This is a genomic window from Candidatus Enterococcus moelleringii (assembly GCF_017377575.1).
GTDB lineage: Bacteria > Bacillota > Bacilli > Lactobacillales > Enterococcaceae > Enterococcus_A > Enterococcus_A moelleringii.
In genome coordinates, this window is sequence record NZ_JAFREM010000018.1 from 1 (window position 1) to 57,671 (window position 57,671).

Genomic DNA, 57,671 nt, shown 5'->3' on the forward strand with positions numbered 1-57,671 from the left:
TTCCCCTCTACCCTATTTTTGACCTCGCAATCAGCTGTTTTTTGCCAAAGGTGTTCGTTTAATTTTTTGATATTCCTCGTACAAAAGTTTGAACATTCCAGTTTTGGTTTCAGTGGACAGCCCCTTCAAATCGATTAAAATGCTGGGCTTCGTCTGCTCAGGCAGATGATTCACAAAAGTTGAAATATATAGATCCACCTCTGAAGCAGCGTTCTTCGCAAAGCTGTATTCAACGAAGGAAAGCTCAGCGAGAAATTCAATGATCTCCACCTGCAAGGGATAATTCGGCATAGGAGCAATCCCCACCTTCAGTTTTCGCTCATGCTGCTTCAAAAAAGGCGTTACTACATAATTCAGGTACAAAATAAGACTGTCGCTGCAATCCTCCACCCATTCCAATTCCATTTGGCGAGTGATTTTGTTTACAAAGGCGGTGATCCTTTTAACAGCTGCGCCTCTTGCCGGTAGCATATCCTGGCTGCGGACCTTAAATTCCGAAATGTTGAAAATCACCCGTTCCATCGGGAAAAACTTCAAAAGCACAATCAGAATATTGGCAGATTGTACCGGGGATTTCTTGTCCACTAATTTTGGCCCTAAATGAGTTAAGCATTGCTTTACCAGCTTAGCCAGCGCAGACTTTTCCTTCGCCAGCACCTCAAAGTAGTCCATCATTTTTTCCGTGCGAAGATCGTCGGGTTCAATCACAAAGTTGGAATGAAAAATTGCATAAAGCAGTCCGTAAAATTCCTGCTGTGCCTGCTGTTGATCAGTCACATACTGGCCAATATATTTCCCTAAATACTGACGGTCGTTTTCACTAAAAGGCAGATTATCCAAGGGGAAAAAAGGCATCGGATAATTTGCCGCCATCCGCTTCTTGGCAATTAAAAGAGTCAACAGCACTTCATCGGTATTAATGGAAGGACAGGTCAAAACACCAATTTTTTCCAACACTTCAATTTCCTCAGAAAGGTCGTTTTCATTTTCAATAATATCAGCCCCATAAGAAATAACCCAGAAAGCCGAATAAAAAAGACTGCGAATCTCAAATTCATTGCCGATAAATTTCATGCTGGAAAGGCGAATTTTAATGTCAAAACGTTTAAAAAAATCAACTAGGGGTGTCAGTATTCTCCTAGCTGAGGAGGTGGTGACATAGGAAAAAGTACAGAAATCAGCAAAGTCGTTCTCTGGATACCTAAAGGCGTACAAAATAAAACGATAGGCCAGCGACTTCCGAGCCAAATACAGGCGGTATTCGGAAATATTCACTTGTTTTCTGATCCATGTAATGCGTGATTCTTCATCTAACAGTTTAAAACTATACAATTCAGCGACATCTCGATTTATTTTGGGTAAATAGGAATTAATGGTTCGTTTCGATAAGTTGGTTAAGGAACTTAAATAGGCGACTGAATATGTTCCCGAATCCAAATGAGTAATAGCCTCCAAAATAGCTATTTTCTTTCTCGCTTCTTCGTTTAAAAATATTGAGAGCATGGGTTTATTCTCCTCCGTCTATAAGGGCAGATGGTTCGGTCTCGAAATAATAGTGCAGGATCGGGACTAAGACTGCCGCTTCAGAATTTATTGTACCAATTCTTTTCTTAAAGTAAATATACGCAGAAAAAAAGATTTCGCTTCAAACCGGATAAAAAAGATTTATTTAATCGAAATCGAGTAATTTTGGTGAGAAATTATCAGTGAAAACGGCTAAATGAATAGCGGAAAATTTTTTTTCTATTTTTTACCCCGTTCGCGGTGCATAAAATGGAAAAAAATCGAAAAAAAGATCATTTTGATAACAGTATAAAAAGGGGAAAACCTTGTTAATCAAGCCTTAATTTGTTTATCAATAACCATTCTAGATATTAGATTTTGCTTATATCATAATGGAACCTGAATTTTTATTTAATCATAATTGCAGTTATAATCTTAAGTGCTGAAAGTAAGAAACATTTAATAGCGTATAAAGTGTACATAAGTAACGTTCTGTAATGATAAAAGGCGAAACCTGTGATCGTCAAGCTGGTACTAAGCAGAAATTAATTGAGAATGCGAATGAGAAATTTGTTAAGCACTGAAAAAAGTAAATCGATAGGTGGTAGATCAATCATGAAATTTGAATATGTCTTGCTTCTGACCAAGAATGCGTTAAACGAAACAGATATCCAACTAAAGCTGCAGAGAATGGACATCGATGTGTTTTGTACAACCCATTTTTCCGATGGTATTGAATTTTCAAAACGTTTCAGTCAGTTGCTAGGTAAACACTGGCTAGTTATTTTGAGTGAGACCTTGTCAGACAACGAAGTGGAAGAAATTGCTGAGAAATTAAACGGTAGAATCACTATGATTCGAAAAATGGACAGCCCTCCAAAAGTAGAACGGCTGGAAAAAATGAAGAATCAAGGGATTAAGGATTGGATACCTTGTGCGGCAACAATTGAAGACTTTCACGAGCTGTTTGCCGTCACTCAATCAACTGTGACTATAGAGGAAGAACAAGATTTAGTAGGAAAACAAAATATCGCGGTATTGTATAGATTAACTAAAATAGAAAGAGATTTTATTAACAAATTGTTTGAGGCAAAGGGAGAGGTGTTATCTCGGGAGGAACTCGCCCAAGATCTATGGAAAAGCAATGAATCGAAATCCTTGGATTCCAGCAAGGCTCAGCTATCAATGATTACCAAAAATATTAATAAGAAGGTTGGCGAGCTTTTCAAATACGGCATCATGATCCAGACGGTTTGGGGAAGAGGGTATCGGTTAACTGATGAAGTGCTGCGCAACTACTATATATAGGGCGCTATTAATTGATTAGTAAAGCCAGCTATTCAAACGAGTGTTAGACACGATAGCGAAGGGTGCGAAAGTTCATGCTGCAAAAATTAAAGAAAGCAGGGAATCGAAAGTTGAAAAAGGGTCTAAAGATTCTTAGTTTGATGTTTATTGCTTCCGCGTCAGTGGCGCCCGTATTTGCGGAAACGGTCACTAAGAGTGGGGAAGTTCAAAGCAATCTTTCCAGTTCTGAAGAGCTGCCGCAGTCAAAATCAGACGAAATACTGGAAAACAGTCTCGACCAACTGAACCAGCGGGACATCGAAACGGAGGATTCAACAACCGCTACTGTTGAATCAACGGATGAGTCAGAAGCAACCGACACCTCAGACTCGATTGCTTCGACAGCTGAAACAGATCAAATCGATGAACTGAATCGTGGGGAGCAATCCGAAGAAACCAGTCAAACGGAAGAATCCACAGAAGCAGCAATAAAAGAGACAACGGATCAGGCAGGGACTAAAGCCGCGGTAACACTTGATGGACCGACTGAACGACAGCTGCCGGTGGATACAGCTGCACTTGAAGGGGCGGATAATGTTGCGGTTCGTGAAGTAACGAATGAATCGGAGTTCCAAAGCGCACTTGGACTTTCGAGGGATGGCAAAAATATTACGGTTATTAAGATTAAAAATGATTTCAGATTAACTTATTCTGGTCTTGGTCGCACTATGGTTTCCAATGAGGCTAATAGAATCATCGTCATCGAAGGAAACAATTACGCGATTGAGTTTACTGGAAGAAGCTACCAGATGACGAATTCGGTCGATGTGGTTGTCCAAAATCTGAACATAGGCAACGGTAATCCTTGGGGGATATTCGATGGCTACACGTATAGTCTTAATGACAATTCTGTTTATACTTTTCACGACATTAAGCAAGCAGGAACCCAAATATTTGAAGGTGGTCGTAGCAAAGTCATCCTGTCTGGGGAGACTACCCTAGAAAATGGAGTGAGCGGAAACCCCAATTATATTTCGCCTTTTGACGGACAGACGTATAATTTTACCTACGATCGAGCTTATTACAACTCATCAAATATCGAAGCCGGACAAATTTATATTAAGGAAGGTTCGAATATATTGGTTCGAAGTGGTATGAAGGGCGCCAATTTTGCTATTACTAGAAATGGCAATTTTTATATTGAACCTGGTGAACCTACTACAGTGACCTTAGATAATAATATCGTTTCTAGTTCTAATATACCGAATTGGACAATCGCCGATTATTCCCCGGCGGCCATTGCACTGAATAACGCAGCTCAATCTGCTCCTTGGCCTAATGGAGAGGTGAATTACGAAGGACAAACGAGTAATTTATTTTATATTCCAAAAAGCGCCACGGTCGAAATTATCAACGGTCAATCAAGACAGAGCAAAGCAGCTGTTCTCGATTTTACTGGAACAGGAGCTCGCGCCCAAATTGATGGCACATTGAAAATCACTTCCTATGGAGATGGGAGCAGAAATAAAGGACCCGGCGGTGAATTTTCTGGTGGGGAAGTCCCTGTTGAATTCCGCAATCGAGGGCTTTTAGCACTGGGGGAAGATGCAAGCTTTGAGATGAACATTACTGGTGCAACTTATAATAGTGGTCATGCACTCATGATGCGTGGCGAAGGTTCTGAGATTCGTTTGGGTAAAAATGCCAGCTTTAAAATTCGTTCGGATAGCCTAGATACCAGTCGAAACGATGGAACGATGATCTACATGGAAAAGCGCTCGGCAATCAACATCGGTGAGAACGCAATATTTGACATTGCTAAAACAAGAAACGGCAACGACAACGCTCTGATGAGATTGATATCAACCACTCTCAAAGCGGAAAATCCCCATTCAATCCGGTTATGGAACAATCAAAACCTGAGTGAGACGTCAAACTATAATTGGCAGCCGCTGCGGAATACGACTATTACCTACAACGGTACGCCGATCAGCAGCAAGAGCACAAGTTCCACTCATTTAGCAAGCCAAGAGGGGTTTAACGCAAATTTTAATACCAATGCTCATCAACGAGTAGTATTTGAACCGCCGACAGCAGCCGTGTTGACCATTCATCACCAAAAATATAAACATGGTACCGCCGAAGAAGAACCGGAAGAGGAAGAAATCTTAGTAAGCGTGAATGAAGAAATGGATACGGATTTCAGTCGCTATCAAAAAAATTATCCGGGTTACACTTACCGCGGACTCAAATCATCAAACCCTGATCCGCTGCCGCAATACATGCCTCCTGAAGGTATTGAGGTGGAATTAGAATACACCTACGACGGCAGTCTCAAAATGAATTATCCGACAACCTATGACTTTGGCAGCCACGCAATCAATATAAATGGATTAACTCTTACCCAACCAAAAACGTTAGATGCCCAAGGCCAACCTACCGCTTTAACAATTACCGATGATCGCTATACTACAAATTTATGGCAACTCACCTTGGCCGAAACGAAGCCATTAATGGTGAACTTAAGCGGTGGTGGAACGAGTTCATTAGCAGGTTGCTTGTACTACGACGACTTAGAAATCTCCAGCGCAGCGCGCATGGTAGAGTCAGACACCTTTGCGGCCAATACCGAAACTACTAAGAATATTAGCGACACCTGGTCTGAGACAACCGGCTTAATGCTGAAAGTGCCGATTGATCAGCAATATGCCGGGGATTACTCTGGTGAATTGACTTGGACTCTGACGGCTGGACCTAGCAATGAGTAGGGAGGAAAAAGCGATGCTCAAAAGAAAAAGATTTATTTCAATTATGTTGCTTTATTTACTGTTTTCGTCAGTTGCGTTCTCCTTGCCAACAGCCTACGCCAGCAGCTATGGCAGCAACGGTCAAATCGGGTTTTATGGAGAGTACGAGGAACCGCAAGAAGACAAAGTTGTTCCTCCAGCAGATTCGGCACCTGAATCTCGCACTTCAACAGAGCTTCCAAGGACAGCTGGAAGAGGCAGCCGGTACGGGATAACTGCCAACGGTAAGCGAACGCTGCCGCAAACCGGTCAAGTAAACTATTTTGGCATTAATCTAATTGGCTATCTGCTGGTAGGATTGTTGCTTTTATTAATAGTAAAAAACAAAAAAGGAGAACAGCAATAATGAAAAAAGCACATGCAGCAATTGTCTGTTTATTACTAGGAACAACCATGCTAGGCGGTCTTTCAGCCAACGCAGCTGAGGACAAGACAGCAACTGGGAAAGTAACGTTTACTCGCGGTGGAGATGAAGGAAACAACGGCCTTTACATCGAAAGTGTCTCAGATCTTGACTTCGGATCACAAGTTATTTCCATTCAGGAACAAAACTATATGACTACCGGCAATAAATTTGAAGTAGTCGACATTTCTGGTTTGTATTCAGGCTGGAATCTGCAAGTAAAACAAGGCGCACAATTTGCGGCAAATGGTTCTGAGCTTAACGGAGCCGAATTAACCTTAACCAATATCGCTTCTGACGGCACAGGCGTTGGTACAGCACCAGCAACAGTAGCCAGCTCTGTTAAGTTTGACAGCATGAACCAAAACTTTCCGATTGTATCAGCTGAAGCAAACCAAGGCAAAGGGAAATGGGGCTTTGACCATGGCAGTAATTTAGAAGTTCCTGCCAGTGCACTTCCTAACGCAGCCGAATATACCACTACGTTAACTTGGTCATTAGTTTCAGGACCTGCTTAATAATCAATCAAAAAAATTTATCGGAGGAAAATATATATGAAAAAGGCATCAATTCTAATCGCAGCGTTACTAGTAAGTGTTTCCGTTTTAGGCGGAACAGCGGCCCATGCGGCAACTTATGGATCAAACGGAGAAATCACCTTTATTCAAGACACTGATCCAACCGAACCAGGCAATCCAGAAGAACCGGGAAAACCAGTGGAGCCAGTTGATCCGACTGACCCAGAAGGACCCGGCGAAGGAACGGCCGGCCCGTTATCAATCGACTATGCGTCGAGCTTCCAATTCGGCAACCAAAAAATCTCCACCAAAACCGAAACCTATAACGCGCAGCTGCAAAAATACAACGGAGAGACTCCAGACGGCCCTAACTATGTCCAAGTAACTGACAAAACCGGTGAATATACCGGCTGGAATTTAACGGTTACTCAAGGCAGCCAATTCAAACAAGGAGAAAAAGAATTAAAAGGGGCGAAATTGTCCTTGAAAAATATTACAGCGAATAGTATCAACTTAGGCAACGGCGAAGATGCGATTGCAGGAGAAGATATTACCAACTTAGTCCCTGGAACTGCATCGCCAGTCGGTTCAGCTGAATCAGGAAAAGGGAAAGGAACCTGGACAATGCGCTTCGGTGCTGATGCAGAAGAGGCTAAAACTTCAGTTCAGCTGGAAGTTCCAGGCACTGCGAACCCTGAAAAAGGCAAATATGACACCGAGCTTACTTGGACACTGACTCAAGGACCAACTGCATAGACTGATCTTCAGCAAAGGAGAAAAAATGAAAAGAACAACAATCCGTTTTGCTTCAACGAACCAGCCCAAAATTAACACTATTTCACATAAACAAGACGGGATTTCCGATTTTACGGAAATTCCGTTCATTTGAAAGGAACGCGCAGTATGAAGAATAAATTCTCATTTATTTTATTAGTTACTAGTTTTATTGCCTTGTTTATCAGCTTAGGAGCAGCTGATTTCGCCGAAGCCTCCGAGTTTCCCTTCAGCGTGAACCCAGTATTGCCGGAAAATCAAATTGCCGGCCAAAAAGGCTATTACGATGTCCTGATGCAACCGGGGCAGGAACAAGAGCTGAGCTTAGAGCTGGCCAACGGCACCGCTCAAGATGTAACGGTGAATATTGCCTTATCTAACGCCAAAACCAATGATAACGGCGTAGTTGAATATTCAGCTAATGAGATTCCTGTACATAGCTCCTTGAAACATCCCTTTGAGGATTTAGTTGAATACGAAAAACAAGTCACCATTCCAGCAGGAAGCCAGCAGGTCTACACTTTTAAAGTGAAAATGCCAGAAGAAGAAATTCCTGGAGTTATTGCCGGTGGGATTTTCCTGCAAGCAGTCGAAAATGAAAACCAAGAATCGTCGGAAGAGCAAGGAGTAGCAGTAAAAAATAAGTTTGCCTACGCCTTGGCGGTATTGTTGAATCAATCGGAAGCTAAAGGGATCGGCGAATTGAAGCTGACCCAAGCCGAAGCTGCCCAACGAAATGTCCGTAATGTCATTAGAGGGCATTTTGAAAATCCAGCACCTTACTATCTAAATGGCTTAGCAATTATCGGGGAAGTTACCAGAGAAGGTGAAGACGAAGTACTCTACTCCTCAACTAGCGAAAATATGCAAATGGCGCCGAATTCATCCTTCTGGTACAGTATTCCGCTGGATGGGCAGGAGTTAGAAGCCGAAAATTATGTTTATCGAGCTACAGCCTATGCCGTTAAAGACACCGATGGGGAATATACCTTTGGTGAAGACAACGAAGGCAATCCGCAAAACTATCAGAAAAAATGGGAATTTGAGCAGCCCTTTGAAGTAACCCGGGGAACTGCGTCTTCCTTTAACGAGGCTGATGTGGATGTACAAGAAAACAAACCAGATATGACTTGGATTTATTACTTGCTGGGTGCGATTATCTTCCTATTGTTAATCGTCGTTATTTTGTTAGTCAGAAGAAACAAAAAGAAAGATGAATAGGATTGCTTTACGCCTGCTGATGCTGGTTTTATTAATCGTGGGAACCGCCTTTATCAGCTTGAATATTGCCAAAGGCTGGATGCTGGTTTTCCACCAAGCAGGAAACGAACCAGTCACCAGTCTAACCGAACTAAAAGAACCTAAATTCGAACCGATCCAACCGATTACCTTATCCGATGTCTGGCAAACTCCACCTACCGAAAATCAAGCGATAGGAACACTGATTATCCCATCGTTACAGATGAACTTACCAGTTTACGCTGGCCTAGAATCAGTGGATTTATTGTCAGGAGCCGGGACGATGTTTCCCGAAAGAAACCCGCAAACCAATAATTTTGTGATTGTCGGGCATCATGTCGGCTATTCGGAGCTGTTGTTTGGCAGTCTAGGTCAGCTGGAAAACGGTTCTCGTATTTTTCTCAATTATTTGGGTGAGGATTATGAATATGAGACCACTAAAAACCAAGTGATTCCCGAGACTGCGGTGTCCGTAGTGGATGAAGCAAATCGAGGAGAACTGACGTTGCTGACGTGTGACAAGGCTGGGGCTACTGAAAATCGCATTATGATCAAAGCTGCTCAACTACAAAAGGCTGCGATTTCTATCGCCGAGAATCACAAGGTTCGCCACCACAGGAAAATCCCAGCCAAGCTCGTCTGGCAGACCGCTGTTTTGAGTGTGCTTTTCACCGCTTTCCTGTTGATTATCTTTTCAGTTACCAAAAAGGAGCAGTAGTATAATAGTAGAAAGCCGCAAGAGTTTGAATCACGAATCTCTTGCGGCTGTTCTTTTTTGGAAACGCCCATAACCTAATCCACAACCTCAGCATAAAAATACCTCTTAATCTGCCGATAATCCTCCATTGACGAATGTCCGCTCTTCAAATGCAGCAACTCAAAGGTGGCACCCAACACCTCGACAAAATCATCCTTACCTTCAAAGCCGTTTTTCTGATAAAAGTTTTTGCGGTGGATTCGTTCTTCCTTGTTTTCGACGTCCTCTAAGATTTCTTCGATCAGTAGCATAAACTTATAGTCTCGATATTTTTCCTGCATCGCTTGCATCATCTGATGACCATATCCTTGCGAACGAATCGCTGGGTCGACAGCAAAGTAAAAAATATAGACAATCCCAGCATCCACAGTGTAATAGGTCATTCCTACCACCCGATTTTCTTGGATCAATCCGCCAAAATGACCTTTTCCAAGCCTAGCCATCTCCACCAGCCAGTCAAAGGGATGCTGCTCTTCTTTCGGGAACGACGCGAGATAAATTACCTTCACTTCAGCCAACAGGTCTGAATGAATTGAAATTTCTGTAAATTGCACCAGCGTGAATCCTCCTTTTAAAACTTTTCTTCATCATAAAGAATCGCTAAACAAAAAGCCAATAAATTTTGTCAAAAAATCATGCAGGCAACTAAGCAATAGCTTGACTTCTTTTCCAGATGATGAAATAGTAAGGAAGGCTTTTGGTGAATGCTGCCAAGCAACCCTCAAGAAGTTTGTTATTTGAAAGGAACTTAAGTATGCCAAATTTACATAAATCAGGCGCGGAGGATATCTCCGCCTATATCCATATACCGTTTTGCGAACACATCTGCTACTACTGCGATTTTAACAAGGTTTTTATTGAAGGACAGCCGGTGGATGAATACATCGAAGCACTTTTAAAGGAAGCCCAACTGCTGCATCAGCAATATCCGGCAGCTTCCAGCAAGACCCTTTACGTGGGTGGCGGCACACCGACTTCATTGAGTGCGCCCCAACTGGATCGTCTATTAAGCGGCCTGCGCAACACCTTGCCTTTTACTGAAGGAGAATTCACAGTAGAGGCCAATCCCGGGGACTTAACGGCTGAAAAGCTGGATGTCATGAAAACTTACGGCGTCAATCGTCTCTCTATGGGGGTGCAGACCTTCGACAATCGTTTACTGAAGAAAATCGGCCGCAAGCACACAGCCGAGGACGTCTATCAGACCATCGCTTTACTAGAAGAAAAAGACTTCTCCAATGTGTCGATTGATTTGATCTACGCTTTACCCGGCCAATCCTTGGAAAGCTTTCGGGATACAGTCAAGCGAGCTTTAGAACTGGATTTGCCTCATTATTCCTTGTACTCGCTGATCCTGGAAAACAAGACCATGTTTATGAACTGGGTACGGCGAGGAAAACTGGAGCTGCCGGATCAAGAGGTAGAAGCCCAAATGTTTTTAGAAACCATTGAAGCGATGGAAAAAGCCGGCCGCCATCAATACGAAGTCAGCAATTTCGCTAAACCCGGCTTTGAAAGTCAGCACAACCTGGTCTACTGGAACAACGAAAATTATTACGGTATCGGAGCAGGCGCCAGCGGTTATTTAGGCAACCTCCGCTACAAAAATCATGGCCCCATCCAGCACTACTTAAAGCCGCTAAAAGAAAATAAGCTGCCCATGATCGAAGAGGAGCTGCTTACCCGAAAAGCGCAAATTGAAGAAGAAATGTTTTTGGGTTTACGGAAGCTCTCAGGGGTCAATAAAGAAAAATTTAAGCAAAAATTTAACTGTTCATTGGCAGACATTTACCAGGAAAAAATCGACGTTTTAGTGGCAGAAGGGCTGCTGAAAGAGACCGCTGAAGCCTTGATGTTAACGCAAAACGGGCTGTTTCGCGGCAACGACGTTTTTGAACAATTTTTAATCGAATCCGACAATTAGCACTCTCGACCCGAGAGTGCTAATTTTTGCATATAATTACTTGACTTCCTGTGTCAATGTGATATATTAGTAATCGGGTTAGCACTTATCAAGAAAGAGTGCTAACAAGAGGGTGAAGATCATGTTAACGGAACGACAAAATTTAATTCTTAGTTTAATCATCCAACAATTTACCACCAGCGGACAACCCGTTGGCTCAAAGAAATTGATGGAAGAAGGCGTCAATGCCAGTTCAGCTACTATTAGAAATGACATGAAGGCATTGGAAGAATATGGTTTGTTGGAAAAGACACATTCTTCTTCTGGACGAATCCCATCAATGAAGGGCTATCGCTATTATGTTGATCACCTGCTGAAGCCAGGAATGGTGACAGATCAAGAAGTGGATCAAATCCGCTCCTCTTTAAGGAAGGATATCCACGAGATTGACGACATTATTCGTCAGTCTGCCGACATTCTTTCTCAAGTGACCAGCTACACGGCGTTTTCTTTAGGCCCTGAGATGAAGGATCGCAAGCTGACCGGCTTTCGGATTGTCCCATTGAATGACAAGCAGATCTTAGCGATTATCGTAACCGACCGCGGCAACGTGGAAAGCCAGGTGTTTCGCATTCCCGACAACGTGGAAAGCAGCGACCTGGAAAAAATGGTGGCGATTATCAATGACCGCTTAGTGGGTGAACCCCTGCTGACGGTGTATCAGAAGCTGCGGACGGAAATTCCGATGATTTTGCATCGTTATTTTCAAACCACCGACGGCATCTCGCACCTGTTTGATGTCGTGTTGAATGAAGCCTTTGAAGATAAGGTCTTTGTCAGCGGCGGCATGAACATTCTCAACTACAATCATGATCCAGATGTACAGCAGTTCAAGACGATGTATTCGTTAATGCAAGACCCTAGCAAGTTAACGCAGCTTTTGCAGCCTTCTACCGCGCCGATTCATATTCGGATTGGTACTGAGCTGGGCAATGAACTTTTTGATAATATGAGCCTGATTCAAGCAAGTTACGAGATCGAGGGACATGGAAAAGGTATAATCGGTTTGTTGGGTCCAGCAAATATGCCTTATTCCCGAATGTTCAGTTTGATTGACGTATTCCGCAAGGAGCTTGGAAGCAAGTTGGCGGACTATTATCGTTCGCTTGACCGACCAGATCAATAAAGGAGCTGTTGGCAATGAGCGACAAAGAATTTGATAAAGAAGCTGTCGATATGTCCGGTGTTTCTGAAGAAGAAGCCGAGGCAGTCGAAAAAGCTTTTAAAAATAAAAACACCCAGTATGATCAATTTTCCGAAGACGCCGTAGATGATTCCGGTATGACTGAAGAACAGACGGAAGCTTTTGCGGAAGCGTACGAAGAAAGCAAAAAAGAAAAGCTATAAGTTTTACTCCCTGCTGATGCAAATCAAAACAAGGGAAGAAAGGTGGGCCCAATTGTGAGTGAAAAAGAAGTAGAAAAAAATGAAGAGCTGGAAGTTGAAGAAACCGAAGCAACCGAAGAAGTGGAAGCTTCACAAGAAGAGCTTTTACAGGCCAAAGTGGACGAACTTGAGGACCAGTATTTGAGAGCACGAGCGGAGATTGCCAATATCACCAACCGCAACCGCAACGAAAGAGAACAATTGCAAAAATACCGTTCTCAAGACTTAGGTAAAAAACTGATTCCAGTCATTGATAACTTGGAACGGGCAATGGAAACCGAAGTAGCTGATGATCAAGGCCAAAGCTTGAAAAAAGGTGTGGAAATGACCTTGGAAAGCTTGCGTCATGCCTTAAAAGAAGAAGGCATTGAAGAAATCAAGGCGGACGGCGAAGCCTTCGACCCGAATCTTCACCAAGCCCTGCAAACTATGCCGGCAGAAGACGGTGTGGCCGCAGACACAATTATTCAAGTCTTGCAAAAAGGCTATAAACTTCACGATCGTGTGTTACGCCCAGCAATGGTTATCGTAGCACAATAATATAGATAAAAATTTAAAGGAGCGTATTCAATTATGAGTAAAATTATCGGTATTGACTTAGGAACAACTAACTCCGCTGTCGCAGTGTTAGAAGGCGGCGAAGCAAAAATTATTGCTAACCCAGAAGGAAACCGTACAACACCATCAGTTGTATCATTTAAAAACGGCGAAATTCAAGTAGGGGAAGTTGCGAAACGTCAAGCAGTTACTAACCCAAATACAATTTCATCTATCAAACGCCACATTGGTGAAGCTGGATTCAAAACAGAAATCGAAGGCAAATCATACACACCTCAAGAAGTTTCAGCAATGATCCTGCAATACATCAAAGGCTTTGCGGAAGACTACTTAGGGGAAAAAGTTGAAAAAGCGGTTATTACTGTACCAGCTTACTTCAACGATTCACAACGTCAAGCAACTAAAGACGCTGGTAAAATTGCTGGTTTGGAAGTTGAACGTATCGTCAACGAACCAACAGCAGCAGCATTGGCTTATGGTTTAGACAAAACAGACAAAGACCAAAAAATTCTAGTATTTGACCTTGGTGGCGGTACGTTTGACGTATCAATCCTTGAACTAGGCGACGGCGTATTCGACGTATTGTCAACAGCCGGCGACAACAAACTAGGTGGGGATGACTTCGATAACAAGATCATCGATCATTTGGTTGCTGAATTCAAAAAAGAAAACGGCGTAGACCTTTCATTAGATAAAATGGCAATGCAACGTTTGAAAGACGCTGCTGAAAAAGCTAAAAAAGATTTGTCAGGCGTAAGCTCAACTCAAATCAGCTTACCATTTATCACAGCTGGCGATGCTGGTCCATTGCATTTGGAAACAACATTGTCTCGTGCAAAATTTGACGAAATCACTTCTGATTTAGTTGAACGTACTAAAATTCCAGTACGCCAAGCCTTGAAAGATGCTGGCTTGTCACAATCTGAAGTTGACGAAGTTATCTTAGTTGGTGGTTCAACTCGTATTCCAGCGGTTGTTGAAGCAGTCCGCAAAGAAACTGGCAAAGAACCAAACAAATCAGTAAACCCAGATGAAGTAGTAGCAATGGGTGCTGCTATCCAAGGCGGCGTAATCACTGGTGATGTGAAGGACGTTGTTTTACTAGACGTAACGCCATTATCATTAGGTATCGAAACAATGGGTAGTGTATTTACTAAATTGATCGACCGCAACACAACGATCCCAACAAGTAAATCACAAGTCTTCTCAACAGCAGCAGACAACCAACCAGCCGTTGACATTCACGTTCTTCAAGGGGAACGCCCAATGGCCAGCGACAACAAAACTCTAGGACGCTTCCAATTAACGGATATTCCACCAGCACCACGTGGTATCCCTCAAATTGAAGTAACCTTCGATATTGATAAAAATGGTATCGTAAATGTGTCTGCCAAAGACTTAGGCACTCAAAAAGAACAAAAAATTACTATCAAATCTTCTTCAGGTTTGTCTGACGACGAAATCGAACGCATGGTGAAAGACGCAGAAGCAAATGCTGAAGCCGATAAAGCCCGCAAAGAAGAAGTTGACCTACGCAACGACATCGATGCTTTACTATTCTCTGTTGACAAAACATTGAAAGAATTAGAAGGCAAAGTTGACGCTGACGAAGTGAAGAAAGCCGAAGATGCTCGTGAAGAGTTGAAGGCAGCAGTTGAAGCCAACGACTTGGAACAAATGAAAGAAAAACGCGATTCATTAAACGAAATCGTACAAAACTTAACAGTAAAACTTTACGAACAAGCAGCGCAACAACAAGCGCAAGAAAACCCAGAAGCAGCGCAAGGCGGCGCCGACGATGTGGTTGATGCTGATTTCGAAGAAGTAGACGACGATGATAAATAATTAGCCAGTCGATAAAAAGCCAAAGTCATCGCTTTGGCTTTTTATTTTCCATTAAAAAATTGGCTTTTGCACCAAAAAATATCGGGAAAATATGCGTATTGATTTTGAATTATGATACAATACATAAGATGTGAATAAGATGGAGGGAAGCCAATGGCTAACAAACGAGATTATTATGAAGTCCTAGGAGTGCAAAAAGGGGCTTCAGATGATGAAATCAAAAAAGCGTACCGCAAGCTTTCCAAGAAATACCACCCAGATATCAATAAAGAAGCTGATGCTGAAGATAAGTTTAAAGAAATCTCTGAAGCATATGAAGTATTAAGTGATGCGCAAAAACGGGCAGCCTATGATCAATACGGTCATGCTGGTACCGATCCAAACTTTGGTGGCGGAGCTGGAGGCTTTGGCGGATTTGGTGGAGCAGGCGGTTTCGGCGGCGGCAATGCGGGATTCGGCTTTGAAGATATTTTTGAATCATTCTTTGGAGGCGGCGGTGGTCGTCAAGCCGATCCAAACGCACCACGACAAGGCGCAGACTTGCAATATTCTATCAATTTGGAATTTGAAGAAGCGATCTTCGGTGTGGAAAAAGAAATCAAATACAACCGTGAAGAAGTTTGTCACACTTGTCACGGAAACGGCGCTAAACCTGGTACTGAACCAGTTGTCTGTCATAAGTGTCACGGCGCAGGAACGGTTAACGTGGAACACCAAACACCACTTGGCCGCGTAATGAGCCGTCAAACCTGTGATGTATGTCACGGAACTGGTAAAGAAATCAAAGACCCATGTCCTACTTGTCATGGTTCAGGTCACGAAAAACGCCCTCACACTGTGAAGGTTAACGTGCCTGCCGGCGTAGAAGATGGTCAACAAATGCGTTTAGCCGACCAAGGGGAAGCTGGTGTAAACGGCGGACCTTACGGCGATCTGTATGTAGTCTTCAAGGTTTCTCAAAGCGACATTTTCGATCGAGAAGGCGCAGAAATTTACTACACCTTGCCACTAAGCTTTGTCCAAGCAGCACTAGGGGATGAAGTGGCGGTACCAACCGTTCACGGCGACGTGAAGTTGAAAATTCCGGCTGGAACCCAAACCGGCACGAAATTCAGACTTCGCGGAAAAGGTGCGCCAAAATTACGAGGTAATTCAACCGGTGACCAACAAGTAACCGTGCAAATTATCACACCTCGCAACCTAAATGATCAGCAAAGAGACGCTTTGCGTGCTTTCGCTGAAGCGGGTGGACAAAAAGTAACTGAACAAAAAGACGAAGGATTCTTTGGCAAAGTCAAAGACGCTTTCGGCGGTAAAAAATAGTTAAGAACGAATATAGGCCCAATCGGATGATTTTTCCGGTCGGGCCTATTTTTTCTGTGTATCGCTTTATCGAAAGGATGCTATACTTTTACTAAAGAAAGACAAACGAAATTGGGTGAGAGACAATGGAAGACTTCAGAACCTATTACGACAACTACAAAAGTATCGTGGCTGCGCAGCCGGATTTTATCCCGGATTTACGAAAAAACGTCAAACAAATCGTTGAGCAGAAACAATTGATTCCGCTGATGAATGACCTGAAGTGGCTCAAGCTGCAATACGGCATCAAAAAAGACTTCACATTTTCACCTGCTTATTTAGTGAAATGTGTTACTGATGAAACTGAACCGGATATTCGTAATTTCAGGAAAAATGTTCCGCGTTATCACGGCGTCTGGTCTAACTATTATGAAGAGGGCATGCCGGTTTTATTTACGATCCAGTGGCTGGAGGCGTATCCGAAATTTGAAAGATTCCAAGGCCGGCTGATTGAAGGTAAAGTTATCGATGAGTCTGAGAAGTTTAAGCAGCTGTTGGTGGAACTGCGGATTCCCTTTGAACAAATAGGTGACACCTTTAGAATCTACGGCTATAAAAATAAAGGAACATAAATTCTTGCACACAAGAATTTATGTTCCTTTTCAGTTAAGCTTTTTCCGGCAGCTCCAGAGTCAAAAGATTGGCATATTGCTGAGAACCATGCATATCACTTTCCCCCACACTTCCTTGCGGCCAAGGACGAGGGATGGTGATCTTGAATCCCCGCGCTGCCTCAAAGCTTTCGAAGGTAATAATATCTTCCGGGTCAATTTGATACAAGTCAGCAAAGACTTCCTTGGTCAGGACATTGCTATCGATAAAAAATTGATAATCCTCTTGCGTCTTAAATAGGATATCAAAGGTTATTTCGAAAGGACCAGAATTCTTACTGCGAATAACTTGGGCTAATTCTTGTAATTTCATAATTAGTTGACCTCCTTAACGGTAACTGGAAATTGAGCAGTCGGATCGCTGATCGTCATCAAATGATAGACGTTGAATTGGCACACTTTACCCAAAGGAATTTCTAACGGCGTAAAAGGCATACCCACATTTCCAGAAGTTGCTACCCGATTCGGATAATGATAATGCAGCAAGGTTGTCCGAATACGATTCACGATTAGCTGTGCCATTTCTTGAGTCGGTGAAGCTACTTCAGCAATTACACACAGTTCGTGGCCTAACTCGTTTGATAAAGACTCCAAGTTTTTCATAATGGCATTTTTACCGTATGGATGGAAAATGATTTGGCTTTGTTCGCATTCCTCCGGCAGCTCAGTTTCCGTTTGTTTTTGCACATAGTCTAGGACATCATCCAGCTGACTGATCAAAATTGGGTCCCGCAAGCCCATCACGGTAATGGAACGGTAGCCAACGACTTTCGCTCCTTCTAATTTGATCTGGTACTCTTCAGTGGGAACAAAAACACTTCCTGATACTCGGGCAATTCGCTCCGTTTCGGCTTCAAATTTGCAGTCCTTTAGCAGTAAAGCCCCGCCTGGTCCCGGCAAATGGGTGGGACTACTTTTTTCGTACATCGTATGGGCAGCAACGGTATGAGGCAGAGCTTTTGAGTTCGGATTCATCGGTTCAATTAAGAAATGATCTTTACGCAAGGTACCCAGGGCAGTTTTACCAGCCGGCACGCAGCAAATCGCACCACATTCAATGATTTTCCCCATATGCCAAGCTAAAGCCGGATCAAAGCCGTAGTAAATTCCCACAGCAGCAGTTGGGGCCGGGTCATAGCTTCGTCCCCCGACAATCACATCAGGAAAGCCGGCTTTATCCTGTAGTAAAGCAAGATAAGGTTCAGCCCCCATTTGAGCGGTAACGACAGTGGCTTGCTCAATTTCTTCATCAGTTAATTCCGACACGTTGGTCATTGCAGCAACTTTTCCAGCTTGTAAAGCATCTTTGATTTGATCCTTTGGAATATCACTATAGATCGAAGCGATTTTAAGGGTCAATCCCTGATCCTGGGCAATTTTTTCGATGATTTCTACAAACAAATCCACGTGCTGATTGGTGCCGTCTCCGCCAGCTGAGCTGATAATCAACGGAATGCCCGCTTCTTTTGCGGCTGGGACTAAGATCGCTAGCTCTTTTTCATAGGCAGCTTCAGGGCAGGTCATCTCGCCTAATGCCAGTTTTTGCGGTCCACTATCGGTGGAGCCAGCATCCACCACAACAGCATGAGGCTCCCGCGCCATTCCTCGTTTGAAATCTTCAATTGGAAACCCATAACCTAACATGCCGTTTGGAACTAAAATACGCAGTTCATCCATGTAAATTCCTCCTATTTATTCTAATAACTCTATTGTATAATCAAGAGTGAGGATCGTCTAATACGATTAAACGATCAAGAGTATCTGTTAAACCGATAGGAGAAAACATGCTGTCTAAAAATTATCATTACGTGATCACTGTAGCTGAAACCGGCAGTTTTTCTAAGGCCGCCAAGCAATTATTTATCGCTCAGTCCTCGTTAAGCCAATACATCAAAAATCTGGAAGAGGATTTAGGCGTATTTCTATTTGACCGCCGAACCAAGCCGATTACATTGACTCAGGCAGGGGAGCAGTTTGTAAAAACAGCTTATGAAATTCGTTATCTAGAAGAAAAGATGGAAAAGCAGCTGACCCAACTGCAAGTAGTGAAGATGGGAAGCTTGAAGATTGGGATTACCAGGTATTGGGGGAGTCTGCTTCTACCTAGGATTCTCCCGGAATTTCAGGTTCGCTATCCGGAAGTGGAATTGAAAATTATCGAAGGCCGGACCATCGATGTAATGGAGCGTTTAGAAAAGAAACAGGTGGATATTGCCTTTTTTACGCCGCCTACTCACTACACGCCAGACGATAAGTTTGCTTACGACATCATTTATCGTGAAGAAATCATGCTGGCTTTGCAGCAAAAAATATTGCCAGGTAAAAATCAGCTGCCAGAAAAAATCCACTCAGAACAGCTGGGGAAAATCCCGTTTATTTTACTGCGAAGAGGGCAGAAGTTACGGCAAATTGCCGACTCATTTTTTCAAGCCGGCGATCTGTTGCCGACTATCTTAATGGAAACGGAAAATATCACAACAGCGTATAAATTAGCCAGTGTTGGCTTTGGTGCTACTCTTGTTCCCAGCAGAATTAACGAGTTAACCAATCCGGTTGGACCGATTCAGCATGTGCATTTCGAGAAGCCGATCTATTGGTCGTTAGCAGCCGTCTATGAAAAAAATACTGCTACCACAGATTTTTTCGATTATTTATTAATGCTGTCCAAAAAGAATATTCTATCCAACTAAAAAAAGCGGCAAATTCGCCGCTTTTTGTTTTAAACCAAATCACTTTTTTTTACCTGCAGCTGCCAATATTGACGCAGGAAGAAGACCGACATGCCCAAGGTGATAATTTCTGTAATCGGCAGGCTGATCCAAACCCCGAATAAATCAAAGGCTTTCGCCAGCAAAATCACCAACGGAATCAGCAGGAAATACCCCCGTGACAAGGCCAGTACAAAGGATTGCTTGGCTTGACCTACTGCTGAAAAGAAGATACTGAAAACTACGTTAAAACTGGAAGCAAACAGGGAAATAAAGAAAATCGGAATCCCATATTCCGCAATTTCCGTCAGCATTAAATTGCTGTCCCGGTTAAAGACTTGGATAATCGGATATTTGAAAAAGAACAAGACAACATACAAAACCACACCTAAAGTAAAGCTGACCTTCAAGCCGTAACGCAGAATCTGCTGAATACTTTTATCATCCTTGATGCTAGCTGCTCTACTAACCAGCGGCTGAATCCCTTGCGCCACCCCAGTGAACAAGGACAAGCCGACAATTAAAATGTTCGCCAACACACCATAAGCTGCTACCGCAATATCTCCGCTCAAGGCCAACAACACTTGGTTAAAGACCAGAATACTCACCCCGGTACTCATTTCCGCTAAGAAAGAAGACAGTCCCAATTGGGTGCTTTTCCAAATCGTTTTGAATTTCGGCATCGCCCAAGACAAACTGATTTTCCGTTTTGAGTAGTTGCGATGGGTACATAAAATTGCCAAGCTGACTACCGGTGATAGCACGGTTGCCAAGGCTGCTCCAGCCATTCCCATATGAAAAATGAAAACAAAGACATAGTCAAAGACAATATTAAACAAGCTGGAACTGATCATGGCTTTCATGGCCAGCTGCGGATTCTGATCGTTACGAATAAACGCCAAGCACAAATTGTTTAAAATAAAGAAGGGAGCCATCACCATAATAAAGCGCATATAGGTGACAGTGTAGCCAATCGCATCATTACTTGCCCCTAAGAATTGCGCAATCGGATGGACAAAGAAAATGCCCAGTACGGTAAAGATCAAACCGATGAGTGCCCCAGCCATCACCAGCTGTGAAAAATAGTTGTTCTTGCCAGACTTCAAGGAAAACAGGGTAGCCCCGCCCATGCCCAGCAATAAACCTAAACCCGTTAACAAATTGAACATCGGCAGCGCAATGTTAAGCGCTGTCAATCCTAACACGCCAACTCCATTGGCAATAAAGAATGTGTCCGCCAAAATATACAACGACAAACCTAACGTACTAAACACACTACGCGTTACATAACCTCTAATTTCTTTCATCCTTAACAACCTCCAAAAAAAGAGAGCAGCTGCTATCCCCCTTCAATGGCCTATGGGATAGTCAACTACTCAAAGCAAAACCCGGCGATTTTGCTCAAGTGTCCGTTTAATTTCCTTTATTCTAGCAAGTCTTGCAGCAAAAGGCAATCTTTATTTTGAAAAAGAATAAAACATAATCCGCTCACCGTTAGCCGGATCGTGTTTCCCGCTGTCAATAAAACCGAAGCGTTCGTAATAAGCAAAGATCTTTTCGTTCTCTTCATGGGCACTAAGATAAACTTTTTCTACGCCAAAATTTGTCTGCATATAATCCAGCAGCAAAGGAATAAAATGCTTGCCGTAGCTTTGACCCTGGAAGTGCTGATCCATCATAATCCGATCCAGCCACATACTTTCATCACGATGGGCACCAATCATGGCAAAGCCTACCATCGTATCACCATCATATAAAGCTAAGGGATGCCAGTTTAGTGAACGATCATAAGCTGCCTCCAGCAAAGACTGCGCATTGCTCTCGATAAAATCCCTTTGCTCAGGCTGGACACTTAGCTGAGCTACCTGCCGCCAATTGTCTTGGTTGACTGGTTGAATTGTTAAGTCCATTCTTTTCACCCCCTAATCCTTCATAATCAATCGTTTCAATCCTCGCGGACGTTTCTGCTGCTGCACCGGCGCGTTGTCGGTAATCAATAAAGCAATCATCACATAACCAATCCAACTGTCGCGAGAGTAAAGCACATACTCCGGAATCCATTCGGTCGCATATTTTTCCTTATATTCCTTCAACCCGCCAAAAGAATAGAAGCGAGAGCCGAAGTTGTAGACTAGATAAGCAATCCGTTCTTGAATAAAGCTCTTGCGGGAAGTGCCCACGTTGGCTAACGGCGCCATTCCCAGGTCGAAATATTGAATTTCCTGATCCCGCATGTATTCAAACAAGTTAATAAACAAGAAATCCATTGTTCCACCAGGAGCTTTAGAAGGGCTGTGGCGCATCAAGTCGATGGTACCAATTTCCTTGGTATATGTTGGCATAAAATTGGCAAAAGCCACAATCTCGTCTTCGCTGTTTTTCACCACCGCAATCGGTGCCCGCTGCAAGTAATCCTCTGAGAAGAATCCCAGCGAGAAGCCTTTTTCCTTACGGCCATTCAACCATTCATCGGAAACTAATTTCAGTTGTGCCATAATAGCCGGATCAAAAGGCGGCTGCAGCACTTCAAAACGGAAGCCTTGCTTAATATTTTTGTTAAAGCTGGCACGCTGCCCCTTCATTTTCTTGCCGCTCAAGGTGAAGTCCGGCAAATAAACATGAGCCTTTTCACCAAACTTAATGAAGTCATAGCCGAATTCATGCAGCGTCATTACCATGTCTTCACTATTTTCGTAAAAGACCGGTGAATAATTGTATTGATCTGCGGTCTGGATCAAAGCCACCGTCGCCGCTTCAAAGTCCGCCTGCTTCCCAGAAGGATCTCCCATCACCAACAGCTTATTATTAAAGGTTGCCAACTGGAAATAGACCGTATCCGCTTCGCCGTCATTATAAATGAAGACTTCTTTATCCTTCAAAAAAACCAACTGACTGTCAGGATTTCCACCATAAGTCGTTAAAATAGTCTGTACCCGATCTTCGTCCAGCGCTTCACCAACCTTGATTCGCTTGCCCTTCAAGAATTTAACGAATAGCAAGACAATCACTGAAACCAGCAAAATTGCCACAAAGCCCGCCATCCAAATATCTTCACTAGGGAACAAGAAAAATTCCGGCAGGTGATGGCGATGATGAATCGTCGGACTGTTGTAAACACCGATAATGATGTAAAGCAGCGTCAAGCCGCCGATAATCACACTGTCAATCGTCAGCCATTCCGCACCGTAAACCAGTTGCTCCCGATACAATTCACCCCTAGTGAAAATGACGAACAGCAGCAGTAATACAAGGAACAATCCGGTTGAAATACGAAAGCCCGCTGCTGCCGAATAAAGTCCGGTTAAAACCACCAGCACAATCGTAGGATAATAAGCCCGTTTCACTCGGGCTGCAACTCCGCGACCAGCAATAATCAAAAGGAATCCCAGTAAAATTGCTGGAAAAACTACAATCACCCGCGAGTGAATCGGATTCAGCTGCCGCAGGAAGCGAAACCGCACAAAAGCTTCCGGAATCGTCGCCGACAACACCAGCATAATCCCAGTGAAATACAGCAAAAAGCTCTCGATTTTATGTGCCAGCTCTTTCAGCAAATCAATCGGAATATTGTTGTAGCGCTCATTCAAGGTAGTGCCGATATTTTTGATAAACAGCACAATCCCAATCAAAAAAGGAATAATGTAATAAAACAGCCGATACAGCAAGATCCAGGCCACCACGGTTTCCCGATTGATCCCTAGCGCTGACAAACCAATAATCATCATCAAGTCAAAACTGCCCAGCTCACCAGGAATCATGGAAACAATCCCGATTACTGTCGCCGCAATAAACAAGGGAACCACCTGAAGCACATTCAGCTGCACACCCATTAACAAACCAGTCGAGATAAACGCGACCAACACGCCGGTCCATTCAAGGAAGGAAGCAGCCACCAGCTGCAGCCGATCCTTGTTTTTTAAATCCCCTAAATATTCCCCTTTGCCAAAGACACTCAAGCCGAAAACAATCGGAAAATACAACCCGCCGCCAATCAGCCAAATCCAATACTGTTTCAAATACTCGTTGTTTTGATCAAACACTACTAAGAAAAAGGAAATCAGGGCAAAAATAGACAGCCCAGACATAGTAAAAACTAAGATTTTAGACAAAGCCTGAACCACTTTTTTACCAGAAGAATCCTTGCCGTAAAACTCCGAACGCAGCCCAGCGCTGATAAATCCGCCAAAGCCGGCAATGTTATTTAATGTGTTGATCAGCCAGCTGGTTTCCAGCAAATAAAGCAGCTTCGGTTTTTGGCCTAAAAGACGATTCAAAATAAGATCATAGCCAAACATCGGGGTAATCGCCACAAAAGAAATAAGAGCCATCAAAACAATATTCCCTTTATTAATATCGCTGAAAATCGTTCCCAACTGATCAAAGGAGATGGTTTTACCAATATTTCCCAGCTCCACTCCGACGATTACAATGACCGACAGCAGGAAAATCACCTTCAGCTTTTTAGCATGTGCTTGAAACCAATTGATGAGTTTTTTCACCTAATCACTCCCATCCTCTAATAAAAATTGCAGCACCTCTTGGTTAAAACGTTTCGGGTTGCGCCGGGCAAACATATGTCCTTGACCAGAAACCAACGCAAAGCTGGCATCAGGAATCGAACGAGCAATGTACATAGAGTGCTGCGTCTTAACAACATCGTGCTTGCCAACAATAACTAACGTCGGTGCTGTAATTTGTTTCAAATCCGCCGTTGACAACCCGATGTCACGAAACAGCAGGCGTAAAATTGGCAGGAAATTCCGCATGCCGATATCAAAAAAGGCCCCCAGCCAAACGATGGCGTACTGAATATAGCTGCCAATATGGGGAAGCAGTCGAATCCCATCTGGCCGCGTATTGCCGGCATTTAGAATCAAGTGGTCCACCTTGTCAGGATACAAAAAGGCAAAGACCATCGCCAAATTCGCACCGTCGCTAAAGCCTAATAAATCAGCCACGGTTAGCTGCTCGGCATTCATAATGTGCAGCAGATCCTCCGCCATTAATTGAAAACTAGTTTCACTCTGAGTATTGGTCGATCTGCCATGTCCGCGGCTGTCTACCACGAACACGTTAAAATGCTTACTGAAGCTGTTAATTTGCCGGGAGAAGTACTTGCCGCTGCCGCCGTTGCCGTGCAACAGGAACAAAGCCGGTCCTTCGCCATATTTTTCATAATAAATTTGCGAGCCGTCAGGCATAATCGCAGTCGTTTTTTCACTCTTCAAAAAATCACCTACTGCTATTAGTATACCGATTTTTAAGGGGGATGAACAATAATTCAGACGCAGCGCAAAATTAAGCCTTTTTTAGTAATGATTAAAGAAATATAAAATGCTTTAGATTCTCTTTCAAAAGAGCGATGCCTTCTTGTACTATATAGAAAACAGCGGATAGTTTGGATGGAATCGAATGAAATTTCTTAGAAAACTTTTTAAATGTATCGTCATTTTTCTTTTACTATTAAGCATTATGGCGGGTCTTTTTGTAGGGTTCAGGACTTATCAATTTACTAATAATGTGAATCAGCACCGGCAAAATGTGGAAACTGTCGCCAACGAACAGGGGGTCGGCGAGTTTACTGACACCATTTTAGGTATTATGTACACCGAATCTAAAGGAATCGGCACTGATTTGATGCAAAGCTCCGAAAGTGCCTATGGCAGCCGCGGGCAAATCAGCACGCAAGAGGAAAGTATCCAATACGGCGTGGAGCACTTTGCCCAAGCCTACCAGCTGAGCCAACAGGCCGGCTGCGACTTGTCCACTGCGGTGCAAGCCTACAACTACGGCTTTCAGTACATCGATTATGTGAAAAGCAAGGGCGGGAAAAATTCCGTCGAATTAGCTGAGGCCTATTCTCGAGATGTCTTATCACCTGGCCTGGGCAACGTCACCCAAAACCAGTATCGCTATGTAAAAATCCAAGCTTTGCTTTATAATGGCGGGTACCTTTACAGTGATGGCGGTAACATGTTTTATGCCGATATCGTAGACATGAACGAACGGTTAGTAGACTGGTTTTATCAGATTCAAAAATGATCCCGAAAGCTTGAAAAATACTGAAAATATGCTATAATGATATTTGTATAATTTTGCCTTAAAAGTCGCTCTGATCAAGAAATGAATTGGGGCGATTTTTGTAGCTGTTATTGTATTTTTTGGAAGCTCAGGTGAGGATAATTGGCACAAAGAATTCCACAACAGGTAATTGATGAAGTTCGTGAGCGAACCGATATTGTTGAGGTGGTTGGACAATACGTTCAGCTGAAGAAGTCAGGCAAGAATTATGTGGGACTGTGTCCGTTTCATGAGGAAAAGACGCCATCGTTTTCAGTAGTAGAAGACAAGCAGATTTTTCATTGCTTCGGCTGCGGCAAGGGTGGCAATGTGTTTACCTTTTTGCAGGAGCTGGAGGGACTAAGTTTTCCAGAATCAGTCAAAAAAGTTGCCGACATGGAGCAGATTTCGCTGGGCGTTGAGATTTCAACTGAACCAGCAAATGAAAATGCCGGTCGTCAGCAGCCGTTGATTGCATTGCACGAAAAAATTCGTGACCTGTACCATCACATTTTGGTAAATACGAAAGCCGGCGAAGAAGCTTTAGCCTATTTGCACAAACGAGGATTAAGCGATGAGCTGATCAATGAATTTAAAATCGGCTTTGCGCCGAATCAACGGGATTTTCTAGTACAAGTCTGTCAAAAGGACCGGGTGCCAGAGGACGTAATGGCCCGCAGCGGACTCTTTATTCAACGAGACGATGGCCGCTTTAGCGATCGCTTCTATCAACGGGTCATGTTTCCGTTAAATGATGCGCGAGGGAAAACGATTGGTTTTTCTGGCCGTTTGCTGCAAACCAAAGATTTTCCTGGCGAAGATCAGCCGAAGTATTTGAACTCGCCGGAAACGGAACTGTTTAACAAACGGGAGGTCTTGTTTAACTTTGACAAGGCCCGCAATGAGATTCGCAAGCAAGGGGAAGCCATTCTGTTTGAAGGCTTTATGGATGTGCTGGCTGCTTGGCAGGCCGACATCAAAATTGGTTTGGCCTCCATGGGAACCAGCTTAACGGAGCAGCAGATCATGGCGATTGAACGGATCACCAGTCATGTGATTGTGGCTTACGATGGCGATAAGGCCGGATTAGCCGCGACCGATCGCGCCTTGGCAATTTTAGGCGCCCACAGTCGGTTAAGTTTATCCGCTGTAACCATTCCGGAAAAGCTGGACCCCGACGAATACTTGCGTAAATACGGGGCCGAAGAGCTGCGGAATTTATTGCAGCATGGTCGGCAGACGCCGTTTGTTTTTAAGATGCATTACCGCAAAAAAGATGTGAATTTAGATAACGAAGCCGATCGTTTGGATTATTTAAACGGATTGGTGGATGAGTTAGTGAAGGTTCAGTCACCGGTGGAGCAGGATTTATATCTTGGTCAGTTGGCTAACGAATTTAACCTAACAAGAGACAGCTTAAAACAGCAGCTGAGGCAGGCGCGCCAGACATCACGAATGGAACGCCGCCAGCAAACGCCGCAACACAGCAACAACGCGGCTATGATTACCGTTGCACCCAAGCCCGTTCTGACCCAACAGGAGAAGGCGGAACGCATGCTGATTTATCGTGCAATCCATGAAACTAGTGTACGAGAACAGCTGGTGCAGCAAGAATTTCAATTTATCCATGATCGCTATCAAGAGTTGCTACTCTACCTTGATAGTTATATGATGGTTCATGGACAGTTCGTATTGGCGGACTTTTTGAACTATTTAAAAGAAGATGCGATGAAGCAGTTAGTCATCGATATCTCAGTGTTACAAATGTCAGAAGATAGCAATGAACGTGAAATCTATGACCTGATGCAGGTGATTGCCCAATCTGGCATAGCTGATGAAATCAAACAACGGCAAAAAGAGCAGCTGGAAGCCAGAAAAACGGGAAACCAGCAGCGGGAATTAGAGTTAACGATCCAAATTATCGAATTGACCAAGCGCTTGAAACAAGCCTAAATGTGAAAGGGGCATTTATTTAATGGCAGACGTAAAAAATAATAAAGAATACCAAACAGCTTTAGCAGCACTTCTTAAGGAGAAAAAACCGTTGGGACAAGTCGTTTACGACGAATTGACCAACCGCTTGGCAACACCTTTTTCTTTAAACGCTGAGGCAATGGATGCGTTAATCCAAAAGGTTGAAGATGCCGGGATTAGTGTAGTGGACGAAAATGGTGAACCTTCCAAGGCTAGCTTAAAGACAAATGAAAAAGTGGCGAAACAAGCCCAAGTTGAAGATTTATCTGCCCCTACTGGAGTTAAAATCAATGACCCTGTACGTATGTACTTAAAAGAAATCGGTCGGGTACCATTGTTAACGGCCGAAGAAGAAGTTCAATTGGCATTATTAATTGAACAAGGCGATCAAGAAGCAAAACAACGCTTAGCTGAAGCCAACCTGCGTTTAGTAGTAAGTATCGCAAAACGCTACGTGGGCCGCGGCATGCAGTTCCTGGATTTAATCCAAGAAGGTAACATGGGATTAATGAAGGCTGTTGAAAAATTCGATTACCGCAAAGGATTCAAATTCTCCACCTATGCTACTTGGTGGATTCGTCAAGCGATTACTCGGGCGATTGCCGACCAAGCACGGACCATTCGGATTCCGGTGCATATGGTTGAAACCATCAATAAATTAATTCGCGTACAGCGTCAATTACTGCAAGATTTAGGCCGGGAACCAACGCCTGAAGAAATCGGAGCAGAAATGGATCTGCCAACTGAAAAAGTTCGCGAAATCCTGAAAATTGCTCAGGAGCCTGTTTCGTTGGAAACGCCAATTGGTGAAGAAGATGATTCACATCTAGGTGACTTCATCGAAGACCAGGAAGCAACCAGCCCAGCTGAACATGCCGCTTCTGAAATGTTGAAAGAGCAATTAGAAGACGTGTTGGACACCTTGACAGACCGGGAAGAAAACGTGTTGCGTTTACGTTTCGGTTTAGATGATGGACGTACCCGTACATTAGAAGAAGTCGGTAAAGTCTTCGGCGTAACTCGTGAACGGATTCGTCAGATTGAAGCCAAAGCCCTGCGCAAACTTCGTCATCCATCTCGTTCAAAACAACTAAAAGATTTCCTAGAATAATTTATGAGGCATTTGTCCACCGGACAAGTGCCTTTTTTCTATTTTTTTATTTAAAATAGCCGGGAAGTTATTGGAACTAATGGAAAGATGTGGTAGATTAAGGCGTAAGATTTAGAAAAGGAGCCGATTTCAATTGCATAAATGTCCTAACTGCCGATTTGAACCTGTCGACGGATTAGAAACTTGTCCCAATTGTGGTTTTTCCTTAGTGTCAGCCAATGACACTTTGCCTAAAGATAAAAATGATGAGATTGAATGGTCTGAGTTATCTCAGCTGTCAGTTGAATCTGTCCAAGAAATGTTTGCCGAAAACGAAGCAGACGCGACGGATAAAAATGAAAAAACCTCAACTGAAGAAGACGCGGTCGATACCAATCCAATTTTGGCGCAATATATCCGAGAACATAAAGGCGAATACATTCCGAGAAGAGATGTAGGACCCGAAAAGCCAGCCGAACCTGAAGAAACTAAAGCTGTCGAAGCTGAAGTTCCAGCTGAACCCGAAGTTCCCGTGGAAACTGAATTACCGGTTGTCGACGAAGCACCGGCTGAAGAGCCAGTAACGATCGCTGCTGCCAACGTTTCGGAACCCGTGGAAACACCGGAGGCTGCTGCCGAGCCGGAAGCCGAAGCACCAACGCAATCCGAAACAGAAAAAGCGACTAACCCGACACCTCAGCGTCCTCGTAAAAAGAGCCGCAAAAAATGGTACATCACCCTAGCTGCCGTAGCAGTACTAGGAGTGGGCGGCACTTATTACTACCAAAGCGAAAAAGAAGCTGAAGCACAACGGGTAGCGGAAGTGAAGAAGGAAAATCAAGAAATTGATGCCTTGGAGGAAACAATCCAAGAATTCTACACTGACGATAACTTAGTTTATTTAAAGGCCGATAAGGTTGGACAAAACACCAGTAAATTAGCCGAAGAAATTGCGAAATACAAAGACAGCTCTCGTTATGATGACCTGGATGCGTCCTATGACCAGCTGGTTGACAAAATGAACAGCATTCAAGAAGTCAACCTGTTGTTCACTAATCCGGCAATTAACGGCGATAAGCTGGCGGATAATTTACAGTTAAAAGCTGATCAGCCAGTGGACTTAACCGTCAACACCAGCGATCAAAGCTTTAACGATCTGTTGAATCAAGCCGTAGACAAAGCCAAAGAACAATATGGTAAAGTTGAGGCGGCCAAAAAGGCCCTTAACGGATTAGTTCAAGATGGAACAGTCGTAGAAGGTGTCACCCGTGACCAATACAACGCAGCCAATGACGCGGTGAATGCGGTGGCCAATCAAGAATTAGTCAAGACGCAAAAAGCGGATTTGACGAAGGTTGATCAAGAACTAACCGATAAAGAGAAAAAAGCCGAAGAAGAAAAGCAAGCAGCTGAAAAAGCGGCTAAAGAAAAGGCCGAGCAGGAAGCTGAAGCAGCTCGCCGCAATCCAAGCACGAATTCCGGCGGTGCCAACCAACCGATTATGGACACAGACCCAAGTCAGGCCTCTGACTTAAGTAATGCAGCTTGGGGCTGGAATCCTGGCGTGAAGGAAAAAGTAATTCAAACCTGTATCGACCGCGGTTATATCACTGAAGGCGGCTATTTCGTAGAACCTGCCCGCATCGAAAACGGCGAAGGCTACTACAATTTATACGCAACCACTAATCAAGCATCACTAACTAGAAATATGAGTCCATCCGATTTGCCAATGTACGTTGTTACAATTAACTGTAAAACAGGTTGGTTTAGAGGAAATGGCGGCAATTAACCATTAAGCCGGGGAATGATTTCCCTGGCTTTAACTATGAATAAAGCCTTTTATCAAGCACATTATAGAGAAACAAGAGGAGAACAAAGATGAATGAATTATTAGGACAAGTGTTTACTGCACTTATTATGGATGAAAACGATCAAACCTTTTTCGTCCAAAAAAACGGCGTTACCTTCCGCCTAGTTACCGACAAAGAATACAAAATCGGCGATGCTGTGGAAGGCTTTGGCTACATTAATCAGAAAAAAGAAGCCATTTTTACTACTGAATTACCGAAAGTACGGATGGGCCAATACGCATTCGGCGAAGTAACCAACGTGCGTCGCGACTTAGGTGTCTTTGTGGATATTGGCTTGCCTGATAAGGACGTCGTTGTTTCCATGGACGAAATGCCAGCAATGAAAGAGCTGTGGCCGAAAAAAGGCGACCGCTTAATGATCAGTCTGCGAGTAGATGACAAAGAACGCTTATGGGGCACGTTAGCGGATGAAGAGATTTTTCTTTCACTAAGCCGCAAAGGGACCTCTGAAATGCAAAATGAAAACAAGCAGGGAACCATCTATCGCTTGAAGGTAATCGGTTCTTTCTTGATTACCGACGACTTATACTTAGGCTTTATCCACCCTTCTGAACGCTACCGCGAGCCGCGACTGGGTGAAGTAGTCGAAGCACGCGTGATCGGGGTACGTCCAGACGGCGCATTGAACATGTCCTTGAAACCACGGGCCCACGAAGTAATCAACGACGATGCAGCTATGATTTTAACCATGCTTCAGCGTAAAGACGACCATCGCTTACCGCTTTGGGACAAGTCAAGCCCGGAAGACATTAAGCAAGCCTTTGGCATTAGTAAAGGTCAATTTAAACGAGCAATTGGTCATTTATTAAAAGAAAAACTGATTATTCAAGAAGACGGCGAAATTCGTTTGAAAAACTAATTGAGAATCACTTGCGAAACTGCTAAGGATAAATTATAATGATTCTTATCAGAATAAGGAAAAGCAAGAAGTTTATTTATAATAATTCTAAACAAGCAGGAGGATTCCTATGAATGCAGCGTTAGCGCTACAAAAAACAAAAAAACAATTGCATGACTCTGGTTTCAAACTGACGCCTCAGCGGGAAGCAACCCTGCTGGTTTTGCTGGAAAATGAAAAAGATCATTTGTCAGCAGAAGAAATTTACTTTTTAGTCAAACGTAAAAGTCCCGAAATCGGTTTGGCAACAGTCTATCGCACCTTAGAAATCTTAACCGATTTGCACATTGTTGATAAAGTCAGCTTCGATGACGGCCTAGCGCGCTATGACCTGCGCAAAGAGGGTGCTGAGCACTTTCACCATCATCTGTTGTGCTTAGATTGCGGCAACATTGAAGAAATCGAAGAAGATTTGCTGGGAGATGTGGAACAAATCGTGGAATCACGCTTTAATTTCCAAGTTAAAGATCATCGTTTGACTTTCCATGGTATTTGCGAAGCTTGCCAAGCTAAAAAGGAACAAGAACAATAAATAAATTTTCTGCAAATCAGCAGAAAGCCAATTCTAATAGACCGGTCCCTTGAAAAGATAGTGAGACAAGACTATCCAATCAAGGGACTTTTTGGTATGATAAAGCGAAAGTGGTGAAGAAATGGACGAACAAATCAAAGAATATTTACATTATTTGACGATTGAACGAGGACTGTCGGTGAATACCCGGGCCAGCTATGAGCGGGATCTCAGACAGTATCTGACTTTCCTAACTGAAAAAGAAGTGAAGGATTGGCAGGATGTCGATCGTTATACGGTTGTGGACTTTTTGGCGATTCTTTCTGACGAAGGCAAGGCTTCCACCACCATTACCCGCATGATTTCCAGCCTGCGGCGCTTTCATCAATTCCTGCGCCAAGAGCGCTACACGGATCATGATCCGATGCAGCATATTGAAAGCCCGAAAAAGGCGCAAAAATTACCGCAAACCCTATCGTTGGCGGAAGTGGAGCGTTTAATCGCGGCACCGGATACCAGCACCACCTTAGGCATTCGTGACCGGGCGATTTTAGAAGTCATGTATGCTACCGGTTTACGGGTCAGTGAGTTAATCGGCTTGAAGCTAGGAGACATTCATTTAGAAATGGGCCTGCTGCAGACGATTGGTAAAGGAGATAAGGAGCGAATAGTGCCATTAGGCGACTATGCGATTCATTGGCTGGAACGCTATCTATCAGAAGCTCGTCCACTGTTAACCAAAAAGAATCAAAGCGAACCCCATCTGTTTGTGAACAATCATGGCAAAGGGTTGTCCCGCCAAGGAATCTGGAAGAATTTAAAGCAGATTGTTATCAAGGCTGGAATTACGAAAGACGTGACTCCGCATACCTTGCGCCACAGTTTTGCGACCCATTTACTGGAAAATGGGGCGGATCTAAGAACGGTGCAGGAGTTGTTAGGCCACGCCGATATCTCGACGACGCAGATTTATACCCATATAACCAAACGCCGAATGACCGAAGTATACAAAGAATTTTTCCCACGAGCATGATTGGAGGAAGAAAATGATTACTCATTATCGAAAAAGCCAGCGAAAGATTGCAATGGGATTACTGAGCTTTCATAAGCATTTGAAGCACGAGCATCCGTCGTTAAAAGAAATTGATCACTACGAAGAAAGAGATCAATACGAATTGTACTGCTATTACTATGACGAAGCGGCAAACAATATTCAAGGAGTCTTAGGGGTCGAGGTTTTAAATGACCACGAACTGATTCTCCATGACATCAGCCTGAACCCTTCGTATCGCGGAGAAGGCCTAGGCTTTGTGATGCTGGATCAATTACAGAACCGCTACCCAGATTACCAAATAATCGGAACGAAGGCCACAGCAGCTTACCTAGCCAAGTGGCATAGAAGGATAGAGAATTAATGGAACAAATTAACTTGAAGCTGGATGTTTTTGAAGGTCCGCTGGATCTGCTTTTACATTTAATCAAGCAGCTGGAATTGGACATTTATGATATCCCCATTGCCAAGGTAACAGAACAATACATGGACTTTATTCATGCTATGAAAACTCTGGAGCTGGAAGTGGCTGGGGAGTATTTAGTCATGGCCGCAACTCTGATGTCGATTAAAAGTCAGATGCTGCTGCCAAAACCGGAATTGGATTATGAATACGAGGAAGAAGTGGGGGAAGACCCGCGGGAAGCGTTGGTTCAACAGCTTTTGGAATACCGGAAATACAAATATGCTGCTTCTGTCCTTTCAGAAAAGGAAGCGGAACGCAGCCTGTTTTACACTAAAGCCCCGATGGATTTATCCGATTACGAAGAAGAATTACCGCCGCTGCCGATCAATCAATTGAACACGATTGATTTATTTTTAGCCTTGCATGATGTATTGCAACGAAAGAAGAACAATCAGCCGATTGAAACCACCGTCAGCGGTGAAAGTATCACGATTGAAGAAAAGGTCAAGCAAATCCACGCCCGGATTGATTCTTTAGGTGTCGAAGAAAGCCTATCGCTGGACAGCCTGTTTTCACGTCCGACAAAGGATGAAATGATTACCACCTTCATGGCCTTGTTGGAATTAATGAAAACCGGAGTGGCCATTGCCTGCCAGGATGACACCTACGGACCGATCGTTATCACTAAAGGAGCAACAAAATGAATCAACTAAGTCAAATCGAAGCCCTGCTGTTTGTGGTAGGAGAGGAAGGCATCGAATTAGAAGAAATCGCCTTTACTCTAGAACGCCCCACAGCAGACGTGTACCAATCATTAACTGAATTGAAGGCAAAATACGCCGAAGATCCAACCTCAGCGCTAACCATCTTGGAAGTAGGCAACCGCTTTGTTTTAACCACTAAAAAGGTATATGCACCACTGCTGAAGGAATTTGCCCGTTCGCCCTTGGCCAATCGCTTAAGCCAAGCCGCACTAGAAACCTTATCAATTATTGCCTACAAACAGCCCATCACCCGCGGCGAAATTGACGAACTGCGGGGTGTTCAGTCCAGCGGTGCTGTCCAAACCTTAGTTTCTCGCCAGTTGATTGAAGAAAAAGGGCGAGTAGAAGGACCAGGACGAGCAATTTTATATGGCACCACCACCTATTTTATGGATTACTTTGGATTAAAGGACTTAACGGAATTACCTGATGTCCAACAAATGGAAACCGATCTAGCAGATGACGAAGAAACGTTGGACTTATTCTACGATCGCTTTAAAGAAAAGGATGAAAACTAAATGGAAAGACTACAAAAAGTAATCGCTCATGCCGGCATCGCTTCACGCCGCAAAGCAGAAAGCTTAATAACCGAAGGCCGCGTCAGAGTAAACGGCGAAGTCACTGAAGAACTAGGAACCAAAGTCTCGAAAAAAGACCTTATTGAAGTTGACGGTGTGCCGATTTATCAGGAAGAACCTGTCTATTATCTATTTTATAAACCCCGCGGCGTTATTTCGGCCGTTTCTGACGATAAAAATCGTAAAGTGGTAACAGACTATTTCGTTGGAATCCCTGAACGAATATATCCGGTAGGCCGCTTAGACTATGACACATCAGGAGCCTTGCTTTTAACCAATGATGGGGATTTTTCTCAGCGTTTATCTCATCCAAAACATCAGGTAGACAAAGTGTATGTAGCAAAGGTCAAAGGCTATGCCGATAACAAAACCTTGTACCCATTAACCAAAGGCGTTATGGTGGAAGGCAAGAAAACCGCACCAGCTCGTTTTGATGTTATTTCTACTGACCGCAAAGCCGGTACCAGTATCGTTGAATTGACGATTCACGAAGGCCGCAATCACCAAGTGAAGAACATGCTGGCGGCAGTTGGTTTACCAGTTCAAAAGCTGAAACGGGAACGTTATGGTGATCTGACATTACAAGGACTGCGCCCTGGTGAATTCCGTCGTTTGAACGCCAAAGAAGTCAATGGCTTGCGCAATATGTCAAAATAAAGACACGTTACTTGTTTTTTGTTAGTAAACTTGCTATAGTTAATGTACAAATAAAAATAATTTTAGGTTCGTCTTCAGGGGCAGGGTGAAAATCCCGACCGGTGGTGATAGTCCACGAACTGCGCAAGCAGCCGATTCGGTGAAATTCCGAGACCGACAGTACAGTCTGGATAAAGAAGATAGGCTTATTTGGGTATGACTATATTCAAGTAACTCTATGCTTTTTCTGAAGCATAGAGTTTTTTTGCGTATATGAGACAACCTGGATAGCTTTGATGAAGATGATTCCGCACAGGAGGAATTCTTAATGAAGAACGTAAGGTTACAAAAAATGACAGCCGTCGCAGTGGCAGCCGCAATGGGATTGATTTTGCAATTTATTGCTTTACCGATTATCCCGATATTTCCCTTTTTAAAACTGGACTTTAGTGACATTCCAGTACTCATCAATATGTTTATCTTTGGTCCGTTGACCGGCGTGGCTACTGCTTTGATCCGATCTCTGCTGCATTTAGTAACGACTGGCTTTTCGATTGATAATTTAATTGGAGATACCGCCAGCTTCTTAGCATCCAGTATGTTTACTTTGCCAATTTTTTACTTATTTAAACAGCAAACCACAAGAAAAAAAGCGATTGGCATCGGTCTGGGTATCTTTGCCATGACGATTTTTATGAGTATCGCCAACTATTTTGTGATTACTCCGCTGTATCTTAAAGCCTTTGGATTATCTGCCGGCCAAATGCTGGGGATGAGCTTAGGTAAATATGTTTTAATCGGGATTGTACCGTTTAATCTGATTAAAGGGATGATCGTCAGTGCTGTCTTCTTAGTCCTGCACGCCAAGATGCTGCCATGGTTAAGCAAGAAAACTGTCCTATCCCATCACCATAAACCAATATAAATTAGAAATGACCGCCCAGCATTTGTTGGACGGTCATTTCTTTGATGTCCGTCCTAAAATAATAACGACGAACTTTAAAAATCCTGCAAACCTTTTTTCTTTTGCATATGTTATAGTGAATCATGCAGAAGAATTGCATGAGCTGGACAGCGTCGGCCGGATTGTTTAACCGCCGCTTGTTCTTTTTCAGGAACAAATTCCTGCAATGCATGCGCTTCGCCAATGAAGGTTACGATTCCTTCATCTGTATAATCAAAAAAATGGGGAGCCAGTGCTTGGCAAAGCCCGCAGGCAATGCAGCGCTCTGGTACGATCTCGCATTTCATATAAATTTCACCTTCTAGGAGTTTTATCATGGTATCATTCATTTTAACGTTATTTCATACAGGACACAAGCTGCGCATATCCACCTTATATCATTTATTAACCGGCAAACGTACCAGCTCGGTTTTGCTGCATGGCTTTTTTTATCAAAACCTGCCTTTTTTTGGTTGTCTGCCGGAACTAAAGGAAAGTACCTTCAAGCAGGTAATTGATCAACTGACTAAAAAGCAGTGGATCTCGCAAGATGATGGCTTTGGACAATTGACATCAGAGGGCAGCAATCACTTGCCTCTAGATAAGCAAGCAAAATTAATCGATCTTAAGGGGCTGCGCTACAGCCGGGAACGGCAGCGCATGTGGCAGTTAACCTTGTTATCGGTTCAAGTAATCAGTTATTTGAGCTATCATGAAAAAGAATATGTTCCGTTAGATTCACGGCCTTTTTTTCTCTATCAAACAAAAAATTGGCTGCGACACTCAGAAGGAGATATCCTTACGGAGTTTCCTCGAGAGTTGAGTCAGATCTTAGCGGTTTTGACAGAGGAACAAGCCAATTTCTTAGCCAACCAGTTTAGCGGGAAAGAACAGCTGGGAAAAGTCCCTTTTCAGTTGCTAGCATCAGAGTGGCAGGAAATGCCTTGGGCCCTGCTGTTTTATCAAAATAGTCTGGACGCCTTTATTCAGCAGGCCCAGCAGCAGCCCAATTTCCGACGATTGCTGTCACAGTTTGATCAGTTAAACTACAATCAAAGCATGATTAAGACCCGTCAATTATACTTGACCGGGTATTCTGTTGAAAAAATCGGTCAAGCGCGGAAGCTAAGACCTGGTACGCTAAATGATCATTTTATTGAGTGGGCACTATTGGATCCGCAATTTCCTTTTGAGCAATTTGAATTGCTGGAACCAGCTAGTGAAGAAGAAATGTTGGCGTGGTCCTATCAACTCTTCCCGGATGTACCTTATCTGAATTTCCGTCTTTCGCAAATTTTCTTTTTGAAGGAGCTGCGAGTATGAACATAGAACAAGTCCTGAACCAGCGTTTTGGTTATCAGACCTTTCGCCCCGGTCAAAAAGAAATTATCGATACCTTATTATCTGGGGAATCGGTCATGGGAATGTTGCCGACCGGAACTGGGAAATCCCTGTGCTATCAGCTTCCTGGCTATTTAATAGCTGGAACAGTGGTGGTTATCTCTCCCTTGATTTCCCTGATGGAGGACCAGGTTACTCAGTTGCAGCAGCTGGGGGAGCGGAAAACCGTAGCTTTGAACAGCTTACTTTCCATGCCGGAAAAACAGTATGTGTTAAAGAGTCTTTCCAGTTATAAATTCGTCTTCATGAGCCCCGAAATGTTTCTGGCTGAGAAAACCCAGCAAGCCTTGACGAAGACGAAAATCGCCTTTGTCGTAGTAGATGAAGCCCATTGCGTTTCCCAATGGGGCGTGGATTTTCGACCAGAATATTTGAAGCTCAGCGAGGGGATTCGCCGCTTAAACCAGCCGTTAATTTTAGCACTGACGGCAACGGCAACTCCTGAAGTGCGTCAAGATATTCAAAAACTGCTGTTTACTGAAACAGTCAAAGAAGTTGTTTATTCCGTTGACCGACCAAATGTCAGCTTGTTTGTAGAAACCGGTGACAAGCGGGATCGTTTAACCGCCATGATTTCTCAGCTGCCAGGTGCCGGCATCATTTATTGCGCTACCCGCAAGCATGTCGAACAGCTTTACGAACTGCTGAAGGATCAAGAGCGGATTGCTTATTACCACGGCGGCTTAACCGGTCAAGAGCGCCGTATGCTGCAGCAGCAGTTTATCGCAGGTGAGCTGCGAATTTTAATTGCCACCAATGCGTTTGGGATGGGGGTCAATAAAAACAATATTCGTTTTGTCATTCATTATGACCTGCCAGCGTCTCCAGAGGATTACTTGCAGGAAATTGGCCGAGCTGGCCGAGACGGGAAGCCGAGCCAGGCGATTTTGCTCTATGACGAAGGTGATGAGTATGTGCACCAGTTTTTGCATCAGCAAAGTATTGACAGTCGTCGCCTATTTGAAATGAAAAAGCAAATGACTGATTTAGTTCTGGATGACCCCTTGATTCAAAAATGGGAAGAGCTGTTTCCCGATCAATCGCAAGAATTAATCGGTTTGTTGGAGCGTCGAGAAGCAATCCGAAGAGAACAATTGCAGGAAATGCTCAGCTACATTCAATTAACCAGCTGTCGTCGGAAATTCTTAATCAATTACTTTGGACAAAAATTAGAAAATCAACCTAAAGACTGCTGTGACAACGATGGTGCCCAGTTAAAACAGGATAAAAACGCGGGGAATCCGGTTGTTTCAGCAGAAGATTGGCCGGTTATTTTACTAAAATTATTTAAAAAAACGACGAAAGATTGAATTTGTCAGCCACTTTTTTTCGAGCTATGGTATAATACTTGGCGACAAGCAATTAGGAGGTAAGATAAAGTGAGTAGAAGAGATCGCAACAAAGAAACAAATAACGAGCCTTGGGATCAGCATATTTATGAAACAGAAGAGGAAGAATACGCATCACGCCAATCTCGTCAGCAACAAGGTAAAGGCGGAAACACTCGCTTCTTGACGATTTTAGTTATTTTGCTATTATTGTTGATTTCTATTCCAGCAGGTGCCTATTTCTGGATAACTCGTGATACGGGTGAACCGGCGGCCTCTCCTGAAAGTACGACACAAGTGTCTACTTCTTCATCAACAGTGGAGTCGACAGAGTCAAGCACGGAAGAGTCTTCAAGTACCATGGAAAGCTCTGAAGATCCTGCGGCTCAACAAGCTGCTCTAGAAGCGCAACAGCAGCAAGCAGCTTTGGAAGCACAACAACAACAAGCGGCTTTAGAGGCGCAACAACAGCAACAACAGCAAACAGCGCAACAACAACAGCAGCAAAATCAACAGCAGCAAACCCCAAGTGGACCAACCACTACGGTAGAAGCTGGTGAAGGCTTGCAGCAAATTGCTAACCGCACAGGTGTCCCAGCAGAAACGATTGCTGAACTAAACGGTATTACTATTACAGGTGATACTTTCTACCCAGCAATTAACCCTGGGCAAGAACTGCGTATTCAATAAGAGTGAGAATTCAGCCGTAATCTCTTGATTACGGCTGATTTTTTGAGAAATAAATCAGTCATCCGGCGCTATAAACCCAAATTGATGTACAAACATCGCGGGAGTTTAAAAAGCCTTTTTTAGAGAGGAAGAATTTCGTGAAAAAAATCGCCATTGCTATCGACGGTCCAGCCTCGTCCGGCAAAAGTACCGTAGCTAAAATTTTAGCAAAAGATTTCCACTTCATTTATGTGGATACCGGCGCAATGTATCGCGCTGTTACTTATTTAGCTATTCAACATCAAGTAGCTTTTGATCAAGAAGACCAATTGGTGGAATTAACCAAAAACTATCCCATCTCCTTTGAACAAACTGGAAATGGACAATTAGTATTTGTTGATAACCAAGATATAACAGAAAAAATCCGACAAGCCGATGTGACCGCGGCAGTATCTGAGGTATCAGCCCATGGGAAAGTTCGCCAACAGCTGGTGTGCATCCAACAAAAGCTGGCTGAAGCTGGCGGCGTTGTTATGGACGGTCGTGATATTGGGACGACGGTTTTGCCAAACGCTGAAGTAAAAATTTTCCTAGTTGCCAGTGTTGAGGAACGGGCTCAGCGGCGATATAAGGAAAACCTGGAAAAAGGAATGGCGTCAGACTTTGAATCCATCAAAGAAGCCATTGCCCAGCGGGACTATTTAGATTCGCATCGTGAAGTTTCTCCACTGGTTCAAGCAGATGATGCGGTGAAGATCGATACGACTGGTTTGTCAATTGACCAAGTAGTTGCGAAGATTCAAGGAGTCATCCAGGAGAAAGGTTACGAAATTAGCTAAAAAATGATTGAAAAAAGCGGTTTTTATACTCTTTTTGAGAAAAAGAGAAGAAATCGCTTTATTTTTTATGGCTAATATTCTAAAATAGAGAATGTAGTCTATTTACGTATGAATTGTTGGTTAGGAGGACAAACGTCATGACAGAATTTGAACAGAATCAAGTGGATAACGAAAATGTTTCCATGGAAGCAGCAATGGAAAGTGTCCAAGAAGTAAAAGTCGGCGATATCGTCAGAGGTGAGGTACTTGCCTTAGAAGACAAACAAGTAATTATTGGTATCGAAGGCGCAGGTGTCGAAGGGGTTGTTCCTGCAAAAGAACTTTCCACTTTACCTGTCGAGGATATTAGTGAAGAAGTAAAGGTCGGCGATGTCCTTGATTTAGTTGTCATCTCGTCTATCGGGAAGGACAAAGAAAATGGTAGTTATTTACTTTCTAAACGTCGCTTAGACGCGAAAAAAGTTTGGGAAGATATCGAAAAGGATTACGAAGCCGGCAAAATCATTGAAGCACCAGTTACAAGCAGCGTTAAGGGCGGTCTAGTAGTAGATGTTGGTGTGCGCGGATTCGTTCCTGCATCAATGATTGACGATCATTTTGTTGATGATTTTTCTGAATATGTTAATAAAACATTAGCATTCAAAATCATCGAAATCGAACCTTCTGAGAATCGTTTGATCCTTTCACATAAAGCGGTCGTAGAAGCTGAGAAGAATGAGAAGAAAAAAGAAGTCTTGGCTGGCTTGCATGAAGGTGATGTAATCACTGGAAAAGTTGCCCGTTTAACAGACTTTGGTGCGTTTATTGACCTTGGCGGTATTGATGGTTTAGTACACGTATCTGAAATTTCCCACAGCCATGTTGGCAAACCTTCTGATGTATTGACAGTGGGCGAAGAAGTGGATGTACAAGTATTATCAGTTGATCCAGATAAAGAACGTATTTCACTTTCTATCAAAGCAAACTTACCTGGACCATGGAGCGGTATTGAAGAAAAAGCTGCTGCAGGAACAGTTTTAGAAGGAACTGTGAAACGTTTGACCAGCTTCGGTGCCTTTGTGGAAATTTTCCCAGGGGTTGAAGGATTGGTTCACATTTCACAAATTTCACACAAACACATTGCGACACCACATGAAGTTTTACATGAAGGTGACAAAGTGGAAGTGAAAGTATTGGAAGTTCATCCAGATGATCATCGAGTAGCTTTATCCATTAAAGCCCTTGAAGAAAAACCGGAAGAAGAAAAAGTTGAAGTTGAAGATACTTCCTACGAAATGCCGGAAGAAAGCTCTGGTTTTACCATGGGCGATATTTTAGGCGATGCCCTAAACAACAGCTCTGACGAAGATTCTGAGGAATAAAAAAGGGAAGACGTACACTTTTGTGCGTCTTTTTACTTGCAAAAAAATAGCTGAGCCACTCCCGAGTTTAGTCCTATTGCACCAAAGCTGAGTAATTTTTGCACAGACTTTTCTGGAAATTGGCTAATTTCATAGATTTTTAAACTCCCTTCTCTTGCAAGAGGGGAGTTCTTTCGTTAAACTAAGGAGAATTGCCAGTTCTACTTCACGGAAATATTTAGTAGAATGGGTATACGCACAAGAGTAAAGTAAATTTGATAGAATTTCTTCCCTTTAGACAAGTGAGTATCGCAACATGTAAGTGAAATGGCATTCATGTGAAACCTATTTTTCACACTAAACTATAACTATATAAGGAGTACAAACATGTCAAATCCAACTATTGCTATTGTTGGTCGTCCCAATGTCGGTAAATCAACGATATTCAATCGAATCGCTGGTGAGCGAATTTCCATCGTTGAAGATACACCGGGTGTAACTCGTGACCGGATTTATGCTAAAGGCGAATGGTTAAGTCACGAATTTTCCATCATTGATACCGGTGGGATCGATATTGTCGACGAACCATTTATGGAACAGATCAAACAACAAGCACAAATTGCTATTGATGAAGCAGATGTCATCATTTTTATAGCCAGCGGCCGCGAAGGTGTTACCGATGCTGATGAAGCAGTGGCTAAAATTCTATATCGCAGCAAAAAACCAGTCATTCTGGCTGTCAATAAAGTCGACAATCCAGAAATGCGCAGTGAAATCTATGAATTCTATTCTCTAGGCTTAGGCGATCCATTGCCAGTATCAGGAAGCCATGGTTTAGGTTTAGGAGATGTTTTAGACGAAGCGGTTAAGCATTTCCCTGATGATGCAGACATGGAAGACGACGATTCTATCAAGTTCAGCTTAATTGGCCGTCCGAATGTCGGCAAATCTTCGTTGATTAACGCGATCCTTGGTGAAGACCGGGTAATTGTTTCTGATATCGAAGGAACCACCCGTGATGCGATCGATACCCAATTTGTTGGCGATTCTGGTCAGGAATTTACCATGATCGATACAGCTGGTATGCGCAAACGTGGGAAAGTATACGAAAATACCGAAAAATACAGCGTGATGCGCGCAATGCGGGCAATTGACCGTTCAGATGTCGTATTAGTCGTTTTAAACGGCGAAGAAGGCATTCGTGAGCAGGATAAACGGATTGCCGGTTATGCCCATGAAGCAGGCCGTGGGATCATTATTGTAGTGAACAAATGGGACTTGGTTGAAAAAGATACCCATACCATGAAGAAATTTGAAGAAGACATTCGTGATGAATTTGCTTATTTAGATTATGCACCAATTGTTTTCGTTTCAGCGACTACCAAGCAACGCTTGAACAAGCTGCCTGAAATGATTGAAGAAGTCAGCATGAATCAAAATCTGCGGGTACCTTCTGCTGTTCTTAATGATGTGATCATGGATGCGGTAGCCATCAATCCTACACCAACCGATAAAGGCAAACGCTTGAAGATCTTCTATGCGACGCAAGTAGCGGTTAAACCGCCGACCTTTGTGGTTTTTGTAAATGAAGAAGAGCTGATGCATTTCTCTTATGCACGCTTCCTAGAAAACCAGGTTCGTAAGGCTTTCGGCTTTGAAGGAACACCGATCAAAATCTTGCCAAGACGCCGGAAATAGTGCATTTTACCATACTTTTTTTACGCTGACAATTATTTTTCTTTTTCGGCGAAAAAAGGATGAATTTTGTGTCATAAACAGCTAAAAACCTTGCTATCACAAGGTTCATATGCTATCGTTATAAAAGAATATTGACCAAATCAATATTTCAACACTAACGGCTGGACCACTCAGCGGTTAGATTAATGATGTATGTACATCAGACTCATTTCTCAGGAGGTGAATTCATTCATGGCAAACAAAGCGGAATTGATCGAAAAAGTTGCAACTGCTACAGACTTAACTAAAAAAGACGCAACCGCTGCTGTTGAGGCTGTCTTTTCAACAATTCAAGACGCATTAGCAGAAGGCGAAAAAGTTCAATTGATCGGTTTTGGTAACTTTGAAGTTCGTGAACGCGCGGCTCGTAAAGGACGCAACCCACAAACTGGTGAAGAAATCGAAATCTCAGCAAGCAAAGTACCTGCATTCAAACCAGGTAAAGCATTAAAAGACGCTGTCAAGTAATAGCAGCATAAAAACCGTTGGGGCCATAGGGCTCCAGCGGTTTCTTTTATACCTGCCGCAGTAAAAGGGGCAAAAAAGGGGCAATATTTTCCATTCATTAGTCTTTTGAATTTCTTTACATAACTTTTATGAGGGTTGCCATTTCAAAATAAATAAAGCCTGATCAAGGAGAGCAGTAGACTGCTGTTCTTGATCAGGCTCTTTATACCTTCACGTTCATAGTATCACAATTATAGCTATTCTTTTTTCAGCAAATAATACCAAACAATGCACAGAAGCAAAGTGGAAAGTAGGAATCCAATGACGTAATAAACAAAGTAACGATCCGGTTCCCAATGATGGTAATTAAAAATTTTTATAGTAAAGAAAGCAACCGGCAGAAGCAAGCCTGCAATGATCGCTTTTTTCTTAGTCATCCGTCCCGAAAACGATACTATTACTAAGCAAAAAATTAAACATGGTATCCAAAAAATCAATTTACTTAACCAGATCATGATCCTCGAATTCCTTTCAATTTATAACAATAAAATTATATAAAACTCTTTATAAGCTACCATGAGAACTAACACACAAAACGGATATAATCCAATTAGTAAAAGATCTGATTCGCATTATTTGCTAATCGAAGGTTGGTTAATTTTTTTGCTTCATTCAAAAAAGTATTATTGCTAATAAACAATAGCTAAAAGTACACAACAAGAATGCATCTTTTCTAGAATGTTTATATAAAATGAAATATAATGATAGTGAGAAGAAAAGGCGGTGATGGAGCAGATGGACTTTACCTACCAACAGAACGAGCTAAAAACGCAAATTACTTATGGGGAAACCGTGGCGTCAATGATGCGGGAAAAGGATCTAAGCAATTATCAGATCATCATTTGCGGTAATCAACGCTATTATGATTTATATGCTGATAAGCTGGCTCAGTTTATACCGAAGTCCAGCCGGCACGATTGGTTCATCACTACCAATAACCATTATTGCAACGACATGAATCATTTTGAAGATTTTATCTTCTTCTTGAAGCGATTCTCTCAGCAGGAAAAATTTCTTTTCATTGGTATTGGCAATGAAGGGGTGATGGAATTAACGGCTTTTTTGCATCATGTGTCTAATTTGACTGCAGAATTATGGCTTTTGCCGGTCTCAATTCGGGCTTTCGCTCAAAGTCTGACTTTTCAACGGCAAATTGTTTTAGCCGGAACGATTCAACCAGTAATGGAAATTGATGAAGCACCAGACGGTATTCTCTTTGATCATACGATGGCTGATCAGCAGTCCGAGGGGAAGATGGTGGATTTGCTAAGCTTGATTCGTTGCGGAGTGATAAGCGACCATTCCTTTATGCAGCGTCTATACAGCAATTATCCGACCCGCCAGCTTTTGATGCAGCGTTCTTTCTCAGCTTTTATCGAACCAATGCTGGGGTATTATCAAGAAAACGGCAAAGCCATCAAGCAATTTGGCAAAAATTTCGAGCTGGCTTTTTACCGGACTGAAAATGGTCATCTCTTGTCCAACAGTATGAAGAATATGTTCGGCCTGTTATTAGAGCTTTGCTGGAATGTTTATGCAAGAGGTTTGCATTTCAATTTTAAAAATTTTGTGATATGGTTGGGTCAATTAGGCTACCCATTAACCCTGCCAGCACCCTTTTCTCTCGGAGAATACGGCCAGCAGGTGATTGCCTTGGCACAGGAAGATCCCTTAGTTGCTTTGGAATCAGTCGGTATCGTTGGAAAGCTATGTGTCCCGACACAAAAGGAACTTATTCAAACATTCGAAAACTATCAAAATCTTATAGAAGAAATCAGAGGTACATAAATGGCAAGTTATAGCGAAAAAATGTTAGCAGCTTTGGAAGCTGAAGATTTAACTGAAGCAAATTTATTATTCGAACAAGCGTTGAAGCAAGATGAACCGGAAATGTTGGCCAGCTTGGCAGAAGAGCTGCAAGTATTAGGCTTCTTGGAGGAAGCAAAACGCATTTACGGCAAGCTGATCGTTGATTTTCCGGAAGAGGACAGCTTCTATCTCTATTTAGCTGAAATGGCGATCGAAGATGATGAAATTGATCAAGCTTTTGATTATTTAGAAAAAATTACACCTGAAAGCGATAATTATGTCCAAAGCTTATTAATCACTGCTGATTTGTATCAAGTACTGGGGATTCCCGAAGTCAGCGAAGCTAAATTACTGCAGGCTAAAAATGCTGCACCTGAGGAACCATTAATTATTTTTGCTTTAGCAGAGCTGCATTTTTCTAACAACCAACTAGGCGAAGCAATCGATGAATACGCCCAATTGCAAAAGCAGGGAATCAATGAAGTAGCAACTATTTCTATCAATGAACGTTTAGGGACAGCTTACAGTCTTTTAGGGGGCTTTGAAGAATCGTTACCGTTTCTAGAACAAGCCTTAGAAGAAGACCGGACAGCCGATCGTTTATTTCAAATCGGCTTTACCTATTACCAGCTGCATGACTACCAACGGGCAATGATCTATTTGCAGGAAGTTATCGCGCTAGAACCGACTTATCAAAGTGCTTACTACTACTTAGCTGATGCAATGAAGGAAGAAGAGCTCTTAGAGGAAGCCTTCGAAACTGCAGAAGAAGGCATCAAGGAAAATCCCTTCCAAGTGGACCTGCTGCATTTAGCCTCTGAAGTTGCCTATCGTCTAAAAGATAGCAATAAGGCAGAAGAATTACTGCTGCAGGCTTTAGAGCTAGGTGAAAAGACCGACGAAACTTTGTTAACCTTAAGCAACCTTTACTTAAATGAAGATCAGCCGGAAAAAGCCATTGAAATGGTAGAGAAAATGGATGAGCAGGACAATCCATATGGAGAATGGAACTTAGGACAGGCCTATAATGAAATAGAAGAGTTTGCGCAAGCAAGACAGCATTACCAACAAGCTTACGCGCAGCTTTCCCACGAACCAGAGTTTCTGAAGGAATACGGCATCTTCTTACGGGAAGACGGTTTGGCCGAGCAAGCCAAGCAAGTGCTGTCAGCTTATTTACAGCTTGAACCAGGTGATTTAGAAGCAGCGTCGTTATTGGAGGACTTACTATAAAGGGGTGGTTAGATGATTGATGTAGCTGAAAAAAGAGAATTCCTTGTTTGGTTAATCAACAACGTTTCTTTCAGACGCCGTGAAGTTATTTGGATTTTGAACTATTTAATCAATCACGAGTCGATTTTAAAAAATGTTCACATCGTCGAGAATGCCAACCTCACCAAGCGCGGCCTAGTCATTCGCGATATTACACAAGATGAGGAACCCATGACCTTGTATGTTCAGGGGCAATCTTTTGCTAACAGTGACCAAATTTTCCACGAAATTCGGTTGCACTGGCAACAGCCTTTGTATCTAGAATGTATTTTTCCTAATTCTTGGCAAAATGAACAATATTTATCGGTGCTGGAAGATAACCCCGTGGCCTCATGGAACGATTCAGTCAGTGAAGAAATTATTCGTGAAGTGGAAGAGCACATTGCCCGGGAAGAAAAAGAAGCCAAACTGAATTTGTTGACTCATCAAATCAATCAAGCACTGGAGAATGGTGACAAAGAGGCCTTTTTAGAATTATCCGACGAAATCAATCGCTTGAAGTTAGTCATTTGCGAAGATGAATTAACCAAATAAAAAAGAATGGAAAAAGTGAAAAAACCACTCTTTCCATTCTTTTTTGCTGTGTTCAGGTTTTTACAGTTATTCTTAATTCCCTTTTTTCAAGAAAAACTTTCTGCGCTGGGGCTTCATATAAGTAAAGCCTTCACCGGCTACATCATGAACATTAGTAATCGAGATAAAGGCATGCTCGTCCACTGTATGGATAATTTTCTTTACTTCATTTAGTTCCTGCTGAGACACAATGATATAAACGATTTTCTTCACTTCAGAAGAGAAGCCGCCTTCTCCGTGAAAATAAGTGACACCTCGTTCTAAATGCTCCATTAATAATGCTGCAATGGCTTCGCTTTGATTAGAGATAATCATCACGCCTTTTGCTGCGTAACCGCCGGAAGCAAGAACATCTACCACCTTGCTAAAGACAAAAGAAACAATCAGTGTGTACATCATGCGTTTCAAATCAAGATAACTCAAGGAAAGCAGTAAAACGATGGCATCAAAAATAAGCAGGGACTTTCCCATGGTAAAACCATTTTTTTGCTCCAAAATACGAGCGATGACATCGGCACCACCCGTGGTTCCCCCATAACGATAGACTAAGCCGCTGCCGAAACCAGCAAACAAGCCGGCAAGTATCGAAACGATAAAGAGATCGTGATCTAGATTGATCGCAAACGGCACCCGTTGCCAGATCCATAAAAAGGCTGAAAGGCTGACCGTTCCTAAAATAGTATAGTAAAATGAGCGTTTTCCTAAAACTCTCCCACCGATCAAAATCAGCGGAATATTGATAATTAAAGTTGTGTAAGCCGGGTCAACGCCAAATAGAGCACGAATAATCAGGGTAATCCCAGTTACGCCGCCTTCGGCCAAATGATTGGCAATATTCAAATAGACTAGTCCGAATGCATAAATAGCAGTCCCAAAAACAATAAAAAAGATTTCCTTTGCGCGTGTTGCAGTAGTTGTTTTCATAAGCCCCTCCTTTGATGACACTCCTCAATCAACATATCATGAAAGGCAATTTCTTACAACAACTTGATAGGAAACAAAGGGCTTTTTTGTTAAGATAGAATGGAGGTGGTTTGATGGAAGAAAAAACATTAGCAGCAATGCAAAAAGAAGTGGATACGTATATCCAACAATTCAAAGCCGGTTATTTTTCACCCTTGGCTCAAATGGCTCGCTTAACCGAAGAAGTCGGAGAGCTGGCTCGGGAAGTCAACCATCATTATGGTGAAAAACCAAAAAAAGCCGAAGAAGAACCTAAAACTGTAGCTGAAGAGCTGGGGGATGTTTTATTTGTCACCCTAATTATGGCTAACTCAATGGATATAGATCTGACGAAGGTCTTTAATCAAAATATGGAAAAATTTAATCAACGGGATCGTTTTCGTTTTGAACGTAAAGATGGCAAAGGGGCGGAAGAATGAAGCTAGATGCATTACCAATTGAATTTCAAGGAGCGATGCCGGTTTTGCGTGATCTTCAGGTGGCAGGCTATGAAGCCTATTATGTCGGCGGAAGCGTCCGTGATATTTTACTGAATAAGCCAATTCACGATGTGGATATCGCCACCAGTGCTTTTCCAGCCGAGATCAAGCAGCTGTTTCGCCGAACAATTGATATAGGTATCGATCATGGTACTGTGATGGTAATCACTGATGATGCTACCTATGAAGTAACAACCTTTCGAACAGAGTCTACTTATCAGGACTATCGCCGACCGGACCATGTGGAATTTGTGCGTTCCTTAAAGGAAGATTTAAAACGCCGCGATTTTACTATTAATGCGCTGGCAGTGGGGATTGATGGAGAAGTCATTGATTTGTTTGATGGTCTCAGCGATTTAAGAGCCATGAAATTACGCGCGGTGGGCAATCCTTATGAACGATTTCATGAAGACGCCCTGCGAATGATGCGCGGGTTACGCTTCATTAGTCAGCTGGGCTTCACCTTAGATCCAGAAACCTTTGAGGCCATTCGGGAATATCATTCGCTGCTGGCAAAAATTTCGGTGGAACGAATTAATGTCGAATTTGTTAAGCTGCTGATGGGCTCCTCCCGCCAAGCAGGAATCAAAACCTTTGTTGAGTCCGAATGCTATATTTATTGCCCGGGATTAAGTGAACACGGAGAAGCGCTTTTGCGTTTTGCGGACTTAATTGGGCCGGCGATACCTACGGAGTGCCAAGCCTGGACCTTGCTAGTTTCTATGTTGGGACTTGAACCAGAACAAATCAGACCCTTCATGAAGGAATGGAAATGCTCCAATCAATTAATCAAGGAAGTTAGTCAAATGGTTCCTGCTCTGGCTTTACGCCGTACCCAAGACTGGGACAACTGGCAATTGTATCAACTAGGGCGTGAACTGGCTGTATCGGTGGAGTATTTGATGATTTATTTTGGTGAAAAGCCTAATCAAGCCAAAATCCGGTTGATGTATCAGAATTTACCGATTCATAATTTGCAGGAATTAGCACTTAAGGGCAATGACTTGATTCAGCAGTTCGATTATCCTAAAGGTCCATGGATAAATGCGGTCTTGCGGGCGATGGAAAAAGCAGTAATTGAGAAAGAACTAGCTAATACCCAAGAGAGTCTGCTAGCTTTTGCTCATAAATTTATGGAGGAGGAGTACCATGACTAAGTTAATTAAAACCTATCCCGTTGCTGAGACGGCAACAGCCAAGAATGTCGGTTCAGGAGATTTAGCGGTGCTGGCGACTCCAGCTTTATTGGCGATGATGGAAAATTGTGCTAAAGAATTGCTGCAGCCGCAATTGACATCTGAAGAAACAAGCGTGGGATTTTCAGTTGAAATGAAACACTATGCGCCTTCACCTGTGGGAGCCGAAATAGTTGTAACTGCTACTATTACAAAACAAGAAAATAAAAAGGTTGAGTTTCTGATTGAAGTTTACGAAGAAGATCAGCTGATTGGGAAAGCGGCCCATACTCGAGTCATCGTCAATAATGAACAATTCATGAGAAAAATGAAGGAAAATCACAATAAGTGACCGTTTGCCGATATGTATGATAAAATTAAATTATACTAATTATTGTTAGGAGAATGACTATGGCTAGAGAAATGACAGCACTAAAATTTTATTTCCGTAATGGAGAAACTTGGACGATCGAGCGTCGATATATTGGAGACCTATGGATTAAGCAAGTTACCACCAGCTTCGGCCGAATCAACGGCAGCGAATTCGTGGAAATTCACCCATGTGCCGGCTTTAAGATTGAGATTTATCAAGAAGGTGACCACGTACAGACTGCCGATATTAACTTAGGCGGATTAGAAATGGGTATGTTCGATCGCGCTAAAAAGTTTGAAGATATCGAACGGATGGAAATTATTTATCGCAGCGGTCATCCTGATTCAGTTTACTTCCCTTACAAGGATAAAGACACCGATGGATTGGACAATATTTACCAATCAACTAAAGAGTCAGAAAAAACTAAGAGCCTATACATTGTAATCGACCCTGAAAAATCAGTCGAAGACGTATACGGCGATCGCTTCTAAACAGATTAAAACACTAAAAAAAGCTAAATGGCTAAAACCATTTAGCTTTTTTTGCGGGTTTAAGCAGGCTTTTTTACCGAGGGATTATTGAAGAAAAGTGCTAAAGGATACAGAAGCATTCCTTTGACGCTCTTTTTTTGTTACAATAGCCAAAGAGAAAAATTGAGGATGATTCGGATGAAAGAACTAAAAGTAACCGATTTATACAAAACGTTTGGTGATAAAACTTTATTTGACCGTATTTCTTTTCTGATCCATGAAAAGGATCGGATTGGTTTGATTGGGGTTAATGGTACCGGAAAAAGCAGCCTGTTGAATATTTTAGCAGGTCTGGACAGCGGGGATGGCGATGTTTCAGCGATTGAAAAAGCCAGCGACTATCGTATCAGCTTTTTAGCTCAGGAGCAGACCTTTGATCCGGAAATGACGGTACTGGATGCAGTATTTATGGGCGATAATCCCTTAATGCAAACTGTACGAGCCTACGAACAAGCGTTGATGAAGTTAAATGAAAATACCTTAGATAACACCTTGCAGGAGCGTTTTGCAAAAGCTGAAGAAGCTATGAACGAACAGAATGCCTGGAATGCTGACAGCGAAGCTAAAGCTATTTTAAACAAGCTGGGGATCGATACACTGGATAAGCAGATTAAGGAGCTATCTGGGGGACAGATCAAACGGGTTGGATTGGCCCAAGTCTTAATTGATGCACCGGATTTGCTGCTGTTGGACGAACCGACCAACCACCTAGATTACGAAGCGATTCAATGGTTGGAGAACTACTTAAAGAATTATCAGGGTGCTTTACTGATGGTTACTCACGATCGTTACTTTTTGGATCGGGTAGCGAATCGAATTTTCGAGCTTTCATTTGGCAAGCTGTATGAGTATCAAGGAAACTATGAAGCTTACGTGATGGAGAAGGCCGAAAGAGACCGGGTGGCTCAGGAGCAAGAAGGCAAACGAGCTCAGCTGTATAAACAAGAATTAGCCTGGATGCGTGCTGGAGCCAAGGCCCGCACAACCAAGCAACAGGCACGGATTCATCGTTTTGAAGACTTAAAAGAAAATCTGCATCAAGTAAAAACCGACGGCCAAGTAGAAATGAATATTGTTACTACCCGCTTAGGTAAAAAAGTACTAGAGTTAAAGGATGCTTCTTACCAAATTGAAGGCAAACAGCTGCTGGATCATTTTGACTTATTGATTCAAGCACGAGAACGCCTGGGTATTACCGGGAAAAATGGTGCTGGAAAATCAACGCTGCTAAATATTTTAGCGGGTCGAATTACGTTAGACAGCGGTATTTTTGAAATCGGCGAGACGGTTCGTCTAGCTTACTACACTCAGCGTAACGAAGAAATGAAGCCTGATCAACGAATGATCGCTTATTTGCAGGAAGTCGCTGAAGAAGTAAAGCAACGTGACGGCAGTCAAATCGGTGTTGCCGAATTATTAGAGCGTTTCTTATTCCCACGGTTTATGCATGGCACGGTCATCGGAAAATTGTCCGGTGGTGAAAAACGCCGACTTTATTTATTGAAATTGTTGATTCAACAGCCGAATGTGTTGCTTTTAGATGAACCAACCAATGATTTGGATATTGCTACCTTAACTATTTTAGAGGATTATCTGCTGGATTTTCCGGGAGCAGTTATTACGGTATCTCATGACCGCTACTTCTTAGACAAGGTGGCTGAAAAGCTGCTGATTTTCCAAGGAAATGCCGTGATCGACCGCTACTTCGGTTCGATCATTGAGTATTTGGAAAAACAAACGCAGCAGGTAAAAGAAGAAAAAGCCGTGAAAACACCAGCTCCAACGAAAGAAAAAACGAAGAAAAAGAAATTGTCTTACCATGAGAAAAAAGAATGGGAAACGATTGAAGATACTATTGCTGAATTAGAACAAAAAATTGATGATTTGACGGAAGCAATGAATCATCAAGGGGACGACTTTACTAAGCTGCAGGAATTGCAGCAGGGCATTAGTGATACGGAACAAGAACTAGAAGACAAAATGGCTCGTTGGGAATATTTAAGTGAAATTATGGAGGAACAATAATATGGAACAAGCTTACTTGGATTTAGGAAAAAAATTGCTGACAGAAGGCCATCAAAAGGGCGATCGTACCGGTACCGGCACCAAGAGTCTATTCGGCTATCAAATGCGCTTTGATTTAAGCGAAGGATTTCCATTACTGACTACTAAAAGAGTTCCTTTCGGTTTAATTAAAAGTGAGCTTCTTTGGTTCATTAAGGGCGATACCAATATTCGCTATCTTTTACAGCATAACAATCACATCTGGGATGAATGGGCCTTTGAGCGCTATGTTCAATCTGAAGACTATCAAGGCCCCGATATGACTGATTTTGGACGCCGTGCTTTGCAGGATGAAGACTTTAATCAGCAATACCAAAAAGAGCTGAAGGCTTTTTGTGAGAAAATTGTCGAAGATGAAGCTTTTGCCGAAAAATATGGGGATTTGGGAAATATCTATGGCTCTCAATGGCGTCATTGGGAAACGAAGGATGGCGGTTTTATTGATCAGCTAGGAGATGTGATCGAGATGATCAAAACCAACCCTAATTCTCGCCGTTTAATTATTTCAGCTTGGAATCCGGAAGATGTGCCGTCAATGGCGTTGCCTCCTTGTCATACAATGTTCCAATTTTACGTAAATGACGGCAAATTAAGCTGCCAGTTGTATCAGCGCAGTGCGGATGTCTTTTTAGGCGTTCCCTTTAATATTGCCAGCTATGCCTTGTTAACGCATTTGATCGCTCATGAAACGAATTTAGCAGTAGGAGATTTCGTACACACTTTGGGAGATGCTCATTTGTATTCTAATCATGAAGAGCAAATGACTGAACAGTTGAGCCGTACACCAAAAGCTTTCCCTAAACTTTTGCTGAACCAAGACAAGCAATCAGTATTTGATTTTGAAATGGAAGACATCAAAATTGAAGGCTACGATCCAGCTCCGGCTATTAAAGCGCCGGTAGCCGTTTAGGAGGAAACTATGCTAATTGCAATTTGGGCTCAAGATAAAAATGGTTTAATCGGCAAAAATGATCGGCTGCCGTGGCATTTGCCGAACGATTTGCGCTTTTTTAGAGAGAAGACTGTGAATAACACTCTGGTGATGGGACGAAAAACCTTCGAAGGAATGGGCGGACGTCCATTGCCTAACCGACAAACCATTGTGTTGACTAAAAACACCGCTTATCAGAATGATCAGGTCCTGGTGATGCATTCGGTAGAAGAAGTCATCGCCCATAGTAAAAAAACAGAAACTATCACTTATATTGCTGGCGGTTCAGCAGTTTATGAAGCCTTTCTTCCTCATTGCGACGAACTGTACCGAACAGTGATTGATCACAGCTTTGAAGGTGATACGTACTTTCCCGCCGTTGATTGGAACGAGTGGCAATTAGTCCAACAAATCGCTGGAACAATGGACGAAAAAAATCAGTATCCTCATGTATTTGAAACTTTTAAGAATAACAAAGACCGAGCCGAATAAGGGTTCGGTTTTTTTCAAGATTCTTTAAAATATGTGCTTTATCATGATTTATTTTAAGCTCTCTGATATACTGAGATTAATTTCAAAACGATCTGGAAAGAAGGATAGGAATGTCTAAAGTTAAAATTGTAACAGACTCTTCATGTACTTTTGAGAAAAAATACCAAGAAGAATTAAATATCACGGTTATCCCACTATCAGTTATGATTGACGATGTGGTGTATCCGGATGATGATAAATTAACAGGAGAAAAATTTATGGATATGATGGCTGGCGCGCAAGCTTTGCCTAAAACCAGCCAGCCGCCAATCGGTTATTTTGCAGAGCTCTATGATGAACTGGGCAAAGACGGCAGTCAAATCGTTTCCATCCATATGACTCAAAGCCTGAGCGGAACAGTGGAAGCTGCCCGCCAAGCAACATTTTTAACCAGCAGCGATGTAACAGTGATTGATAGTGGGTTCATTGATCAATCATTGGCTTTTCAAGTGATTCGCGCAGCGGAACTAGCACAAGCTGGAGCAAGCCGGGAAGAAGTTTTGGCAGGCGTGCAAAAGGTGAAGGACTCTAGTCGCCTATTCATCGGTATTTCTTCTTTGGATAATTTAGTAAAAGGCGGGCGTGTCAGCCGGGCCAAGGGTGTTTTGTCGAATATGTTGAACATGCGTGTTATTATGGAGTTGGAAGATGGTGCTCTGCTGCCGATAGTTAAAGGCCGCGGCAAGAAAACCTTCAGCAAATGGCTGGAAACTTTCAAGGATGAGTTGAGCAAGTTCTCGCAAGTAAAGCAGATCGGCATCTCTCATACCGGCAGAACTGAATTTATCGAAGAAGCCAAAAGCAGCTTGCAGGAAATGTTCCCAGAAATGGACATTCCGGTATTGCATACCAATCCAATCGTCGCTACGCATACCGGCAAAGACGCATTTGCAATTATGTACTATACTGATTAGTTGTTACAGGGCCTCTAATTAATTAGAGGTCTTTTTTATCTCAAAGAGGAGGCGAAACATTGAAAAAATTTATCACACCGATTATTCCTGCAGTAGTTGCTGTGCTGGCTTTCGTCTTTTTGTCCTTTTTATCACCTAAGGCAGCACCGAGGCTAAAAGTTGAGGCGAATAATCAAAACCAAAACTACAAACAAACCGTTCATTTTGTAGCGTTGGGTGATTCACTAACACAAGGGGTCGGAGATGAAACCAATCGCGGCGGATTTGTTCCCTTAGTCGCCGACAGCTTGAAAAATGAATACGGACTATCCACTGTGCAGACAGAGAACTTTGGTGTCTCCGGTGAGCGCAGTGATCAAATTCTAAAACGCTTGAATAAGGACGATGAGCTGCAGCGCAGTTTGGAAAGTGCCGACATGATTACGTTGACCCTGGGAGGAAACGACCTGCTGCAGGCCTTCCAAAAAAACATGACTGCTACTTCAGCGAAAAAATTCAATTCTTCCATTAAGAAATACCAGAAGAATGTAGAAAAAATCTTGACTGAAACACGAAAGTTGAATAAAGACGCGCCAATCTATATTCTAGGAATATACAATCCCTATTACTTGAATTTCCCGGATATCGATGAAATGCAGCAAGTAGTAGACAACTGGAATGATGCTACTGAAGAATTAACCGGGGATACCCGGAACAGCTATTTTGTTCCTGTGAATGATTTGTTGTACAAAGGCTTGCCGGAAAGTTCCAGCGATAGTTCCAGTGAAAGTTCAACAGAAGCATCGACTCGCGAGTTCAGCAAGGATTCGACGGAACAAACTTCAGGACAAACAAGTGAAGGAACAACGGTTAGGAATAATGTGTTATACGACGGGGATAATTTCCATCCCAACAATCTTGGTTATCAATTAATGGCTAATGCAGTTAAAGAAGAGATGATGGAAACCAATGATTTATGGCTGTTGAAGGAGCGTAAATAGATGAGAAAGAAAATAAATGGCTGGAAAATTGCCTTTTTAGTTCTGGTGGGCCTTTTACTAGGCAGCGGTGTCTTTTTAGCAACGCGTGTACTTTCGACTCGCGAGACTAACTTGCCGCCAAGCAGTGAGACCACCGTCCCGGAAGGCTCTCCGGTATTAACCATGAATATGGACAAGAAGAAGCTGAATACCGTTATGGAGTACTTTTTGACTGAATTTCAAAAGGATTCAGATATTAAGTATGAATTCTATTTAGAAAATCAAGCCTTGCTAAAAGGCCAGTTCAGTTTACTAGGAGCGGATATCAATTTCTATCTCTATTTTGATCCTTACGTGATGGATAATGGAAACGTGCAGTTAAGAGCGCGAGACCTTTCCATTGGTACCTTAAACTTGCCGGTCAGTGAAGTCATGTCGATGATTGTGCGCAGCTATAAATTTCCTGAATGGGTAGAAGTCTCGCCCAAGGATCAAACGATTGAATTAAAGCTAGACCAATTCAAGCTGCAGAATGGCATGTTCATCCGTGCGGATCATATCGATTTAATAGGTGATGACATCCAATTTGGATTGTATCTCCCTCAAGAAAAGGGTTCTGAATAAGCAACTAGTAAAGTATATCTATCAAATAAAATTGGAGTGAACCATGAGAAGAAGTTTTTATCATTACATTATGACTCAGCGGGGGAATAATTTAAAAGATCCCACCCAAGCATTTGCGGCGGCTGTCAGCAAAGATATTATGTTTCCCAA

General features: G+C 42.8%; 58 protein-coding genes and 1 riboswitch (1 of these 59 running past the window's edge). Of the genes, 48 read left to right on the forward strand and 10 right to left on the reverse strand.

Annotated features, from left to right (window positions below; all coding sequences use genetic code 11):
* Positions 1–30: 30 nt before the first annotated feature.
* The gene (locus tag JZO70_RS11150) at positions 31–1,503 is read right to left on the reverse strand and encodes a helix-turn-helix domain-containing protein (RefSeq protein WP_207673653.1); all 1,473 of its coding nucleotides are present in this window, start codon (positions 1,501–1,503) and stop codon (positions 31–33) included.
* 615 nt (positions 1,504–2,118) lie between these two features.
* Here JZO70_RS11150 and JZO70_RS11155 point away from each other — a divergent pair.
* The 7 genes from JZO70_RS11155 (at position 2,119) to JZO70_RS11185 (ending at position 9,249) form a co-directional block, all read left to right on the forward strand.
* The gene (locus tag JZO70_RS11155; RefSeq protein ID WP_207673654.1) at positions 2,119–2,811 is read left to right on the forward strand and encodes a helix-turn-helix domain-containing protein; all 693 of its coding nucleotides are present in this window, start codon (positions 2,119–2,121) and stop codon (positions 2,809–2,811) included.
* 74 nt (positions 2,812–2,885) lie between these two features.
* Positions 2,886–5,558, forward strand: a complete 2,673-nt coding sequence (locus JZO70_RS11160) for a pectate lyase-like adhesive domain-containing protein (protein WP_207673655.1) — start codon at positions 2,886–2,888, stop codon at positions 5,556–5,558.
* A 13-nt stretch (positions 5,559–5,571) separates the two neighbouring features.
* On the forward strand, positions 5,572–5,943 hold the full coding sequence (locus JZO70_RS11165) for an EF2685/EF0750 family sortase-dependent surface protein (RefSeq protein ID WP_207673656.1): 372 nt from the start codon (positions 5,572–5,574) through the stop codon (positions 5,941–5,943).
* Positions 5,943–6,518 (forward strand): WxL domain-containing protein, encoded by a 576-nt coding sequence (locus JZO70_RS11170; RefSeq protein WP_207673657.1) that lies wholly within the window; start codon positions 5,943–5,945, stop codon positions 6,516–6,518. Before JZO70_RS11165 ends, JZO70_RS11170 begins: the two co-directional genes overlap by 1 nt.
* Before the next feature lie 36 nt (positions 6,519–6,554).
* On the forward strand, positions 6,555–7,274 hold the full coding sequence (locus JZO70_RS11175; RefSeq protein ID WP_207673658.1) for a WxL domain-containing protein: 720 nt from the start codon (positions 6,555–6,557) through the stop codon (positions 7,272–7,274).
* 147 nt (positions 7,275–7,421) lie between these two features.
* Complete coding sequence (locus tag JZO70_RS11180) at positions 7,422–8,513, forward strand: WxLIP family cell surface protein (RefSeq protein WP_207673659.1); 1,092 nt, start codon at positions 7,422–7,424, stop codon at positions 8,511–8,513.
* Positions 8,506–9,249 (forward strand): class A sortase, encoded by a 744-nt coding sequence (locus JZO70_RS11185; protein WP_207673660.1) that lies wholly within the window; start codon positions 8,506–8,508, stop codon positions 9,247–9,249. The genes JZO70_RS11180 and JZO70_RS11185 overlap by 8 nt, the downstream gene beginning before the upstream one ends.
* Positions 9,250–9,323: 74 nt before the next feature.
* Here the strand turns inward: JZO70_RS11185 and JZO70_RS11190 are convergent, their stop codons facing one another.
* On the reverse strand, positions 9,324–9,842 hold the full coding sequence (locus JZO70_RS11190) for a GNAT family N-acetyltransferase (RefSeq protein WP_207673661.1): 519 nt from the start codon (positions 9,840–9,842) through the stop codon (positions 9,324–9,326).
* A 200-nt stretch (positions 9,843–10,042) separates the two neighbouring features.
* Here JZO70_RS11190 and hemW point away from each other — a divergent pair, with 200 nt between their 5' ends.
* From hemW to JZO70_RS11225, 7 genes are all read left to right on the forward strand, one after another.
* Positions 10,043–11,212 (forward strand): radical SAM family heme chaperone HemW, encoded by a 1,170-nt coding sequence (gene hemW / locus JZO70_RS11195; protein WP_207673662.1) that lies wholly within the window; start codon positions 10,043–10,045, stop codon positions 11,210–11,212.
* A gap of 121 nt (positions 11,213–11,333) precedes the next feature.
* Complete coding sequence (gene hrcA, locus JZO70_RS11200) at positions 11,334–12,377, forward strand: heat-inducible transcriptional repressor HrcA (protein ID WP_207673663.1); 1,044 nt, start codon at positions 11,334–11,336, stop codon at positions 12,375–12,377.
* Between the two features lie 14 nt (positions 12,378–12,391).
* The gene (locus JZO70_RS11205; protein ID WP_207673664.1) at positions 12,392–12,598 is read left to right on the forward strand and encodes a hypothetical protein; all 207 of its coding nucleotides are present in this window, start codon (positions 12,392–12,394) and stop codon (positions 12,596–12,598) included.
* Positions 12,599–12,652: 54 nt separating this feature from the next.
* On the forward strand, positions 12,653–13,177 hold the full coding sequence (gene grpE / locus JZO70_RS11210; RefSeq protein ID WP_430748896.1) for a nucleotide exchange factor GrpE: 525 nt from the start codon (positions 12,653–12,655) through the stop codon (positions 13,175–13,177).
* A 33-nt stretch (positions 13,178–13,210) separates the two neighbouring features.
* Complete coding sequence (gene dnaK / locus JZO70_RS11215; RefSeq protein WP_207673665.1) at positions 13,211–15,040, forward strand: molecular chaperone DnaK; 1,830 nt, start codon at positions 13,211–13,213, stop codon at positions 15,038–15,040.
* 153 nt (positions 15,041–15,193) lie between these two features.
* Positions 15,194–16,363, forward strand: coding sequence for a molecular chaperone DnaJ (dnaJ, locus tag JZO70_RS11220; protein WP_207673666.1), 1,170 nt, complete (start codon positions 15,194–15,196; stop codon positions 16,361–16,363).
* A gap of 125 nt (positions 16,364–16,488) precedes the next feature.
* Positions 16,489–16,974, forward strand: coding sequence for a DUF6678 family protein (locus tag JZO70_RS11225; protein WP_207673667.1), 486 nt, complete (start codon positions 16,489–16,491; stop codon positions 16,972–16,974).
* A gap of 34 nt (positions 16,975–17,008) precedes the next feature.
* On the opposite strand, the gene JZO70_RS11230 is transcribed toward JZO70_RS11225, so the two are convergent.
* Both JZO70_RS11230 and JZO70_RS11235 read right to left on the reverse strand, forming a co-directional pair.
* Positions 17,009–17,326, reverse strand: a complete 318-nt coding sequence (locus JZO70_RS11230; protein WP_242703903.1) for a DUF4387 domain-containing protein — start codon at positions 17,324–17,326, stop codon at positions 17,009–17,011.
* 2 nt (positions 17,327–17,328) lie between these two features.
* Complete coding sequence (locus JZO70_RS11235; protein WP_207673668.1) at positions 17,329–18,690, reverse strand: acyclic terpene utilization AtuA family protein; 1,362 nt, start codon at positions 18,688–18,690, stop codon at positions 17,329–17,331.
* Between the two features lie 107 nt (positions 18,691–18,797).
* On the opposite strand from JZO70_RS11235, the gene JZO70_RS11240 reads away from it, so the two are divergent.
* On the forward strand, positions 18,798–19,703 hold the full coding sequence (locus JZO70_RS11240) for a LysR family transcriptional regulator (RefSeq protein WP_207673669.1): 906 nt from the start codon (positions 18,798–18,800) through the stop codon (positions 19,701–19,703).
* Between the two features lie 29 nt (positions 19,704–19,732).
* On the opposite strand, the gene JZO70_RS11245 is transcribed toward JZO70_RS11240, so the two are convergent.
* From JZO70_RS11245 to JZO70_RS11260, 4 genes are all read right to left on the reverse strand, one after another.
* Positions 19,733–21,028: an MATE family efflux transporter gene (locus tag JZO70_RS11245; protein ID WP_207673670.1), complete on the reverse strand. Its 1,296-nt coding sequence runs from the start codon at positions 21,026–21,028 to the stop codon at positions 19,733–19,735.
* 150 nt (positions 21,029–21,178) lie between these two features.
* The gene (locus JZO70_RS11250) at positions 21,179–21,631 is read right to left on the reverse strand and encodes a GNAT family N-acetyltransferase (RefSeq protein ID WP_207673671.1); all 453 of its coding nucleotides are present in this window, start codon (positions 21,629–21,631) and stop codon (positions 21,179–21,181) included.
* 12 nt (positions 21,632–21,643) lie between these two features.
* Positions 21,644–24,220, reverse strand: a complete 2,577-nt coding sequence (mprF, locus tag JZO70_RS11255) for a bifunctional lysylphosphatidylglycerol flippase/synthetase MprF (RefSeq protein WP_207673672.1) — start codon at positions 24,218–24,220, stop codon at positions 21,644–21,646.
* Positions 24,221–24,949, reverse strand: coding sequence for an alpha/beta fold hydrolase (locus tag JZO70_RS11260; RefSeq protein ID WP_207673673.1), 729 nt, complete (start codon positions 24,947–24,949; stop codon positions 24,221–24,223). It lies immediately after the preceding gene.
* A 184-nt stretch (positions 24,950–25,133) separates the two neighbouring features.
* On the opposite strand from JZO70_RS11260, the gene JZO70_RS11265 reads away from it, so the two are divergent.
* The 12 genes from JZO70_RS11265 (at position 25,134) to JZO70_RS11320 (ending at position 36,485) form a co-directional block, all read left to right on the forward strand.
* A complete protein-coding gene (locus tag JZO70_RS11265) occupies positions 25,134–25,763 on the forward strand; it encodes a lysozyme family protein (protein WP_207673674.1) in 630 nt (209 codons plus the stop codon).
* Positions 25,764–25,904: 141 nt separating this feature from the next.
* A complete protein-coding gene (dnaG, locus tag JZO70_RS11270) occupies positions 25,905–27,734 on the forward strand; it encodes a DNA primase (protein WP_207673675.1) in 1,830 nt (609 codons plus the stop codon).
* Between the two features lie 22 nt (positions 27,735–27,756).
* Positions 27,757–28,866, forward strand: a complete 1,110-nt coding sequence (gene rpoD, locus JZO70_RS11275) for an RNA polymerase sigma factor RpoD (protein WP_207673676.1) — start codon at positions 27,757–27,759, stop codon at positions 28,864–28,866.
* A gap of 133 nt (positions 28,867–28,999) precedes the next feature.
* On the forward strand, positions 29,000–30,634 hold the full coding sequence (locus tag JZO70_RS11280) for a cell division site-positioning protein MapZ family protein (protein WP_207673677.1): 1,635 nt from the start codon (positions 29,000–29,002) through the stop codon (positions 30,632–30,634).
* An 89-nt stretch (positions 30,635–30,723) separates the two neighbouring features.
* A complete protein-coding gene (locus JZO70_RS11285; protein WP_207673678.1) occupies positions 30,724–31,575 on the forward strand; it encodes a CvfB family protein in 852 nt (283 codons plus the stop codon).
* A gap of 109 nt (positions 31,576–31,684) precedes the next feature.
* The gene (gene fur, locus JZO70_RS11290; protein WP_207673679.1) at positions 31,685–32,146 is read left to right on the forward strand and encodes a ferric iron uptake transcriptional regulator; all 462 of its coding nucleotides are present in this window, start codon (positions 31,685–31,687) and stop codon (positions 32,144–32,146) included.
* Positions 32,147–32,267: 121 nt separating this feature from the next.
* Complete coding sequence (xerD, locus tag JZO70_RS11295) at positions 32,268–33,158, forward strand: site-specific tyrosine recombinase XerD (protein ID WP_207673680.1); 891 nt, start codon at positions 32,268–32,270, stop codon at positions 33,156–33,158.
* A 13-nt stretch (positions 33,159–33,171) separates the two neighbouring features.
* A complete protein-coding gene (locus JZO70_RS11300; RefSeq protein ID WP_207673681.1) occupies positions 33,172–33,540 on the forward strand; it encodes a GNAT family N-acetyltransferase in 369 nt (122 codons plus the stop codon).
* Positions 33,540–34,286 carry a segregation/condensation protein A gene (locus JZO70_RS11305; protein ID WP_207673682.1) on the forward strand — a complete coding sequence of 249 codons (747 nt, stop codon included), beginning with the start codon at positions 33,540–33,542 and terminating at the stop codon, positions 34,284–34,286. The genes JZO70_RS11300 and JZO70_RS11305 overlap by 1 nt, the downstream gene beginning before the upstream one ends.
* Positions 34,283–34,864: an SMC-Scp complex subunit ScpB gene (gene scpB, locus JZO70_RS11310; RefSeq protein WP_207673683.1), complete on the forward strand. Its 582-nt coding sequence runs from the start codon at positions 34,283–34,285 to the stop codon at positions 34,862–34,864. The genes JZO70_RS11305 and scpB overlap by 4 nt, the downstream gene beginning before the upstream one ends.
* Complete coding sequence (locus JZO70_RS11315; RefSeq protein WP_207673684.1) at positions 34,865–35,581, forward strand: pseudouridine synthase; 717 nt, start codon at positions 34,865–34,867, stop codon at positions 35,579–35,581. It abuts the gene before it with no gap.
* Between the two features lie 66 nt (positions 35,582–35,647).
* Positions 35,648–35,766: riboswitch (FMN riboswitch) on the forward strand.
* Positions 35,767–35,888: 122 nt separating this feature from the next.
* A complete protein-coding gene (locus tag JZO70_RS11320; protein ID WP_207673685.1) occupies positions 35,889–36,485 on the forward strand; it encodes an ECF transporter S component in 597 nt (198 codons plus the stop codon).
* Positions 36,486–36,595: 110 nt separating this feature from the next.
* On the opposite strand, the gene JZO70_RS11325 is transcribed toward JZO70_RS11320, so the two are convergent.
* Positions 36,596–36,811 carry a ferredoxin gene (locus JZO70_RS11325; protein WP_207673686.1) on the reverse strand — a complete coding sequence of 72 codons (216 nt, stop codon included), beginning with the start codon at positions 36,809–36,811 and terminating at the stop codon, positions 36,596–36,598.
* A gap of 28 nt (positions 36,812–36,839) precedes the next feature.
* On the opposite strand from JZO70_RS11325, the gene JZO70_RS11330 reads away from it, so the two are divergent.
* The 10 genes from JZO70_RS11330 (at position 36,840) to JZO70_RS11375 (ending at position 47,939) form a co-directional block, all read left to right on the forward strand.
* Positions 36,840–37,826: a helix-turn-helix domain-containing protein gene (locus tag JZO70_RS11330; RefSeq protein WP_207673687.1), complete on the forward strand. Its 987-nt coding sequence runs from the start codon at positions 36,840–36,842 to the stop codon at positions 37,824–37,826.
* Entirely contained in the window at positions 37,823–39,214 is a 1,392-nt protein-coding gene (locus JZO70_RS11335; protein ID WP_207673688.1) for a RecQ family ATP-dependent DNA helicase, read from the forward strand. Before JZO70_RS11330 ends, JZO70_RS11335 begins: the two co-directional genes overlap by 4 nt.
* A gap of 69 nt (positions 39,215–39,283) precedes the next feature.
* Complete coding sequence (locus tag JZO70_RS22690; protein WP_207673689.1) at positions 39,284–39,922, forward strand: SAG1386/EF1546 family surface-associated protein; 639 nt, start codon at positions 39,284–39,286, stop codon at positions 39,920–39,922.
* A gap of 137 nt (positions 39,923–40,059) precedes the next feature.
* Positions 40,060–40,740: a (d)CMP kinase gene (gene cmk, locus JZO70_RS11345; RefSeq protein WP_207673690.1), complete on the forward strand. Its 681-nt coding sequence runs from the start codon at positions 40,060–40,062 to the stop codon at positions 40,738–40,740.
* A gap of 137 nt (positions 40,741–40,877) precedes the next feature.
* Entirely contained in the window at positions 40,878–42,101 is a 1,224-nt protein-coding gene (gene rpsA / locus JZO70_RS11350) for a 30S ribosomal protein S1 (protein WP_207673691.1), read from the forward strand.
* Positions 42,102–42,467: 366 nt separating this feature from the next.
* Positions 42,468–43,778 carry a ribosome biogenesis GTPase Der gene (der, locus tag JZO70_RS11355; protein WP_207673692.1) on the forward strand — a complete coding sequence of 437 codons (1,311 nt, stop codon included), beginning with the start codon at positions 42,468–42,470 and terminating at the stop codon, positions 43,776–43,778.
* Between the two features lie 231 nt (positions 43,779–44,009).
* Positions 44,010–44,285, forward strand: a complete 276-nt coding sequence (locus JZO70_RS11360; protein WP_242703904.1) for an HU family DNA-binding protein — start codon at positions 44,010–44,012, stop codon at positions 44,283–44,285.
* A 765-nt stretch (positions 44,286–45,050) separates the two neighbouring features.
* Positions 45,051–46,112 (forward strand): hypothetical protein, encoded by a 1,062-nt coding sequence (locus JZO70_RS11365; RefSeq protein ID WP_242703921.1) that lies wholly within the window; start codon positions 45,051–45,053, stop codon positions 46,110–46,112.
* The gene (locus JZO70_RS11370) at positions 46,113–47,366 is read left to right on the forward strand and encodes a tetratricopeptide repeat protein (protein ID WP_207673694.1); all 1,254 of its coding nucleotides are present in this window, start codon (positions 46,113–46,115) and stop codon (positions 47,364–47,366) included.
* 12 nt (positions 47,367–47,378) lie between these two features.
* Positions 47,379–47,939, forward strand: coding sequence for a YpiB family protein (locus JZO70_RS11375; protein ID WP_207673695.1), 561 nt, complete (start codon positions 47,379–47,381; stop codon positions 47,937–47,939).
* Positions 47,940–48,011: 72 nt separating this feature from the next.
* Here JZO70_RS11375 and JZO70_RS11380 read toward each other — a convergent pair whose 3' ends face one another.
* Positions 48,012–48,902, reverse strand: a complete 891-nt coding sequence (locus tag JZO70_RS11380) for a YitT family protein (RefSeq protein WP_207673696.1) — start codon at positions 48,900–48,902, stop codon at positions 48,012–48,014.
* Between the two features lie 113 nt (positions 48,903–49,015).
* Between JZO70_RS11380 and JZO70_RS11385 the strand changes: the two genes are divergently transcribed.
* From JZO70_RS11385 to JZO70_RS11435, 11 genes are all read left to right on the forward strand, one after another.
* Positions 49,016–49,360 carry a nucleotide pyrophosphohydrolase gene (locus JZO70_RS11385; protein WP_207673697.1) on the forward strand — a complete coding sequence of 115 codons (345 nt, stop codon included), beginning with the start codon at positions 49,016–49,018 and terminating at the stop codon, positions 49,358–49,360.
* Positions 49,357–50,577, forward strand: coding sequence for a CCA tRNA nucleotidyltransferase (locus JZO70_RS11390; RefSeq protein ID WP_207673698.1), 1,221 nt, complete (start codon positions 49,357–49,359; stop codon positions 50,575–50,577). Before JZO70_RS11385 ends, JZO70_RS11390 begins: the two co-directional genes overlap by 4 nt.
* Positions 50,570–50,947, forward strand: coding sequence for a thioesterase family protein (locus tag JZO70_RS11395; RefSeq protein WP_207673699.1), 378 nt, complete (start codon positions 50,570–50,572; stop codon positions 50,945–50,947). The genes JZO70_RS11390 and JZO70_RS11395 overlap by 8 nt, the downstream gene beginning before the upstream one ends.
* A 59-nt stretch (positions 50,948–51,006) precedes the next feature.
* Entirely contained in the window at positions 51,007–51,459 is a 453-nt protein-coding gene (locus JZO70_RS11400) for a hypothetical protein (protein WP_207673700.1), read from the forward strand.
* Between the two features lie 177 nt (positions 51,460–51,636).
* The gene (locus tag JZO70_RS11405) at positions 51,637–53,523 is read left to right on the forward strand and encodes an ABC-F family ATP-binding cassette domain-containing protein (RefSeq protein ID WP_207673701.1); all 1,887 of its coding nucleotides are present in this window, start codon (positions 51,637–51,639) and stop codon (positions 53,521–53,523) included.
* A gap of 1 nt (position 53,524) precedes the next feature.
* Positions 53,525–54,472: a thymidylate synthase gene (locus JZO70_RS11410; RefSeq protein ID WP_207673702.1), complete on the forward strand. Its 948-nt coding sequence runs from the start codon at positions 53,525–53,527 to the stop codon at positions 54,470–54,472.
* Positions 54,473–54,481: 9 nt separating this feature from the next.
* Complete coding sequence (locus JZO70_RS11415; RefSeq protein ID WP_207673703.1) at positions 54,482–54,985, forward strand: dihydrofolate reductase; 504 nt, start codon at positions 54,482–54,484, stop codon at positions 54,983–54,985.
* 110 nt (positions 54,986–55,095) lie between these two features.
* A complete protein-coding gene (locus JZO70_RS11420; protein WP_207673704.1) occupies positions 55,096–55,938 on the forward strand; it encodes a DegV family protein in 843 nt (280 codons plus the stop codon).
* A gap of 59 nt (positions 55,939–55,997) precedes the next feature.
* Complete coding sequence (locus JZO70_RS11425; RefSeq protein ID WP_207673705.1) at positions 55,998–56,918, forward strand: SGNH/GDSL hydrolase family protein; 921 nt, start codon at positions 55,998–56,000, stop codon at positions 56,916–56,918.
* Positions 56,919–57,521: a YpmS family protein gene (locus tag JZO70_RS11430; protein ID WP_207673706.1), complete on the forward strand. Its 603-nt coding sequence runs from the start codon at positions 56,919–56,921 to the stop codon at positions 57,519–57,521.
* A 43-nt stretch (positions 57,522–57,564) separates the two neighbouring features.
* Positions 57,565–57,671: the start of a YozE family protein gene (locus JZO70_RS11435; protein ID WP_207673707.1), read on the forward strand. Its footprint extends 115 nt past the window's final position; the window shows 107 of its 222 coding nt (coding positions 1–107); it begins with the start codon at positions 57,565–57,567; its stop codon lies off the right edge, out of view.

Excerpts from the sequence above, each read along its gene's own strand:
- JZO70_RS11150 (WP_207673653.1), bottom strand. The coding sequence starts at position 1,503 with ATGCTCTCAATATTTTTAAACGAAGAAGCGAGAAAGAAAATAGCTATT.
- JZO70_RS11155 (WP_207673654.1), top strand. The coding sequence starts at position 2,119 with ATGAAATTTGAATATGTCTTGCTTCTGACCAAGAATGCGTTAAACGAA.
- JZO70_RS11160 (WP_207673655.1), top strand. The coding sequence starts at position 2,886 with ATGCTGCAAAAATTAAAGAAAGCAGGGAATCGAAAGTTGAAAAAGGGT.
- JZO70_RS11165 (WP_207673656.1), top strand. The coding sequence starts at position 5,572 with ATGCTCAAAAGAAAAAGATTTATTTCAATTATGTTGCTTTATTTACTG.
- JZO70_RS11170 (WP_207673657.1), top strand. The coding sequence starts at position 5,943 with ATGAAAAAAGCACATGCAGCAATTGTCTGTTTATTACTAGGAACAACC.
- JZO70_RS11175 (WP_207673658.1), top strand. The coding sequence starts at position 6,555 with ATGAAAAAGGCATCAATTCTAATCGCAGCGTTACTAGTAAGTGTTTCC.
- JZO70_RS11180 (WP_207673659.1), top strand. The coding sequence starts at position 7,422 with ATGAAGAATAAATTCTCATTTATTTTATTAGTTACTAGTTTTATTGCC.
- JZO70_RS11185 (WP_207673660.1), top strand. The coding sequence starts at position 8,506 with ATGAATAGGATTGCTTTACGCCTGCTGATGCTGGTTTTATTAATCGTG.
- hemW (WP_207673662.1), top strand. The coding sequence starts at position 10,043 with ATGCCAAATTTACATAAATCAGGCGCGGAGGATATCTCCGCCTATATC.
- hrcA (WP_207673663.1), top strand. The coding sequence starts at position 11,334 with ATGTTAACGGAACGACAAAATTTAATTCTTAGTTTAATCATCCAACAA.
- JZO70_RS11205 (WP_207673664.1), top strand. The coding sequence starts at position 12,392 with ATGAGCGACAAAGAATTTGATAAAGAAGCTGTCGATATGTCCGGTGTT.
- dnaK (WP_207673665.1), top strand. The coding sequence starts at position 13,211 with ATGAGTAAAATTATCGGTATTGACTTAGGAACAACTAACTCCGCTGTC.
- dnaJ (WP_207673666.1), top strand. The coding sequence starts at position 15,194 with ATGGCTAACAAACGAGATTATTATGAAGTCCTAGGAGTGCAAAAAGGG.
- JZO70_RS11225 (WP_207673667.1), top strand. The coding sequence starts at position 16,489 with ATGGAAGACTTCAGAACCTATTACGACAACTACAAAAGTATCGTGGCT.
- JZO70_RS11230 (WP_242703903.1), bottom strand. The coding sequence starts at position 17,326 with ATGAAATTACAAGAATTAGCCCAAGTTATTCGCAGTAAGAATTCTGGT.
- JZO70_RS11235 (WP_207673668.1), bottom strand. The coding sequence starts at position 18,690 with ATGGATGAACTGCGTATTTTAGTTCCAAACGGCATGTTAGGTTATGGG.
- JZO70_RS11240 (WP_207673669.1), top strand. The coding sequence starts at position 18,798 with ATGCTGTCTAAAAATTATCATTACGTGATCACTGTAGCTGAAACCGGC.
- JZO70_RS11245 (WP_207673670.1), bottom strand. The coding sequence starts at position 21,028 with ATGAAAGAAATTAGAGGTTATGTAACGCGTAGTGTGTTTAGTACGTTA.
- JZO70_RS11250 (WP_207673671.1), bottom strand. The coding sequence starts at position 21,631 with ATGGACTTAACAATTCAACCAGTCAACCAAGACAATTGGCGGCAGGTA.
- JZO70_RS11265 (WP_207673674.1), top strand. The coding sequence starts at position 25,134 with ATGAAATTTCTTAGAAAACTTTTTAAATGTATCGTCATTTTTCTTTTA.
- rpoD (WP_207673676.1), top strand. The coding sequence starts at position 27,757 with ATGGCAGACGTAAAAAATAATAAAGAATACCAAACAGCTTTAGCAGCA.
- JZO70_RS11285 (WP_207673678.1), top strand. The coding sequence starts at position 30,724 with ATGAATGAATTATTAGGACAAGTGTTTACTGCACTTATTATGGATGAA.
- fur (WP_207673679.1), top strand. The coding sequence starts at position 31,685 with ATGAATGCAGCGTTAGCGCTACAAAAAACAAAAAAACAATTGCATGAC.
- xerD (WP_207673680.1), top strand. The coding sequence starts at position 32,268 with ATGGACGAACAAATCAAAGAATATTTACATTATTTGACGATTGAACGA.
- JZO70_RS11300 (WP_207673681.1), top strand. The coding sequence starts at position 33,172 with ATGATTACTCATTATCGAAAAAGCCAGCGAAAGATTGCAATGGGATTA.
- JZO70_RS11305 (WP_207673682.1), top strand. The coding sequence starts at position 33,540 with ATGGAACAAATTAACTTGAAGCTGGATGTTTTTGAAGGTCCGCTGGAT.
- scpB (WP_207673683.1), top strand. The coding sequence starts at position 34,283 with ATGAATCAACTAAGTCAAATCGAAGCCCTGCTGTTTGTGGTAGGAGAG.
- JZO70_RS11315 (WP_207673684.1), top strand. The coding sequence starts at position 34,865 with ATGGAAAGACTACAAAAAGTAATCGCTCATGCCGGCATCGCTTCACGC.
- JZO70_RS11320 (WP_207673685.1), top strand. The coding sequence starts at position 35,889 with ATGAAGAACGTAAGGTTACAAAAAATGACAGCCGTCGCAGTGGCAGCC.
- JZO70_RS11325 (WP_207673686.1), bottom strand. The coding sequence starts at position 36,811 with ATGAAATGCGAGATCGTACCAGAGCGCTGCATTGCCTGCGGGCTTTGC.
- JZO70_RS11330 (WP_207673687.1), top strand. The coding sequence starts at position 36,840 with ATGGTATCATTCATTTTAACGTTATTTCATACAGGACACAAGCTGCGC.
- JZO70_RS11335 (WP_207673688.1), top strand. The coding sequence starts at position 37,823 with ATGAACATAGAACAAGTCCTGAACCAGCGTTTTGGTTATCAGACCTTT.
- rpsA (WP_207673691.1), top strand. The coding sequence starts at position 40,878 with ATGACAGAATTTGAACAGAATCAAGTGGATAACGAAAATGTTTCCATG.
- der (WP_207673692.1), top strand. The coding sequence starts at position 42,468 with ATGTCAAATCCAACTATTGCTATTGTTGGTCGTCCCAATGTCGGTAAA.
- JZO70_RS11360 (WP_242703904.1), top strand. The coding sequence starts at position 44,010 with ATGGCAAACAAAGCGGAATTGATCGAAAAAGTTGCAACTGCTACAGAC.
- JZO70_RS11365 (WP_242703921.1), top strand. The coding sequence starts at position 45,051 with ATGGAGCAGATGGACTTTACCTACCAACAGAACGAGCTAAAAACGCAA.
- JZO70_RS11370 (WP_207673694.1), top strand. The coding sequence starts at position 46,113 with ATGGCAAGTTATAGCGAAAAAATGTTAGCAGCTTTGGAAGCTGAAGAT.
- JZO70_RS11375 (WP_207673695.1), top strand. The coding sequence starts at position 47,379 with ATGATTGATGTAGCTGAAAAAAGAGAATTCCTTGTTTGGTTAATCAAC.
- JZO70_RS11380 (WP_207673696.1), bottom strand. The coding sequence starts at position 48,902 with ATGAAAACAACTACTGCAACACGCGCAAAGGAAATCTTTTTTATTGTT.
- JZO70_RS11385 (WP_207673697.1), top strand. The coding sequence starts at position 49,016 with ATGGAAGAAAAAACATTAGCAGCAATGCAAAAAGAAGTGGATACGTAT.
- JZO70_RS11390 (WP_207673698.1), top strand. The coding sequence starts at position 49,357 with ATGAAGCTAGATGCATTACCAATTGAATTTCAAGGAGCGATGCCGGTT.
- JZO70_RS11395 (WP_207673699.1), top strand. The coding sequence starts at position 50,570 with ATGACTAAGTTAATTAAAACCTATCCCGTTGCTGAGACGGCAACAGCC.
- JZO70_RS11400 (WP_207673700.1), top strand. The coding sequence starts at position 51,007 with ATGGCTAGAGAAATGACAGCACTAAAATTTTATTTCCGTAATGGAGAA.
- JZO70_RS11405 (WP_207673701.1), top strand. The coding sequence starts at position 51,637 with ATGAAAGAACTAAAAGTAACCGATTTATACAAAACGTTTGGTGATAAA.
- JZO70_RS11410 (WP_207673702.1), top strand. The coding sequence starts at position 53,525 with ATGGAACAAGCTTACTTGGATTTAGGAAAAAAATTGCTGACAGAAGGC.
- JZO70_RS11415 (WP_207673703.1), top strand. The coding sequence starts at position 54,482 with ATGCTAATTGCAATTTGGGCTCAAGATAAAAATGGTTTAATCGGCAAA.
- JZO70_RS11420 (WP_207673704.1), top strand. The coding sequence starts at position 55,096 with ATGTCTAAAGTTAAAATTGTAACAGACTCTTCATGTACTTTTGAGAAA.
- JZO70_RS11430 (WP_207673706.1), top strand. The coding sequence starts at position 56,919 with ATGAGAAAGAAAATAAATGGCTGGAAAATTGCCTTTTTAGTTCTGGTG.